The sequence below is a fragment of the Arminella tubonensis genome (genome assembly GCF_003240585.1).
Taxonomy (GTDB): domain Bacteria; phylum Pseudomonadota; class Alphaproteobacteria; order Rhizobiales; family Rhizobiaceae; genus Rhizobium; species Rhizobium tubonense.
The window spans coordinates 57,672-115,342 of sequence record NZ_PCDP01000076.1; the positions used below are offsets into that span (position 1 = coordinate 57,672).

A 57,671-nucleotide genomic window follows, 5' to 3' on the forward strand; every position below is an offset into this window, starting at 1 on the left:
CAACGACACGCCGTTCGATGCGGTGGAAAGACTGTCGAATTGCTCAGAATTGTACCACGCGCCAAGTTTGTAGGTACCCCGCAACCCGTTACCATCCGCAGGCGGCGTATACGCATAAGCGGCCTCGGCTATCGCAAGTATTCCATTGCCGATCGGAAAGCCAAGACCATTGGCGTTCCCATTGGATGTCGAACCGGTCGGGCTTCCGTTGAGTATCGCGGCTTGCAATGTCCAAGCGTCGCCCGGATTTACGATGATTTGAACTCCTGGAACAGCAAACGGATAGGCAGGACCTCCTCCCGGGAGGTCCGTGCCGAACAGACCTGGCCAGCCAAACGTTGAATTTACGAAGAGACCCGCCGTGTTGCTGATCGCAAAACTTTGATCCGCCAGTATCTGCCCGAGTTTCAGCGTCACTTTGTCGTTTAGAAGGCTCTGTGACAGATAAAATTCGCCGAGCCGGACCCCGCTGTCTGCCTCGGCTGAGGTCACGGTCAGCAGGTTGCTCAGATCACGTTCTGACAAACCCCGGCCCTGGATCGCATAGCCCGAAATGTGAATTTCGCCCCCGGTCCAACCAACTAGCCTGGCCATGTCGAAATCGCCCTGTAGTTCGAACACGCCGTCATAGGCGGCACCAGTTCGCACGCCGCCTGATACGTTTCCCAAGACGTCGATGGTTTGTGTGATCGTAAAGGTGGCCCCTTGGGAGACCAACCAACTTCGATACCCGTCCCAATCGCCAGTAAGAGTGGTCTGAGCATAATTTGGGGGTAAGTCGCCGCCTGCTTTCGCTCCCGTGCCAAACAATACAACGGCTACCATGAATGATGGGAAAGCAGCGTTCACGCCCATTTTGTATCTTTCGCATTACGGCAGTGGATGGATCTGTAAACAGCCGTGCTTCGCTCTGATTTTAGTTCTGCAAATCACTAAATTCCAGAGGCGCCGATTCTCACAGTTGCCGGACGCAGTTTTTCAGTTTTGCTCAGTAGCAGGGTGGCTCAGGATAGAACCCGCACGTTCCGGTGGGATAGAGGCCGTAAGGAGCGTATCCTATGTACGGCGGATAGTCGTATGGCTGCGGTACACCTTCTGCGACTGCACCGGCTGTCGCACCCAAGGCTCCGAGAGCAGTCCACCCCAAGCCGCGGTGGTCGTCATGACGGTACCATCCGGCTTTGAACGCGGGCTGAGGGGGCTCAAAACTGGAGCGGTTACCCGCATCATGGTCGTTTGAGCTATGGCTATGGGAGCCAGAAAACCAATCAATGAAGACGGCAGCTGGACCGTCGGCCCCGTTGAGATCTCCCTCGAGGACGTCGACGTTAAACGCCAGCGTGCTGCCCGCAATTACTGGTGATTTTAGGACGACGACGGCGTCCTTGATTGCAACGCCGGAGTTATTGAGAACCGACACTGTTGCGTTTGGCGGGTCGCTCTTAAAGCTGTCTGCACCATCACCCCATTGCTTGATGAACTCCGAGGTCAGCACGTGACCCACTGCTCTTGCTGGCCGGTCGGTAAACACAATCGTGTTGGCTGACACCGAACTCAGGATCAGCCTTCCGTCCTTTATTTCCGCGCTGCCGGAATTGAGAACAGCCAGTTCAGGAACGATAGCAACCTTTGAATTGGCCTGCTTGCCAATCATTTTTTGGGCTGGGTTAGAAATAGCGTCCTCACCCATTGCAGGAAAAGCCTGAAACGCCATTGCAGCTATGATAGCCGCGGCAGACAGCTTGTAAATGCGGACCATTTCGGAAATTCCTTTAATGAGATCATCGACGCGTCTGAAGTTGCAGCCGAGAAAATGAATATCGGGGTTCGGGATTGGAGGCCCTTGATCGGTCTTCGGGAGGTTGTATCACGGCGATCAATGAAGACTAGTTGCGAGAAACTAGACAGTCATTGCTCTCGTTAGGCATCGATCGCTGAGTGAACATCATTCCCGCAATTAGCCTCGCTCAGAGACGTATTGCCTGAGGTAGCTGTCCTCAGCGAAATGCTTCTTCCCAATCTGCATCTACGTTATTTCTCTGTCGCTACTGCTCGCCAAATTTGGCGGAGAGCTCCGCCTGAACTGCGGCGATCGCATTTTGCAAATCGCCGAGTTTACGGATATTCTCGGAGTTCCATCCCTCCTTATGTATTAGGTGAATGAGCTTTGTTCTGGCCTCGGTCAGTTCGTGCAGGAGGCGCATCGTATCGTCCATCGTTCTCTCCTCACTCGATTGGTTTTGATATGAGATGCCCCATTTAGCCCTAATCGAGACTCTGGAGAGTTGGAACCATACATTGGTCTAGGCGGAATAAGGCCAACGCTTAGCTATATCGAAACGCGATGAACATGCACTCTAAAGCGCGAACACCGGAATGTCCGGCGACTTCAAGGGACGATATATAATGTCGCTTATCACGCTCATAGATCGCGTCCGCTTTCCCAATTTCTCATTGCGGAAGAAGCTGTTTGGTCACCGCAAGAAACCCCAAGACGACTGTTCGGTTCTGATTTGTCGGAATGAAGCTCGCTGTGCTTTCACTCCTGAAAGCGTTTGCGCCGCTCGTGTTGCGGTCAATGCCGACTTCTGCAATCAGAACAAAGTTCGACCGGGATCAGAGCGAATGGGCAGAAGGCTATTGCGTCCACGCCAGAGCAGGCTGAACGAGATTGGCTTTCGGGGAGGGAATTCACAAGCTGGGAAGATCGCTCTAAACTTCTCGCACAGGGATTTCCGTTCACGGTGCAAGCGCCCGCTAAACTGTTCAATCGATAAAGCAAACAAGTCGCAGGTCTGCAGCCAACGTGCTCCTGACTTTGTGTTTGCGTGGTGAACGCCATGCTCACGACTCCAACTCCCACACAGAAAGACCGGCCTTTCCCTCCATTGGGAAGGACTATTCTCGGTTTTGCTCTACTCGTCGCAGTCGCGGTTGGAGCAGTTTTGCTCACGATTCACTTGATGGCTGTTCCCGAGTCACCAGTAGGTGCGGCCTTGGCCGTGCCGGTACAGGTGGGCGTGGCAGAGCAGGGGAGTGTTCCGGTGTATCTCGACGGCCTCGGCACCGTTCAGGCCTTCAACAGCGTAACGCTAAAGACCCGGGTGGATGGCGAGATCCAGAGCATTCTTTTCACCGAAGGTCAGATGGTGAACAAGGGCGATCTGCTGGCGGTAGTCGATCCACGCACGTATACGGCGGCTGTTGAACAGGCTTCTGCCAAGCTCCAGCAGGACAAGGCCAACTTGGACAACGCAAACTACCTTCTGGCCAAGGATCAGAAGCTTGCCACGCAAAATATTACCACGGCTGAACAGGTCGAGACGCAGCAGAGTATTGTCGCCGCACTACAAGCTCAAATCGGGCAGGATCAGGCTGCGAAAGATGCAGCATCTGTGGCGCTGACGTACACAGAGTTGCGGGCCCCTATTAGCGGCCGGACTGGCTTTCGGTTGGTGGATGAGGGTAACCAGGTGCATGCAGCTGATTCTGGTGGCATCGTTGTTATAACTCAGACGCAGCCCATTTCTGTGGTGTCAACGCTTTCAGAAGATGACCTTTCTCTCGTAAGGAAGGCGTTGGCTTCTGGACCGATACAGGTAATCGCCTTTACTCGAGATGGCACCACACCACTCGCCACGGGAACCTTGACAGTAGTCGACAACGTAATCGATCAATCGAGTGGGACCGCGCGACTGAAGTCGACCTTCGCAAATCTCGACGAGGCCCTATGGCCGGGACAATTTGTTGACGTCCGAATACGACAAAAGCTCCTCGCAGACGCGATAACTGTGCCTTCCGCGGCGTTGCAGCGCGGCCAGAAGGGGTTCTTTGTATATGTTGTGAACCAAGATAACATCGTTACGGCGCAGCCGGTGACGCCCGGTCCGATCAACAACGACCAAGCTGTCATTGTGAGCGGCCTGAAAGGTGGCGAGAAGGTTGTAACGACTGGGCAGTACCGCCTTGCCTCAGGTTTAAAGATATCCGTCCAGCTCCCCGTAGCCGCGCCGACTTCCGCGAAGGAGGGCTAGGTCAATGCAGCTTTCGTCCTGGTTTATTCACAAGCCTATCGCGTCTTCGCTCCTTATGGCGGCGCTCCTGGCCGTTGGTATCGCTGCTTATCCATTTTTGCCGGTAGCGCCACTGCCCGAAGTCGACTTTCCAACGATTCAGGTCTCTACCCAACTACCGGGCGCGAACCCAGAAACCATGGCGTCATCGGTAACGCAACCGCTGGAGCGCCAGTTTGGTCAGATCGATGGTGTCACCGAGATGACGTCGATTAGTACTTTGGGAAACAGCTCAATTACAATCCAGTTCGATCTTTCCAGAGACATCAACAGTGCTACCCAGGACGTCCAGACTGCGATTAACGCTGCTAGCGGTCAGCTCCCGACGGACCTACCGTCCCCTCCGACCTATCGAAAAGTGAACCCCGCTGACCCACCAATCCTGGTACTTGCACTGACATCCGATACCCTCCCGCTGACCCAAGTTGACGACTTTGCGGAAAACATTTTGGCGCAGCATATCAGCCAGATCTCCGGAGTGTCGCAAGTGCTGATATTTGGGCAGCAAAAGCCATCAGTGAGAGTCCAGATCGATCCGGCCAAGATTGCGAACCTTGGTCTTTCGTTGGAGGACATCCGCACTGCCATCGCGACAACTACCACCGATACGCCAAAAGGAACTATCCAGGGGAAAGTGCGCAACTATACAATTTACGACAATGACCAGCTTACTACTGCGAAACCCTGGAACAACGCAATCGTCGCTTACCGCGATGGCGGACCGGTCCGAATTAAGGACATCGGCGTCGCAATAGAGGCTGCAGAGAACGTCCAGTTGGCCGCTTGGGCGGATGGTAAACCCGCAATCCTTTTGGCCGTGCTGAAACAGCCGGGCGCAAACGTCATTAGTACGGTGGACCAGATCAAAGCTGCCATGCCACAATTGCAAGCGATTGCACCGGCGGCTTTGAAGGTATCAATCTTAAGCGACCGCACCACAACTATTCGCGCCTCGGTGAAAGATGTCGAGTCCACGCTTCTGCTGACCGTTGTGTTGGTGGTGATTGTCATTTTCATTTTTCTGAGGAATTTTTGGGCGACCGCGATCCCTAGCATCACGGTGCCGTTGGCTTTGGTGGCGACCTTGGCCCTTATGTATCTAGCAGGGTTTAGCCTCGACAATTTGTCGCTCATGGGATTGAGCATTGCTGTCGGCTTCGTCGTGGACGATGCCATTGTAATGCTCGAAAACATCGATCGGCATATCGAAGAAGGCAAATCCCCCATGCAGGCGGCCATAGACGGATCGGCTGAAATTGGCTTCACGATCATCTCGATCAGCCTTTCGCTGGTCGCCGTCTTCATACCGCTGCTTCTCATGAGCGGGATCGTGGGCGAGCTTTTTCGAGAGTTCGCCATTACAGTCACGATGACGATCGCCGTGTCAGCTGTGGTTTCGTTGACGTTCACACCAATGATGTGCGGCCGCTTTATGCGGTCGCAAAAAGGCATCAAGCATGGGTGGATCTATACCGCGTTCGAACGCGGGTTTGATGGACTGTTGAATGGGTACCGGGTAACCCTGGACGTTGCCCTGAAGCATCATCGTGTCACGTTTAGCGTCTTTCTCTTGTCATTGATTGGCACTGCGGTTCTGTTCGTCGAAATACCTAAGGGCTTCTTTCCGACCCAAGACACGGGACTGATCACAGGCCTTCTCGAAGTTTCGCAGGAGACGTCTTTCGGTGCGATGGCCCAACACCAAATTGAGGCCGGTAAGGTCATCGCAACCGATCCAGGGGTGGCGTCTGTAGGGATGGCGATTGGAAGTAGTGGAGGCACGACGCTCAACACCGGGCGGATGTTCATCACGCTCAAACCACTTGATCAGCGCGATGCGTCTGCGAGTGGTATCATCGATCGTCTGCGACCGAAATTGGCGAAACTGGAAGGCGCAAAGGTGTACTTGCAGTCCGCGCAGGACATCAACGTTGGCGGCCGGAGCTCTGCAACTCAATATCAGTACACGCTTCAGGACGGTGATTTGGCGGAACTGAATGTGTGGGCAAACCAGCTGCTCGAAAAATTCAAGACAATGCCAGAGCTGGCGGACGTCGCCACGGACCAACAAAATGACGGGTCGACGGTGACACTTTCCATTGATCGTGATCAGGCATCGCGGTTCGGCATTTCACCGGAGCTAATCGACAACACCCTCTACGACGCCTTTGGCCAACGTCAGGTCACCCAATACTTTACCGATCTGAACAGCTACCACGTCATCTTGGAGATTCCTCCGAATATCCAAAGCTCACCGGTTGCCATCAACCAGCTCTATATCAAATCCCCGGTCACCGGTGCTCAGGTCCCGTTAAATGTCTTAGTCAAGCAGACAACCGAGCCGACGAGCGCACTGGCGATAAATCATCAAAGCCAATTTCCCTCTGCCACACTGTCGTTCAACCTAGCGCCCGGCGTGGCTCTAAGTCAGGCGGTCGCCGCTATCAACAAAGCAGAAGCGTCGTTGGGGATGCCCGGGACAATAATTGGAACATTCCAAGGCAATGCTCAGGCTTATCAAAGCTCTCTCGCCAGTGAACCGCTTCTCGTATTGGCATCGATTGTGGTGATCTATGTCATCCTGGGCGTTCTTTACGAAAGCTATATCCATCCTCTAACGATTCTGTCCACGTTGCCATCGGCGGGTTTAGGCGCCCTTGGCATGCTTTGGATATTCGGGTTCGACTTCACGATCATTGCTTTGATCGGTGTCATCCTGCTTATCGGCATCGTAAAAAAGAACGGCATCATGATCGTTGATTTCGCGATTGCCGGAGAGCGGGAAAGAGGCCTGTCTCCAGAAGAAGCGATCAGGGAAGCCTGTCTGTTGCGCTTTCGGCCGATCATGATGACGACGTCCGCGGCCATCCTGGCAGGTCTTCCACTTATGCTGGGCCACGGCACCGGATCAGAACTTCGGCAGCCGCTTGGTTATGCCATGGTTGGCGGTCTTCTATTGAGCCAGGCGATGACGCTTTACACCACGCCGGTCGTCTACCTTTATCTCTCGAAACTTGGCTCGTTATTTGCCAGCCGAGAGCCGCAGGTTGCGCCTGCCTTCTCAAGTTCCGACTGAAGCCGTGAGAAGTGGACATTGGAACGACAAAAGTCCCAGGAGTGCAAATCCTGGGACCCATCAAAGAACGGCAGTGATCTAGCTGCTGAAGTCTACAGTGGCTAGGCGGCAGAGAAGGGGACTGCTAGGAACGTCTTGTGCTCGCCACGTTCGACCAGGAGAAGTACCGACTTCTTTCCTGATTTTGCGGCTCCAGCGACAGCTATCTTGACTGCCTTGGCATCCCGTACGGGCTGACCGTTGACCGAAACAATAACGTCACCTATTTGGATCCCGACTGCGGCGGCTGTCTTGTCTGGGTTGACCTTCGCAACGACTGCACCCGCAGCATCCTCCGGCAACTTTAGCTGCTCTTTTGCTTCCGCCGTTAGGTCAGAAAGCGTCACCCCAATGCTCGGTCCAGTTTGCTTCGTTTCACCATCAGACGTATCTGCAGCTGCCTGGAGCTTCCCATCTTCGTTCGCTCCAATGGTGACGCTCAGGTCCATAGACTTGCCGTCGCGGACGATGCTCATTGTCTCCTTTGCGCCAGGAGAAAGGTCGGCAACCAGGCGAGACAGATCCTTCGATGTTTTGACGACGCCACTTCCAACGCCGGTGACAACGTCACCAGCCTTTAAACCGGCTTCCGCCGCTGCCGAACCGTCGGTGACAGCTGTTACTAATGCGCCCTGGGCGTTTGCCAAACCGATGGCATCAGCTACATCCTGCGTTACCGGCTGAATCTGCACACCAAGATATCCGTGGTCGATTGAGCCGTTCGTCTGCAACTTAGCTACGATTGCTTTCGCTTCTTCCGATGGGATAGCGAAACCAACGCCGACACTGCCACCGTTCGGCGAGTAAATCGCAGAATTGATGCCAACGACATTCCCATCGCGATCGACCAGCGGGCCACCGGAGTTGCCATGATTGATCGGCGCGTCGATCTGGATGAAATTGTCATATGGACCGCTGTGGAGATCGCGGCCGCGTGCGGAGACAATGCCAGCTGTAACAGTGGTGCCGATGCCAAACGGATTTCCGATCGCCAGGATCTGATCACCGAGCTTTAGTTTCTCGGAATTTCCCCAGGACAGGGTTGTAAGCTGCTTTTTGGTGGTGACCTTCAATACCGCGAGATCAGATTTCGCATCTGCGCCAAGTAGTTTTGCTGGAAGCTCTGTGCCGTCATCGAGCGTTACCTTGATGTCGGTTGCGTTCTCGATGACATGATTATTGGTGACGATCACTCCATCGGCGCTGATGATAAAGCCTGACCCCAGCGCATGCCCATGTTCAGTTGGACGACGTTGAGTACCCTGGCCGGGGACTGTAATGCCTTTTTGTTCGAAGAACTGCTTGAATTGCTCGTCCATCGCACCGTCGCCTTCGTCACTGACGTCGGCGGCTTTAAGCGTAGTGGTGATCGTGACGACAGCGGGTTTGTCCGCGTCGACAATCGGTGCAAATGAACCGCTCGAAGCTGGGAGAGTACCGACATCCGCGGGTGCGGCGAAGGCGTCGTAAGCCAACGGCAGAGAAACCGACCCCGCTATTATGGCTGCCCCGACCAGTGCTGCGGTGCGGCCATTTCGTGTTATTTTTGACATTCGTTTGTCCTTTGATATGTTTGTCCGGCAGCCCGCTTTGAACTGCGATTACTGCAAGTTTTCAACAGCTACGCGTTCACTCACTTGTATATTGAGTGAATGTCGATGAATTATTATGTGAGTTACTTGCGCTTTGGGCGATCGCTTGTTGTAGATATGGGTTATCGAAATTTTTTTTACAAATTAATTTTGGTTTATATTTATATTGCCAAAAGTTAACATGAGAAGTCCAGTGCGCAGCGTTTGGCTGCTCAGCATCTAAGGCACTCTGGAGTAAATTGTATTCGGCAGGTGTCGGGTGTGATGCCAGTCGGGCGTTTGAATAATGTGGAAAAAGCGCTTGATTTTGGAGCCCGACACAGAGCGCAACGTGGACTAGGGGTAGATCGCTGTTTGCTAGCAAGTATTTGGCACGCGCGATCCTTTCGCGAAGCAAGAAGTGATGCGGGCTAACACAACTGACCGCGCAAAATTGTGCCGCAAAATGCATACAAGAAAGGCCCGCTCCTTCAGCCAGTCCCGCGAGAGAGTTTGTTTTCCCCTTGTTCGCAGCAGTATGCTGGTGCTGAATCTTCAAATGGCAAGGCTAGCGAATTTTCATTCTTGAACGACGACGAGTGAGAGTGTTGAATATGCCGCTTGCAACCCTCAGCCGGGACAATCCTGTCCACCGACAGATACTCTAGAAGGGGAGGGGTAAAGAGACGCCGGGAGAGCTGTTGAAAACCGTCTCGGCGTCCTATTGGGGCAGCCGTCTTAGTCAAACCGACCAAGCTTCCCTGGCTCATTGCTTAAGTGCGGGCTACGGTAAAACCAATCGAGTGCGTACCTAACGAGAGCGCAAGGGGCTTTAAAATACCCGCGGCTAACTCAAGGTTTGCAAGGGTGTCCTAATGGCGTGTCGCACGCCATTAGGACATTACCATCAGGACTGATCGCGGCCCTCGCCGTCGACGCATGTGGGCATGTAACAATTCTCCAGACCCGGCACCAGTTTCGGTGTCAGCTGGTTCCCGGTGTTGCACTGGTTCTCGAACTTGACGTACTCCTTATAGAGATCGAAGTTCGGCCGCTTCGGGTCCTTGTAGTGGTATACGTACTTTCCGTTCGCTTTGACGGCGCTCTGCAGTCCTTCACATGTTTCAGCTGCCAACGCAGCAGACGTGAATACGCCCGAGATTGATAGTATTACTGCCGTATTGAAGCATGCAGTCGATACGACTTTGGAGAGAATGCTACCGGCTTCGCGTTTCATAGTATTCATTTCGGTCATCCTTATGTGTGTTTACAATTTTATAGTAGAAACTAATCTTACAATGTTAAACTCAATGAAGGTCGTGACTTACATATACCAATGTATACTTACTATAAATGCCTTAATACGCAATACGTTCTTAAAGGTTGTGCCTAGCGAGCTTTTCCATCGGTCCTAAAATAACTGGCAAATCTGGAGAGAGGGGACTCCGGGCCCCGTTTTTCACCCAGGGTAGGGCGAAGGAGAAGTTGACCTGCTCCAGAAAAGGCGTGCTTTTGCATGAGAGCGATCACCACCATCCCCGTGATCCCAGACGCCGCCAGGATCATCGCCACCACGACGAACTGATATATTCCGGCATAAAGCGGACTTGCACCGGAAACCATCATTCCGGCCATTACGCCCGGTATCCATACCAAGCCCAAAGACTTCAACATATCCAGACGCGGCAGTAAGCTCGCATATACAGCGGATTGGACGAAGGGGGCAACGCTCACGCTAGGATCGGCCCCAAGGCAGAGAGCCGCTTCAATTTGTCCGACGTGCGCCACAACGTCAGATTTGAAGCGCTCCATTGCTTGTGCGCAGGCGTTCATGCTGTTGGCGATGATCATGCTTCCTACAGGGACGAGCACTGCAACGTTTGTTTGGAGACTTCGGGTCGCGATCATAAACACGATAGCTATGCCCGCTCCCGCACCGATCGAATACAAGGCGATCTGAAAAGCGTAGGGCATTCCCTTGAGACGGCGAGAGGCCGTGGCCGCCGCCGCGATTACCATTCCCATAAGAATCAAGATTGCAGCTAGCAGGCTGCCCTTCAACAAGAGGCCCAGCAAGACACCGACTATCGACATTTGGACGAGACCGCGTAGCAAGGAAACGGCTGCTTCGACGCCCACGGTGACTTTGAAATAGCGACAGAGCGCTGTGACACACAGGCATAGCGCCACTGCTCCTAGCGCTTGAGCTGCGCCCAACAATACCTGACTGTTAAAAAGCTCAGTAAGCATCGACAATTTCCTTGGAAGGACCAATGGCAACAAGCTTACCCGCCGCCATGTAAATCGCCCGATCGGCGATTCTTGCTGCTTGACCGGGATTGTGGGTCACCATGAGGCAAGGCATTTGATCTTGTTGACTGATGCTTAGGACCAGTTGCTCAACATCGTGAGTGGACTGCTCATCGAGCGCCGACGTCGGCTCGTCGAGTAGCAATACTTGTGGACGGTTTGCCAGAGTTCGTGCCAAGGAAACGCGCTGCGCCTCGCCGCCCGACAGTGTAGTGACGTCCCGGTCGGAATAGTCGGACAATCCGACTCGCGAAAGCAGTTGCTCGACTTGATCGGAACTGAATTCCTCCTTGCGTTGCCGAGGTCCAAACCGGAGGTTAGAACCGACTGAGCCCGGGAAAAGAAAGGAGCTCTGCATCACCATTCCGATTCGGCGACGAAGGATGGGCGGGGCGATTTGCCGATAGTCTTGGCCCATTAGAAGAATGGTCCCAGCAGTTGGTTCGTCGAGCCTGTTGATCATCCTCAGAAATGAGGACTTACCCGCGCCGCTCGGACCGATGATTGCCAGTATTTCTGCCCGCCCGACATCGACGCTGATGTCGTCGACCAAGGTGTGGTTGTCAATTTTTCGCGACAGATGCCGTACGGATAGCGGCGTGCCAAGCCAAGCCATGCTTGCTCCTGGTCCGAGAACTACGTGACCGGACTTTGTTTCCGGTTCGCCGCCAACTGATGGTTCATCTTCTGGTGGTATGGCCATTTGTCTTTCTGACTATGCACTTTTGAAGCATGTGCATTACTTGGTCCGCTCAAGGGCGGGAGTTCCGTATCTCGAGTTCGAGCCAGTCAGATGCAACTTTGACATCCCTCAGCGACACCACTCTCCGCCAAATGCGACGGTGGCGCACCTGAACCTTTGTATGGGACGGACAATACCTGCATTTAATACCCGGTCCCGAGGGTGATGCCCTAGTGCTGGTGCTACCAGACTGAGAGGGCCAGGAATGACTACTCAAACTTCAACCTGCCTGATCGTCCAAACACCCCGCTTGCGCTACCAAGAACAGCTCCGGCTTTCGTTCTCTCCAGGCCTGGCTGATCAAAGTGCGGGGGAAGACGAATTGTGGGAGCGGCTCAAGGACTACTACACGCCCACTCCACATGTACGCTCAATCCTGGCTCAGATTGACTGTCAACTCTCGGGGCTCAAATGAATTCCGGTTTATGAGATTGGCAATCGCAGGTGCCGGAAGCCCTTTACCGCGAGTGGCAAATTCTGGACGAATAGATCGGAGAATGAGATGCCACTTGCCCTGTTTGCACTGACGGTAGCTGCCTATGCCATCGGTACAACGGAATTCGTTGTCGTAGGTCTGTTGCCGACCGTCGCCGACGACTTGCAAATCAGTCTTCCGCTCGCCGGAATGATCGTAAGCATATATGCGTTGGGGGTGACATTTGGGGCACCCATACTCACGGCGCTGACCGGGCGCATTGAGCGAAAGCCGCTCTTGCTTGGGCTTATGGTCCTCTTCATAGCAGGCAACTCCTTGGCCGCGGTGAGTCCGGGATATTCCGTTTTGTTGATTGCACGAGTGCTTTCAGCGTTTGCACACGGTGTCTTCTTCTCTGTCGGATCCACCATCGCGGCTGACCTTGTTCCGGAAGACAAAAGAGCGTCTGCGATTGCCATGATGTTTATGGGGCTAACCGTCGCAATCGTAACTGGGGTGCCGCTGGGCACCTTAATCGGACAGACCTATGGATGGCGTGCGACTTTTGCCTCTGTCGCCGCAATCGGCTTCTTAGCGCTCCTGTCTATCGCTTGGCTTCTCCCAGGTAATCTGAGCAAAGCACCTCCTGCTGGGATTAGGGAGCAGTTGAGCGTTCTCGCAAACGGCCGACTCTTGATCGCCTACGCGATGACGGCGCTTGGATACGGTGGGACATTTGTCACGTTCACCTTCTTGGCGTCGATCCTCGAGAAGATCACCCATTTTGCTCCCTCATCCGTGAGCTTGATCCTGGTGCTCTACGGGATAGCGATAGCCGCCGGAAACATTGCGGGCGGGCGACTGGCTAACCGTAACCCAGTTAGGGCACTGGTGATTCTGTTCGCGCTACAAGCAATTGTTTTGTTTGCATTCAGCTTCACGGCGTCATCACCGTGGCTGACGATGGTGACCCTTGCAGCTCTCGGGTTTTTGTCGTTCGCAAATGTGCCTGGTTTGCAGTTGTATGTCGTTAAGATAGCTCGTGATGTCCGCCCCGGCGCAGTGGACGTTGCATCCGCTTTGAATATTGCGGCATTCAATCTCGGGATTGCTTGCGGCGCGTGGCTGGGCGGACTGGTGGTCGATTCACCCCTCGGTCTCATCGCAACGCCTTGGGTCGGCGGAGTGCTTGTCGTTGGGGCACTTCTTCTTACCTTGTGGAGCGGGGTCCTTGATCGTCAGAGCCTTGCTAGGGCTCAAGTTGTCACATCGACGATCTGATTGTCATTCTCGGAGTAACCGGTGTGGCGATCCCACATTGCTCGCTTGCACCTGATCTGTGATCGACATTCCATGGACGAGCGACAAGGGGTTTCTCCATGGAGACTACGTTGGAGGTTCTCACGACGCGGCGAGGCCGACGTGAGGCGCATCGCCACTGGACTGACGAGGTAAAGGCGCGGATCGTGTCAGAGAGCTTGCGTCCGGGCGTGACGGTGAACGAAGTGGCGGACCGATACGGGATGAAGGCCAACCACCTATCGTCCTGGCGAACGCTGGCGCGACAGGGCAAGCTGCTTTTACCGCAGCCGGAAGACGCAGTCGAATTCGCAGCTATGATTGTCGAGCCAGAGCCGCCAACTACCAAAGTAGTCTCCCGCGCGGAGATCGTGGTGGGTCCGGTCACGATCCGTCTTGAGGAAGGTGCGTCCGCCGCCCGGATCGCGGCCATCGCGCGTGCCTTGGCGGCCACGGCATGATCCTTCCATCGAACCGGGTGCGGATTATGGTGGCGACCAAGCCCGTGGACTTCCGTAAAAGTCATGACGGATTGGCGGCGCTGGTAAAGAACGAGCTGCACAAAGACCCGTTTACCGGAACGGTCTTCGTGTTCCGGTCCCGTAAGGCAGATCGGCTGAAGCTGATCTACTGGGATGGCTCTGGTATCGTCCTGGCCTACAAGAGGTTGGAAGAGCACACCTTTACCTGGCCTGGCATCAAGGATGGACTGATGATGCTGACACACGCCCGGTTCGAAGCTCTGTTTGCTGGCCTCGATTGGCGGCGGGTCCATGCGGTCAAGGCGAGGACGCCGGAGACCATCGAATAGCTGCGGCACGATGACTCAGGGCCGCAAATTCTAAAGGCAAATCGGCGCGGCATTTGGTAGGTTCCGGCTATGCTCGATACCGCCGATCTTCCCGAAGATGTTGCCGCCCTGAAGGCGATGCTGATTGCAGCGCAGGCACGCGCGGTTCGCAAAGACGAGCATATGGCGCGGCAGGAAGATCGGATTGAACGGCTTGAGAAGCTTGTCGCCGCCTTCAAACAGGCAGCCTTCGGGCGCAAGTCCGAGAAGACCGATCCCGACCAGTTCGATCTGGCACTGGAAGACCTGGAAACGGCCATGGCAACGATCCATGCCGAGCAGGAAGCAGACGCTCATGCTGGGAATAGGGCCGCCAAGCCTCGAGCGTCCAATCGCGGCTCGCTTCCTCAGCATCTTCCTGGTGTCGAAGAGATCATTGAACCAGAAAGCTTGATCTGCGCCTGCGGCGGTTGCCTGCATTGCATCGGCGAGGATGTCTCCGAGCGGTTGGACGTCGTCCCGGCGCAGTTCCGTGTCATTGTCACCCGTCGTCCCAAATATGCGTGCCGTGCTTGCACGGACGGCGTCGTTCAGGCCCTAGCTCCAGCACGGCTGATCCAGGCAGGCCTGCCGACGGAAGCGACCGTCGCCCATGTGCTGGTTTCCAAATATGCCGATCATCTACCGCTCTATCGGCAGGCCCAGATCATCGGCCGCCAGGGCATCGATCTCGACCGCTCCACGCTTGCCGATTGGGTCGGCCGGGCAGCGTTCGAATTGCGTCCCGTCTTCGATGCGCTGATTGCCGACCTGAAGCGCTCGACCAAGCTCTTCATGGACGAGACCCGTGCTCCGGTTCTTGATCCCGGCTCGCGCAAAACAAGACCGGATACTTCTGGGCACTGGCGCGGGATGATCGTCCTTGGAATGGCGGTGCTCCACCGGGCGTCGCCTTCACCTACGCTCCTGGTCGAGGAGGCATTCATGCCGAACGGATATTGCAAGGTTTCTCCGGCATCCTGCAGGTCGATGGCTATGCCGGATATAATAGGCTGATCGGGCCAGATCGGATTGGCCCGGACATCCGGCTCGCCTATTGTTGGGCACACGCCCGTCGCAAGCTGGTGGAGATCACCCGCAATGGAGCTGCGCCGATTGCCGAGGACGGCGTCAAACGGATCGGTGGACTATATCGGATCGAAGCCGAATTGCGCGGCCTTGATCCGGAGGCTCGTCTGGCTGGAAGGCAAGGACGGTCAGAGCCACTGATCGCCGACATGCAGGCATGGCTCGCTCATCACCGTGTCCGTGTCGCGGCCAAGTCCCCACTCGGCGAGGCTCTGGCCTATATCGCCAAATACTGGGAGGGCCTGAAGCTCTTTCTGAACGACGGCCGTACCGAGATCGACAACAACACCGTTGAGCGAACCATCCGGCCGATAGCCCTCAATCGCAAGAATGCGCTCTTTGCAGGCCACGACACTGGAGCCGAGAACTGGGCGACCATCGCCTCGCTCATCGAGACCTGTAAGCTCAACGCCGTCGATCCGCTTGCCTATCTGACCACCACGCTCACTGCCATCGTCAACGGTCACAAACAGAGCCGGATCGATGAGCTGCTGCCATGGAATTATCTCGCCGTACAAAGCAATTGTCGCCGGTGACTACAGTGCCTGACGCTGCAACGGCGACGGCAACTATGCACCAGATAGCGGATAGCCGCCGTAGCGCCCTTCAACTACTTCACCCTCTTACGTCTCCGTATCTCGACGGGGATGCATCTCTCGCAGGGAAACACTAGACCGGACGCTCGCCTAGCGACCAAGTTGCTCCTTCAAACTCGTAACCCTGAGGCACGCGGCCTTTGGCGTTGTAGCTTTGAATCCATCTGGGATAGCGGGCGGGGGAGCGGCTCACCTCGTCCAGATGCTGCAGATCATCGTCCGTCAATGCGATATCGAAGGCCTTGAGATTATCTGCCAACTGTTCCGGTTGTCTTATGCCAACTATGACGCTGGTGACAAATGGGTGTGAAAGCAGCCAAGCCAATGCAATCTGAGCGGGGCTTGCATCGTGTTTCTCGGCAACACGTTTGAGAACATCGATGACATCGAATATTTTTGTCTCATCGACGGGAGGAAACTGAATCTTGGCTCGGCGCGAAGAAGGGTCTGTAGCGCCATGACGATCAAATTTCCCTGACAACAGGCCGCCAGCAAGAGGGCTCCAGCACAGCAAGCCCACATTCGCATCGGTGATCGCAGGGACGAGTTCGTTCTCAATATCGCGGCCCGCCAGCGAGTAGAAGGATTGTACCGAAACGAAGGATGCGAGCTTATCCCGGTTTGATAGGGCGAGTGCCTTCATCAACTGCCAAGCGGCCAAATTTGAACAGCCAATGTAACGCACCTTTCCTTGGTGCACTGCGTCATCCAGCGCCCCAAGCGTTTCTTCTGGTGGTGTGAATGGATCAAAACTGTGTATCTGGTAGAGGTCAATATGGTCGGTCTGAAGACGGGTCAGGCTTTGCTCCAACGAATTCATCAGATGGAGCCGAGATTGACCAACTTGATTTGGCCCTTCACCAGCACGTCCGCTGAATTTGGTGGCGAGAACAACATCGTGACGTCGGTGCTTCAATGCCTGGCCAAGAAGTGTTTCCGAGCCTCCACTGCCGTAGACGTCTGCGGTGTCAACAAAATTGATTCCTGCGTCGAGGGCTTGGCCGACGATAGCGTCCGTCTCTGATTGACCCAGTCTTCCGATGGCGTTGCCTGCCGGGTTGTCTGCTCCACCAAAGGTCATAGCGCCTAAGCAGAAGCGTGACATGAAGACACCCGTATTACCAAGTTTGGCGTAGTGCATCTCGATGCTCCAATTGTTCCTACGCTAGTGGTATGGTCTCTTCTGGCTGCTCTCGCTATAAGCTAAACTCCATAAAATCTTTGTGAGCGTTCAGATTTGGACCCTTTGTCTGACATTCTAAGACTTCTGAGGATCGATAGCGTCCTGTCGTCTCGCCTTGAAACGCGCGGGCCACACGCGATCCGTTATCCCACATATCGGCACATGAAGTTTGGCACCGTCATCGAAGGAAGCCGGTGGGTCTGGGTCGACGAAGAGAAGCCGATTCGTCTGGAGGCTGGTGACTTCTACCTTTTGACCAATGGCAAGTCTTACAGCGTTGCGTCCGATCCCGGCCTTGAGCCTATGGATGGAGTTTCAATCTTCAATGAACACATCGGTTCCGACGGTATCGTTCGTTATGGGGACGCTGGCAAACTCACCGTAGCAGCGGCGGGAAGATTCTCTTTTGCAGATGATCGGGTAGCGGGTCTGTTAAGCTTTCTGCCGCCGATTGTTCACATCTCGAAGGGGAGTCTTGGAAGTGAACCGCTTGAAGCGTTGCTGCCATTGTTAAGCTTCGAAAGCAACGGACGCGGTGCTCCTGGGACTTTCATTGCGGCGTCCAGCCTTGCCAATCTCGTTCTGGTCCACATCATCCGGGCCTACATAGCCAAAGGAGACTTCGTTCAAGGATGGCTCGCGGCCATGACAGACCCGAAGATCGCAGCGTCGTTATCATTGATGCATGGCGATGTAAGCCGACGCTGGACTGTCGATCTTCTGGCGCAAGCGGTGGGAATGTCGCGGACGGCCTTCTCGCTGAAGTTCAAGGAACGTGTCGGAAGAGCGCCGCTCGACTACCTGACGTATTGGCGCATGATGGTGGCTGCTGCATCTTTGAAACGAGAACATCATTCTATCGCAGATGTCGCGTATTCAGTTGGCTACAGCTCTGACACAGCGTTCAGTATCGCTTTCAAAAGGACGTTCGGTATCAGCCCTTCCAGTTTCCGTTTGCAAAACCTTGACCCTTGAGGATATCGCTACGTAATTATGGTACCCGCTTCAGCCCCACTTACACGGAATTCGGAACTCTCTCGCCAAGGTGTGATTGGCACATCGCTTACTTCTCGGATGGCGCTTGTGACACTTAGCGGGAGGCTCGAGCCTCTTCAAGGAGGCCGAGCAAATTACGTGGTGACCTTGCACAGTTCCAATGTAGACTGTTCTAAAGGATTAAGGGCAGTGAACTAGCGTCAGCATCCGCGAATTTTCTGACTATCCTTGCCAAAGGCCATGCTCGTTTGGCGTAGTCTGTGGATATTGCTAGAACTTCGTGCATATAACCCAGGCCGTGGGCACTTCCCGCAAGCAAATGGACTGTGGACGGGACGCCTGACTTCATTAGCGAGTTCTGCATATGCAATGCGCCATCCGCTGGGATGATCTCGTCCAGCGAATTGACCATCAGGATACCGCCGGACCGCGAGGTAACCCTTCCAATGGGCGTGATTTCGGCCAGGCGGCTCATATCGTTTCCGATTAGCTGGAGAATTGCCCAGCGAACATAAGCATCGTTGCGCCCGTGTTGGTCCGATACGGCTAGATTGGCATGGGTAAAATCATGGTCGTAGTCTTCGTGTGCAATTGCGCTCGATTGCTCCATGAAGCCTTTTATATCGAGGATGCCCGACCAGCTCACTGCCGGATATCCGCTGGTCAAGGCAACCTCGACGGCGAGATTTCCACCCACAGCGTTGCCCCAAATAACGAGGCGATCACGATCAAATTCGTACGATGAATCCTTTAGCCACTGGAGGGCGGCCAGCGCGTCATCTCTGCTCTGCGGAAATGGGTGTGCCGGTGCCAGGCGGTAGTTAGCGGCGCAAACTAGAAACCCTTCACAACGAAGGCGCTCCGCAAGAAGGCGTTGATCTGATTTGTCACCTTTGAACCAACCACCACCATGGAGAAGCAAGACGCCCCCAATTGCGGGCGAAGATGGTATGTACACATCAGCATTGCAGGTCTCAGAAAATGGTTGGTCAAAATCGATGTTCATGGGAACCTCCGTGAAAGCTCTCACAGTATTGCCATCCAACATGCGATGTAATCATACGAACGTGTAGGCCCTCTCCATCGCCTGTCGTGCGTCTAGCTTCTACAGCTCCATTTTTTCGCTGCGACGAGACGGTCATGCCAGCTGTCAGGATTTTAGATGAGATCAACTGTGGGCGTCAGCAGGAAGGTCGGGCGCTGACATCGGTACATGCACGTCCAGCCAGCGCTCATCGGGCCTCGCCGACAATCGTTACTCTAGAAATGTACGGCGAGAGCCTGCTCTAGACAATCGATGAGCTTGTTGATGTTCACTGGTTTGCCAAAAATGGCGAAAGCCCCCCCGTCCATTGCTGCAGATCTGGTGCGTTCATCCTCGTAAGATGTCATAAATATCATCGGAGGTTTGCGGGGCATCTTGTTGAGCTCGGTCTGAAGTTCCAGACCGTTCATCCCAGGCATCTTTACGTCCACTAGCATGCAGTCAATCACAGCCTGATTTTTATAAGCAAGAAAGTGCTCCGCCGACGTGAAAAGCTCACTCTGATAGCCGCAAGATTGAACGAGGTCATCGAGCGCTTCCCGGATGGCGTAATCGTCGTCGACGATTGCTATTGTGAACGTTTGGGGCAAAATCCATTGACCTTGGCGTAAATGAGTTTCGTTAGATGGTGCAGTATGCGAGTTTAGTTGGTGGAGCGATACCATACGCGAGTGTAGGTTCTTGTCATCGCGTTGTAACCGCTTCGACCATACGTACGAGATCCGCCACCGACCGAGCTTGCATCTTTCGCATTACGTTCCCTCGATGCAGCTTGACCGTGATCTCACTGATCCCGAGGTCGAAGGCGATTTGCTTGTTCATCAACCCTTTTACGACTGCCTTCATGACTTCGAGCTCGCGCGGCGTCAGCGTCCCAACCAAAGAATTGACAGCATCACTCGCTGCGGATTCACGTCTTAACATCCCATCTTTTTCAATAGCGGCTGCAACAGCATCGAGAACGTCCTGGTCGCGAAATGGTTTCGTCAAGAAATCAACCGCGCCAGCTTTCATCGCACGGACGCTCATGGGGATATCGCCAAAACCTGTCATGAAAACCACAGGCAACCTGTTTCCCATGGCTTCGAGTTGATTTTGGAAATCCAAGCCACTTAGTCCCGGCAATCTGACATCAAGGAGAATGCAACCAGGACGACCGTGGTCAACGTTTTTGAGAAATTCATTGGCATGTTCGAAGCCGGACGCTTCCATTCTCAGTGATTTGAACAGATCTACCAGCGACTCCCGCATGGATAGATCATCGTCAATGACGTAGACAATCGGAGACTGGTGTGCGGGCTTTGGTACTACGGGTTTTCGCTCAAACATGTGGGGCCTCAATCGGTATCGTGATCTCGAATATCGCGCCGCGATCAGGGTGGTTATAACCAATCAGCTGTCCGCCTCTTGCCTCAAGCGTGCTCTTGCAAATTGAGAGCCCCATTCCCATTCCGGAGACCTTCGTTGTGTAAAATGGTGAGAAAAGCCTGGGAGCCGCTTGCTCCGTGATGCCTGGGCCGTTATCTTGGACAGCAATCACGGCGTCGCCATCCGCATTACTTCCAAGTGAAATCGTCAATTTTCGCGGGAATGACTGCTCTGCAGCCATAGCCTGGATCGAATTCGTCATAAGGTTGATAAGAACCTGTTGAAGCTCTATGCGTACAGCCCTGACCTTTGGGATCTCGTTTTGCTCTGATACGTCGACCATAACAAAGTCGCGCTGCAGATCATGCTCCATCAAAGCGCGTGTCTCCTCCACCAGCTTGGTGAGATCAATCCACTCCATTTTGCAATCGGCCTGAGTCAGCAAACTACGTGTGTTCTGGATGATCAGTCTTGCTCGTTCACTGTCTCTGATCAGGCGATCCACTGTTCGCCTTACCGCGCCCAGATCTGGAGGATCACGGTCGAGCCATCGCAAGAGGGTTTGCGAATTTACGACAATTGCACCTAAGGGCTGGTTCAACTCGTGAGCCAGTGATGCAGACATTGCTCCGACGACGGCCGCTCGCGACGCACGGGTAAGCTCGGCGCGTGCTTCAAGCAACGTTGTTTGCGTCTGCTCGCGCTGTGTAATATCGATCATTCCAACGATGACGCGATTGAACGCGGCAGGGTCCTCCGGAAAGCCGATGCTCAGGAGGACCAGCTTGCTTTCGCCGGACTCGGCAGTGACAGTACCCTTGCCTTCAAAATGGTCGCGGCCTTCAAAGATTGCTTCCATTAAATCTATGAACGTCTTATCTCCCGGGGCGATGAACCGCCGCATCGAGCCAGATGACCTGTCGGTCGCAATGTCTCCAAGCAATTCATAGGCCGCATCGTTTGAGGCCACGGTCGTGACCAGACCTATGCAGTAATCAACAGCGTCCGCATGCTCCCGAAAATATTGTTTAAGGTCAACGACACCCTTGCTTTTCAGTTCCAGCAAATAGGTTCGGGCGCGAGAATAATCCCGCTCCCACAGAGCCACGCGCGTCCTATTGAAAATAGATCTGTACCGCATCTCACTGTCGCGAAGCGCTGCGTTGGTGGAAAGGGTCGCGCCGCGAAAAGCCTCATTTCGCAGCAAAAGAATCGTGGTGATTGTCAGCGCCGCCATCGATACCACGAGGCGGAGAAACGGTTGCAGTTCCGGATGCAACAAGTGCGTATGAATGTATGAACCAATTGCGAGTGCGGCACACAATGAGGCGGCAACGACCAAACCCCGGCGCGTCAGTATTTCTGAGCACAGCAAAAGTACAATCACATATAATACTGCGATTGCACTCTCTATGTTGGTGTATGTATCGACGTAGAAGACTGTCAGTGCAAGGATCGCTGAAATCGTCGCCAAAGCCAAGTCATAACCTGCTTCGCCTCTTCTATTCAGCAAAGCACCGGCACTTAGTGACCTCATCCCTTCATCCCCGATTACAATGGGCAGTATGATAGTGCGATCAAAAGCAATTCTGACCTATACTTAGGTATTGGTACCTTCCCGTTGAGCGATCAGCCCCCAAACCGCTGTTTTGAATATAAGCGGGCCCTATTGCGCCTGCTTATACAATCCAGAGGCGTTGTGCCCGGCACTCGGGCCGCATCCACGATCGCACGAGCGATATCGCCATACCAATGTATAGATGCGTGGTGGTGCTTGTTCCAGCATATTGCGCAGGAAAATTGAGCACTGCCCGACTTTAATTCGCGGGAGCGTCGGATATTCGTAGGATCGACAGTAATCAATGATCCTAAGCCGACGATCTCATCACCTTGGGCTCCTTGGCGGACCAGTTGAAGCTTTGTTTTGAGGTAGTATATGAAAAGGTCCGATGGCACTTGGGAGCCGTTCGACGACTATGTTCTTGACTTCGCTATTGAGTGCGCTCAAGCGCAAGTGCGATATGTTATCGTCACGCTCGTGGCCATTGAGGGCTCGTCGCCAAGACCCCTTGGCGCTCAAATGGCGGTCTCTGAGACCGGTATGTTCGTCGGCTATCTCTCGGGTGGATGCATAGAGCGTGCAGTTGTTGTGGAAGCGCTGGATGCTCTGCACGAAGGAGCTAACCGCCTTGTGCGCTACGGGAAGGGATCCCCATATTTCGATATCCAACTACCATGTGGTGGCGCGATCGAGCTCTGCTTCGATGTCGGTCAGGCCACCGAAGTCCTGCAGATGATTGATCAACGGCTCGCGCAACGACTGTCCGCAGAAATGCCGGTAAAAATGCCGTCCATAGCGGGCCGCCCGGCTGAATTTTTCAGAGTGAGCTACGCACCTCGACGTCGTTTGATAATCGCTGGAAGCGGCCCTGCTGCGGTCCAGCTTTGCAAGCTTGCGCGACTGTCCGGTCTACTTGTCAAGGTGTTGTCAGCGGACTTGGCAACCCGTGATTACGCAGCTGAAATGCAGGCCGAGGTTGTCCAATTGACAAATCCCGGTAGCATACCCCCGCTCATCGCGGATAAATTCACTGCCATTGTTTTTATGTTCCATGATCACGCCTGGGAGGAGAACCTGTTACCGGCCGCACTCGCAACTGACGCCTATTATATCGCTGCGATGGGTAGTAAATCCACTCATGAAGGTCGCCGACGAGACCTTCAAGCTAGGGGATTTAGTGGGAGGTCCCTGGACCGGATTCAAGGTCCCGCAGGCATGTTCGCTGGCGCCAAATCTGCTTCAAGCGTGGCGGTCTCAATTCTCGCTGATGTCATCAAGGATTCGAATTTCAGCCTGGTTCACCCTGCTTCGAATTCGATTTCGCCTGACCATGTTCAATACGAACTGGCATCGCAGTAGCTAGTGCTACGACCTGTTTCTACCCAGACCACCGCAGCAAAATTACGTCGGAATGTCCAAATCCGATGGTGTGCGACAAGCTCGAAACGAACCGCGGTCCTAAGATTACATCGTTCTCCTGATTGCGCGATCGTTCTCGCCATCATCAGTGCGAATTCGCAAGCGACCTCGCGAAGCAAAGTTTGATTTGAGTGATTACGGGAGCCGCTGACCAAAAATGCAAGCCAATATTCTGAGTACCCCGACATTAGACGCGCTTTGGCCGAACAGGCCAGCACGAAGGGGTTGGCGATGAGTTGGTTGCAACGACTATTGGGAGCGTTCCGCAACAAATCGGAAGAGCGTCTCCAATTTTACGAAGACCAAAGTTGGAATTTCTCACCGGCGGAACGAGGCGTAATACCTGGTGCACCGCCGTCGCCGTCGCACCCACCGCATCGTCGGGTCCTCTACGCCCTCACGAGCGTACTGGTTAGTATCACAGGTGGACTTGGCAACGCTTTGGTAGTTGCAAATCTGCCGTACCTTCAGGGTTCGCTCGGGCTAGACATCTCCGAAATAGCATGGCTGCCGACGGTCTATCTCATTACCAGCGCAATGACCGGTTTTGTGCTGATCAAGTACAGACAGCAATTTGGTATACGTTCGTTTTGCATCGTCTTCCTGATCTTGTATGCGTCGATAGTGTTTGCTCACTTGTTTGTCGACAGTCTTGCAAGTGCAATCGCGGTACGAGCCGCTAGTGGCATTTCGGGTTCTGCACTAACGGTGCTCGGCGTGTTTTACATGAACCAAGCGCTGCCGTTGAAACACCGCCAGCGGGCTGTCGTGCTTGGGATCGGCCTGCCGCAATTGGCGCTGCCGCTTGCCAGATTGTTTCCGGTGGATGTCCTGGCGATCAATAATTGGCGAGGAATCTACCTGTTCGAGCTGGGCCTCTCGTTGTTAGCTTTGGCAGCGGTCATGTTCGTTCGGTTGCCTCCGAACAAAAGGGTGAACGCGTTTGAGAAATTGGATGCAGTCACTTTCGCCTTCTACGCAAGCTCAATCGCCCTGTTCGGATCCGCCATCGGCATGGGAAGCTATTTTTGGTGGACCAACAAGGCCTGGATTGGGCTTTTCCTAGCGATATCTGCTCCCTTGATGGCAATTGCCATCACCATTGAATATCTACGGGCTCGCCCATTGATCGACGTCCGATGGCTTAGTAAATTCGTGTTGCTCCGATTTGCGCTGGTAACGATCGTCGCTCGAATAGTGTTCTCCGAACAGACGATTGGAGCGATCGGATTTTTGAGGAACTTCGGGTTAACCAACGACGACATCCGTCCGTTGTCATTGGCGATATTCCTTGCTGCCATTGCCGGATTGGCGGTCGGCGCTCTGGCGGTTGGCCCGACGCGGCTAACGCCGCTGGTAATGATGGCCGTTACCTTGGTCGGTCTCGGATCTTTCATAGACTCATTCTCCAGCATATTGACGCGTGCTCCGGAGCTAATGGTGACACAGGTTCTGATAGCGTTCGCCGCCACCGTATTTATTGGACCGTCGTTCGTGTTTGGCCTGAATGAGGTGTTGGCCGAGGGTGGTTCTAAAATGGCGAGCTTCATTGCGCTTTTTGGCATCACGCAATCAATGGGCACACTGATTGGCCTCGCTTTCGTCCAAACGGCTGTGCTGGTGCGCCAGCAATACCATATAGACGAATTCGCAGCCCAACTCAGTGAGCAATACCCGTTGGTATCGGGCGAAGTGACAAGCTTCAGCAATCAATATTTTGCCGTCCTGCACGACTCGACGCTCCGCTATGCGGAAGGTATTTCGCAGCTTGGGCGGCAGGCACTCCTCCAGGCGCAGGTCGCCGCCTACAACGACGTTTTCTTGCTGATTTCAGGTCTCGCTGGCTTCGCCACCCTCTTTCTAATGATTGTAATTGCTCACGGTTGGTTGACATCCATACGAGCTCGAAAGGTCTTGCAATGACTAATCTGGATCATATCGCTCCGGCGGTAAAGACCGTTGAACCGCCGACTGCCTGGCATCCTCCGCTACCAAGCATTGTGACGCTGCTGCTGGTCTTCGCTTTGGCAATTGCAGGAACACTGTCCATTTTGGCAGCATGGCATTTGCCACCGTTCTCGACGTTGGTCGAAAGCACGGAGAACGCGTATATCCGCGGGAAGACGACGGTGATCAGTCCGCAAGTCAGCGGCTACATCAAAAACATCGCCGTGCAGGACTACGACCAAGTGGCACAGGGACAGACCCTGCTTCAGATAGATGAGAGCATTTACCGGCAGCAGGTCGCCGAAGCGCAAGCAAATGTTGACGTCGCGTCCTCAAACCTTGCGAACAATGTTCAACTGGTCGCTCAACGGCAAGCCGAAGTGGCGACAACCAAGGCACAGATCGAAAGTGCCAAAGCGCAGCTTGTTAAGACCCAGGCCGACCTGACTAGAGCAAACGAACTTGTCGAAAAGGGCTCTGTTTCGGTTAGCTCCTTGGATTCAGCCCGTGCCGCTGAAGATTCCGCAAAGGCTGCGGTGGCAGAAGCGATCGCGGGAAACGATAGCGCTGAACAAGCTGTCACGTCGGCACAGGTTAACGCCAGCGCACTGAAATCTCAGGTGGAGAGCGCAACTGCTCAGCTTCAATTGGCAAACATCAACTTGGGATATACGACAATAGTGGCACCCGATGCTGGCAGGCTCAGTGACGTTGGAGCTCGGACCGGGCAATACGTGACGGATGGCACAGAGTTGATGTTTCTAGTGCCAGGTGTCCGGTGGGTCATTGCCAACTACAAGGAGGCGCAGACAGCTCACATTCGAGCGGGCCAGCGAGCCTGGTTCTACGTCGATGCACTTGACCATGCACGCTTCACCGGAACTGTGGAGAGATTGTCACCGGCGACGGGTTCGGAGTTTTCGGTGTTGCGAACTGACAATGCCATCGGGAATTTCACCAAGATCCCTCAACGGATTTCCGTTCGAATTCTGATAGACCCGGGACAGCCGCTCAGCGATCGCCTTACCCCAGGAATGTCCGTCGAGTCTTACGTCGACACCGCCGATTACAATTCCTCGACTGCTGCCTCGAAGTGATAGGACAAAGGTCCCGGGCAGAACGGCGTCCATGGCCTTAATTGACAATTTGGAAAAGCAAATGCCACTAACAACGATCGATCCGACGGATCCTTGGCTCCGGGAAGCGCAGACATTTCCACAGCTCTCGGAGGAGATGCTCTTAAGAGCATACCACTATGGTAGCGTGCAGCAGCTCGCCGAGGAGCAATATCTTTTCGAGCGGGGAGAACGAGATGTCGATTTTTGCATCGTGCTGGAGGGAGAGGTCGAGATATTTGCGGACACCATAAGGGGTGGCCGAACTCTGATGTTCGCCTATCGCAAAGGGCAATTTACGGGAGAACAGAATCTTTTCACCCGTCGTGAAATCCTGTTTTCGGCTTTTGCTAAGGCCGGGTCACGCATATTGCGCGTACCGCATAATATGTTTCACAAGCTGATCTCTGGTGAGTCTGACATCGGTGAAATAATCGTGCGTGCGTTTATTTTACGAAGAGCGGGCTTTGTGCGTCACTCACAGGGTGGGGTGGGATTGATTGGCAACCGCCACGATGCCGACCTGCTGCGCTTGCAAAGCTTTCTCAGTCGGAATTTATATCCTATCGAGGTTGTCGACCCGTCAACCGACAGCACCATTATGGAGTTACTACGAAGGCTTGGTGTTACGTTCGATGAACTGCCTGTCGTCATCACGCAAGACGATATAGTGTTTCGGAATCCTTCCAACTCTGAGTTGGCAGACGCGCTCGGCTTCAGTGAGCCGCCGAAAGCGGGTATAATCTATGATTTAGCTGTGGTTGGAGCCGGACCCGCTGGCCTCGCGGCTGCAGTGTATGGCGCTTCAGAGGCCTTGAATACGATTGTCCTGGAAACCCTTGCGCCGGGGGGGCAGGCGGGAACTTCGTCTAAGATCGAGAACTACCTGGGTTTTCCGACTGGAATATCCGGGCAGGCTCTCGCAGGTCGCGCTCACATCCAGGCACAAAAGTTCGGCGCCAGACTATCCGTATCCAGGCAAGTCATCGCTCTTGATTGCTCGGCCTATCCGTATCGTCTTGTTCTTGATGACAAGACATCATTGGAAGCTCGGGCGGTGGTGGTGGCGACTGGTGCCAGGTACCGGAAACTTGATGTGTTGAACTACGACAAGTTTGAGGGACACGGCATTTTCTACGCAGCCACGGCGATTGAATCGCAGGTCTGCGCGGATGAGGAGATCGTCATAGTCGGCGGTGGAAACTCTGCGGGGCAGGCGGCTGTCTTCTTGTCCCGGACCGTCAAGCACGTGCACATGCTCATGCGTAGCGGGATCGCCGCCTCAATGTCTGACTATCTCGCTCAAAGAATTGAAAGTTCATCGCGGATAACACTACATCAGCAAAGCGAGATTGTAGCGTTGCACGGAGAAAAGACATTGGAAGGTGTGACCTGGGTAGACAAGAAGGACGGCGTCTCTCGGGAATTGGCGGTAACAAGTCTTTTTGTCATGATAGGTGCTGCACCGAACACCGACTGGCTCAACGGATGCTTGGATCTTGATAGGCATGGATTTGTTAACACTGGTGCAACAACCTATGGCTCAACGCTGACGCCTTACTCCACGTCCAAGGACGGAGTTTATGCGGTCGGCGATGTTCGCAGCGGGTCAGTCAAAAGGGTGGCGTCGGCGGTAGGAGAGGGTTCCGTCGTTGTTTCTGCAGTACACCAATTTCTGGAGGGAGCTGCCGGTCGGTCGCTGAAATGAGAATTTGAGTTCCCCCTCGGGCAATCTTGCGTATCGGCGCGACGGTCAATTATTTGCCACTGTCGGGACGCTTGCCAATGTCTCCGGCCCTTTCTCCGGACACTCAGGGCGTGAGCATGGCGCTTTGATGCGAAATGTCGACGCAGTAAAATCCGTCCAACTTTGACAAGGTGGTACGCGAACATCTTTGCACCTAGTTTTGAAACGGCCGTCCGGTAATTGTTTGCGGAAATCAAGACGTTATCGAATAACGTTGCAAAGCCAGATGTTGTTCAACCACGCCTTTAAGTAGTCTACTTGCGTAAAGACAAAAGAAGTTGCAAAATTGAGTGGGGTCTATTCGTTAGAATTGCCGGGGTGTGCCATGCTTGCAAAGGCCACAATAAGCAGCGGTATCGGCTTAATAATAGGCATCGCGCTTATATACTGGATCAGGCCGCGCAGCGACGGTGGAACCGCGATTTTGATAATCGGATCGCTGCTGGTTGCGAATGTTGTAAGCGCACTGGTTTCAGCAATCAGAACGCCAAAAGTAAAAAAAATGCGGGGTCAAAGGAGGAGATCATGAGATTTGCCCTGGCTGTACTTTGTATCCTTGGAACTATGGCCTCCACCGCATTAGCCTGTGATGACTCCGTTGATGCCGATTGCATCGATGACCACGCATTGACCCGTAACACGGAGTGTAGCCCCGTTGACAGCAGTTGCGCTCCAGTAACCGCGCCAGACGACGCTCCTGATACCGATTTCCCAACTTTATCTCCGGGCCAAGACTATCAAAATAGTGGAAACGATGGAGTAATTCAGTATGGAAACAATGAAGGCGGGTCTGGTGACTGCTGTTCAGAAGGTGGAGCTGGAGTTGGCAGTGAAAGCAGCGCGTCTCCAAGCCCATCTGAAATTTTACATCCGGTTCGCGAATACCTAAGAGAGCGGGAAATCCCGCCGAAGGGTGTGGGCGCCTATGGCATCGTCGCGCTTAAGTCTCGACCGACTTCCGCGAACATTGGCAAGCTTATGATGGTCTGCAAATCCTTTGTTCAGCATTTCGACCCCTCACGTGAGTCGCCCTACCGCATTGACGATCAGATGATAACCATCTGGCCCCTGGACGACCCGAACGCCGACGAAGCAAAGCGGGACGACTGCGACTTCGTTCTCAATCACTATGTTTTGGGGGCCGCTTCCACTGCTATGGCATATTCAGCAAGGCAACACGCGGTATTTGATGGCGAGGGGCCATTTCTAATTGGCTGGTCACCCGCCGATTCAGCTGGCAAACCGGATAAGTTGGTGCTCGTCGTGGACATGAGTGCCTCAAACGACCAAATATCAATCGATCACGATTTCGATTTCTGGAAAAACAAAATCGTGCAAGATCCAGCCAGTTGGAGGTCTGGTTTCTCCCTCGAAAGAATTCGCCAGTCGATCCGTGATTTTGTTGATCACTATGGTACCGACATTGTAAGGGATATTAAGATGGCTGGCCTCAACTAGACATCAGTAAATTTTATCGCCCACCTAAGAAGCCGAACGTTCGATAGCCGTGGTCTCCTTGCCTGAGTTTCGTCGACGTGCCGCTGGCCCGCTCTAGTAATAAGGGCGCAGGTGAAGCGTTCCTGCTTGCCAGACCAGGGCGCACAACCACGGCGCACCCAATTCCACTATTGGAAGGTTTTGCTGGCCTGCAGAGGTGCCATCCGGGCGACATGGCGGTCGCCCGGATCAATGATATCTTCAGTTAAGATGGTGATAACCTGGAGCGGGAGAGCGGTTTCCCATTTCCCTCGAACATGAAGGCAATATACCTCCAAATGCAGCAGCTACGCCAATCGCTGATCGCAATAATATTGTCGACTCAGGCGAAATCTATTTTTCGGATACTCTATACAATCTCGAATTCTGATTTGTTCATCATTACCCGGGCAGAAACCCGATTATGCGACGCCGCGGGCAAGCGCACAATTTGACCAAAGCGATCTCAACGCATTGACCAAATGAGTAATGTCGGCTTCGCTGTGGGTGGGGTTTGGCGTTATGCGAAGACGCTCGGTACCTTTGGGCACCGTGGGATAGTTGATCGGCTGAAGGTACACGTGGAAATCCTCTAGAAGAATATCTGAGATCCATTTGCATTTGGCTGCATCGCCGACTATGAATGGTACTATATGGCTCGGATTTTCCAAGTGTGGCAGGCCATACCTGTTTAGTTGAACCCGGATTCTGCGCACGCTTTCCTGGTGTCGAACGCGCTCCGAGCTATTTGTCTTCAGATGCTGTATGGACGCTATCGCACCAGCTGCCAGAGAAGGCGGCAGCGATGTGGTGAAGATAAAGCCAGACGCAAAGGAGCGGACGAAGTCGCAAAGTTGACGAGATGCGGCAATGTATCCGCCCATCACGCCAAAGGCTTTTGCCAACGTGCCTTCGATGACTGTCAGACGCTCCATCAGGCCCTCGCGCTCGGCGATGCCGCCGCCACGAGGTCCATAGACACCGACCGCATGAACTTCGTCGAGATAGGTCATAGCTCCGTATTTGTCGGCGAGGTCGCAGATTTCCTTGATGGGCGCGATGTCTCCATCCATGGAGTAGACGGATTCAAACGCAATCAGCTTTGGGCTCGTCGGATTGGCGGCCGCAAGTTTAGCTTCCAGATCGCGCAGATCGTTGTGTCGCCAGATAGCCTTTGCACATCCCGCGTACCGAATGCCCTCGATCATCGAGGCGTGGTTCGAGGCATCCGAGAAGATGATCAAGCCGGGGATCCGTGCGCCAAGCGTTCCGAGTGTCGCCCAATTCGCGACGTAACCTGATGTGAAGAGAAGCGCCGAATCCTTGCCGTGCAACTCGGCCAATTCACGTTCGAGAGCTACGTGATAATGGCTCGTGCCTGATATATTCCGGGTCCCTCCAGAGCCAGCGCCGCAGCACTCGATTGCCGCTTTCATCGCGGCAAGTACCTTTGGGTGCTGTCCCATGCCGAGATAGTCATTCGAACACCAGACGGTAACATCGTTTGACCCATTCGCCGCATGCCTGGTCGCAAGCGGATAAAGACCTTGCTTGCGCTCGAGATCCGCAAATACACGATAGCTGCCGTCGTCATGCAGGCGCTGAAGCTGGCTTTGGAAGAACCTGTCAAAATCCATCGTGTGCTCCGGTTTCGTCGTGATCCATTCCACACTAGCCTGTGTGCTAGTGGTAGCTCTCGTCAGGGTGGGTTTTCCCTTTGAACAACCAGTAAACCGCGAACGTGTAGACCAGGGTTAGGGGCAGAACGAATACACCAGCGCCCCAGAACATGAAGGACAGGCTTGCGTGTGGAGCTGCTGCTTGCTGGATCGTGATTGAAAATGGAACCATGTACGGAAGAAACGATGCCGCCAAAGTCCCGAACGCAGACAGGAACAACAAAACAGTTCCAAAGAATGGAAGACGATCGCGGTTGCTCCGAATCCCGTACGCGATCAAACTACATGCAAGGACCCCAATAAGCGGAAAGAGGACTAACACAGGCCGATCTGTCCATCGCGACATTACCGGCAAATCGATCAGCAGCGACGCGACAAATGCCACAGCCAAGAACAAAAGGACACCCATCAAGATCCTTGGAACATATCTGTGAGCAATATCGTGCAATTCCCCTTCAGATTTTTTCACTATCCAAGAAGCGCCGAGCAGACAGTATCCAAGGCATAGGCCCATTCCACAAAGGATAGAAAATGGCGTTAACCAACCAAACGCAGAGCCGGTAAAGCGCCCCGCCGAGTTAGGAATGCCCTCGACTAGAGCACCGACAGCGGCGCCCTGTACGAAGGAGGCTACAAACGATCCCAGCGAAAACCCGGCATCCCAGAACCACCGTCGGTTGAGGCTCTTTTCACGGAACTCAAATGCAACGCCACGAAAAATGAGAGCGGCGAGCATCAGGAAAATTGGAAGGTAAAACGCACTAAGGACCAGTGAATATACCATGGGGAAGGCGCCGAAAAGGATCGACGCGGTTAAAACAAGCCATGTTTCATTGCCATCCCAGACCGGCGATATAGAATTCAACATCTGGCGCTTGTGCTGCTCGTCGCGAGACAGCCCAAATAGCATTCCCACGCCTAAGTCGAATCCATCGAGCACTACATAAAGAACGAGCGTAAGTGCCAGCGCTCCGGTCCAAAAGGTTATCATCTTGTTTACTCCGCAGGTGTTGGGGGGGTGCCGGGGCTGCCACCTGGGATGGCCAGCGGTCGCTTTGGGTTAGCTCCGTCTCCAATTTCCTCAGGACCGAGGCCAGGGCCCACCTGCAGCAACCGATGTACGTAGGCGATCCCTGCAATTCCAATGGCGCTGTAAATTAATGCGAAGACGAAAAAGCTGATGGCAACCGCCTTTACGGTCAGTGACGGGGTAACAGCGTCGGCCGTCCGAAGCACGCCATATACTGCCCAAGGCTGCCGCCCTACCTCGGCAGTGAACCACCCTGTCAACGTCGCAATGAAGCCGAGTGGAAAGCTTAGGTAGATAAGCCATAGCAGCCAGCGGCGTTGGGGCAATTCAGTTTTATAGGTGGTCCAAGAGCCATACCAGGCCAGTGCCAGCATCGCTAATCCGCAGGCGACCATTATTCGAAAAGCAAAAAACGGTATAAGAATTGGCGGTCTTTGATCGACCGGAAAGCTTTTCAAACCAACTTCTTCCGAGGTCAGGCTCATGGACCCTATCAAGCTTCCCAAGTATGGAACCGATATTGAGAACAGGTTTCTCTCTCCCGATTCGTCAGGGATGGCAAAGAGGACCTCAGACGCTGGCTTCTCATTCACCCAGCGGGCCTCTATGGCCGCGAATTTTACCGGCTGTTTGTCGTGGACATAGTCTCCTGTGAGATGTCCGAAAAAGAGCTGGGTGGGGACAAGTACCGCGGCCAGACCAAGCCCCATCCGGATCATAGCAACGCCTTCCGCGTGTAGCCGCCTCTCAAGCAGATACCATGCACCGGTTGCCGCGACACAGAACGACGTCGTGACATAAGCGGCTAGGATCATGTGCGGAAATCGGACCCAAACCACGGGGCTGAAGATAATGGCCGACCAATCCGTCGGCACGAAGGTTCCATCGGCGCTAAGGTCATAGCCTGTAGGCCATTGCATCCAAGAGTTATTCACCATGATCCAGAATGATGACAGGCTCGTGCCAAGCGCCACCATTGCACACGCAAAAATATAAACTGCTGGCGAAACCCGGCGGCGACCGAACATCATTACGCCGAAGAAGCTTCCTTCCAGCGCAAACGCGGTGAAGCTCTCATATCCCAATAGCGGCCCCTGAATCGGTCCGGATCTAATGGATAGCTCACTCCAATTTGTACCGAATTGGAAAGCCATGACGACGCCGGTCACCACGCCAAGACCGAAGGCGATAGCAAAAATTTTGAGCCAGAAGTCAAACAGGCGACGATAAAGTGGGCGACCGGTCCAAAGGCGTACCGCCTCCAGGAATGTAAGCCAGGCCGCAAGACCCACGGTGAAGGCCGGGAAAATAATGTGAAACGACACCGTAAAGGCGAACTGCAGGCGAGACAGCAGAAGGGCGGTCGGATCCATATCAAACTACCTCAATGCCAGAGGTTTGTAAGTGCGAGATCCACCAGTTCGTCGCCTCGGCCACTGAAAACGGCCTTAAGCATGTACAAGGTAAATCCCTTGGCCATTTCAGCGTTAATCGACGGTGGGACCGGAAGTTCAGTGCGTGCCACGACAGCATCTATGAGGACGGGGCCGTCATGCGCCAACGCTTCGCGTATACCGCTTTCTACATCACGCGGGTGTTCCAGCCTTATCCCTTTGATGCCAACAGCCTCTGCCATCGCGGCAAAGTTCGGGTTATCAAGGTCGGTTCCATTGGGGAGAAAGCCGGTGGATTTTTGCTCGACTTCGATGAAGCCGAGTGCCGAATTGTTGAATACGACGATTTTCGCCGGAAGCTTTAACTGGGCGAGGGTGAGAAAATCACCCATGAGCATCGAGAACCCGCCGTCACCCGACATCGAGATAACATGCCTGTTGGGAAATGTCGCTTGAGCACCAATGGCATGTGGCATGGCGTTCGCCATTGACCCGTGGCAGAAAGAACCGATCAGACGACGCCTTCCGTTGAGCTTCAGATAACGCGCGGCCCAGACGGTCGGCAGACCGACGTCGCAGGTGAAGATTGCGTCGTCAGATGCAAGGTCGCTTAACGTTTTCGCGACCTGCTGGGGATGGATCTTGCCGCTCGCGCCTGAGCCTTCGGCTAGAGCGTCCAACTCGCGTCTGGCACGTTGATAGTGAGATACGGCCTGGTCCAGATGGGTCCGGTCCAGACGTTCTCGGAGAGACGGCAGCAGCGCGTTGACTGTCGATTTGACATCGCCGACCAATCCGAGGTCGACGTTGGCACGTCGACCAATATTGCCCGGTCGGATATCAACCTGTGCGATCTGAACGCCGACGCCTTCAGGGTAGAATTGTCTGTAGGGGAAATCGGTGCCAAGCATTAGAAGAACATCACAGTCCTTCATGGCGTAGTAGCCTGACGCAAAGCCGATCAATCCGGTCATCCCGACATCGTAGGGATTATCGTATTCGATGTATTCTTTGCCCTTTAATGCATGAACGACCGGGGCTTTCAGTTTCTTGGCGAGCGCAACAACCTCATCGTGGGCTCCAGCGCAGCCCGATCCGCAAAAAATTGTGACACGCCTTTCACCACCGCCGTTCAACATCTCGGCCAAGGCAGAAATGTCGCTCCGCGGTGGCAAAATCGAGGGGATTTTCGGCAAAAGACCAAGCGGGCGTGGCTTAATTGATGTGGGAGCCGCCTTGAGTGCGACATCGCCAGGAATAACGATTACCGAAACACCGCGTTTTCCGACAGCCTCTCTGATTGCTATTTCCAATGTTCTCGGCATCTGGGTCGGGTCGGCAATCAGTTCGCAATAGTGGCTGCACTCCTTAAAGAGATCTTGAGGATGCGTTTCCTGAAAGTAGCTTGAACCGATCTCCGAAGAAGGAATGTGAGCAGCGATCGCAAGGACGGGAACCCCGGAGCGGTGGGCGTCAAACAGCCCATTGATCAAGTGAAGATTTCCCGGGCCGCAACTACCTGCGCAAACAGCAAGTGAACCTGTCAGATGGGCCTCAGCACTTGCAGCAAATGCACCAGCTTCCTCGTGACGAACGTGCATCCACTCAATTTGGCCGTGGCGTCGAACCGCGTCCGAGATGCCATTAAGGCTGTCGCCAACGACTCCGAAAATCCGCTTTACGCCCGCGGCTGCTAATGTTGCGACAAATTGATCAGCTACTGTTTCACTCATATCTATATCTGCCTCCAGACTGACAAAGTTCTCATTTGGAGCGAAACCTAAATCGGTGGAGCGCAGCGGGTCTTGTCGAAATGCCCTGAGTAGGGATGAACACACTCCGTTCATGCTTTTGTCGAGGAAACGTGATCGTTCGGGACTGCAACTATACGAAGGTATGGAAGCAGTACACTCATGTCTACGACGTGCACGATCTCAGTTGAATGTCGCAAGTTCCGCCTAGCCATCACTATGACAGTCGAGCTTTCTTTTCTCATCGATTTCATAGGATTGCGAACATGTCAGATGCGGTGATTACCATTCGGAACGACGATAGAGCGGGTCTTCTTGTTGATGAAATCAACCTGCATGATTTCTCAGGTGAAGTATCGAAGCTACTGTTGATGGCGATTAATTGCATTGAGGACGACGAGGCCGTTGCAATCGATCACATGAAACGCGCGTCCAAACTCCTTCGCCCGAACGGGCCCAAGGATGGGAGCGGACTAAATAGCGGCGGTAACACCAAGGTTGCGTCCGGTGGGCTCGCATCCTGGCAAGTAAGGCGCATCAAGGCGTATGTGGCCGAGCAGATAGCCGGTCAAATTTCTCTCAATGACCTTGCGGAGCTTGTAAGTCTCAGCACTAGCTATTTTTCGTCGGCGTTCAAGGCAAGTTTCGGTGTCTCGCCACATAACTACGTCGTTGCCCAGCGAGTGGAGTTTGCAAAGAAGAGAATGCTATTCTCCGATACTCCATTGTGTGAAATCGCTTTGGATTGCGGGCTTGCTGACCAAGCACATCTCTCTCGCGTTTTTCGCCGCGTCACAGGAATGACGCCGAGCGCCTGGAGACGATACAGCTTGAGAACAACCGATAGCCGGACGCCAAAATTCTCGGGCCATGACTTTACGGGTGATCATTCTCACTTTGCTCACGGCCCCCGAGCGGTTTCTCTTTCGATAGCTTTATAAGAGCAGCTCCACCTCCCAGTACAACGAAGATTGGACTTCCGTATGACCGGCGCGACACTTTTTAAACCCATAACCATCAGCGAGCTAAATCTCGAAAATCGCATCGTAATCGCACCGATGTGCCAATATTCCGCGGTGGATGGTCAGATGAATGATTGGCACCAGATCCATCTGGGTTCGCTCGCTGTTTCGGGAGCTGGGCTCTTGATCACAGAAGCGACTGCGGTGTCTCCGGAAGGTCGCATTTCAAATGGGGATGTCGGCCTTTATTCAGACGCCTGTGAAAACTCCATGGCAAACGTTCTGAACACAATCAGGCGGTGGTCCAATATCCCCGTTGCGGTTCAGCTCGGACATGCAGGTCGCAAGGCATCCGTTCAGGTTCCCTGGAGGGGCGGTGCTCAGATCGCGCCAACGGAGTTGGGTGGCTGGAAGACGGTGGGTCCAAGCGATATTCCGTTTCGGTGGAGCTATAATCCGCCAGAGGCGTTGGACTATCAGGGCATGGCAAGAATTCGCGTGGCTTTTTCAGAAGCAGCTCGTCGGGCGGCTCGGCTCGGCATCGATGCATTGGAAATTCACGGTGCGCACGGCTACCTCCTGCATCAGTTCCTGTCGCCACTGTCAAACTTTAGAACGGACGAGTATGGCGGGTCGCTGGAAAACCGGATGAGGTTTCCGCTCGAAATATTTGAAGTCGTCAGAGAGGCGTTCACTAATGGGCAGCCCGTAACCATGCGAGTTTCCGCGACCGATTGGGTCGAAGGCGGTTGGGATCTCGAGGAGACCATCGCGTTTGTGCAGGCACTCGAATCTCGTGGATGTTCGGCCGTGCATGTTTCGACCGGGGGTTTGTCATCACATCAGGAAATACCCGTCGGGCCGAACTACCAGGTCCCCTTTGCGCGAGCGATTAAGGCGGCGACGCCTATGCCGGTCATCGCAGTTGGACTCATAACTGACTTCGAACAAGCCGAAGCCATTCTTAGCACCGGGGAGGCGGACCTCATCGCAATTGCTAGAGGAGCGCTCTACGATCCGCGCTGGCCGTGGCACGCAGCGGCTCATTTCGGCGAGAGCGTTGTTGCTCCCGAACAGTATCTGCGATGCCAGCCGAGGCAATACAAATCACTCTTTAGAGCGTGAATGGACCGTGTTGGGCGGCATTCGAGACCGACTTGGCATCTAGCCCCCACGGCGGACCCTCCAACTTTGAGTAGGAGGATCCGCCAGTGAAATGCTATTCCGCGATCCCGGTATGCGCTGTCACGTACTGAGACTGAAATAGATCCTTGGACCGAACTCCACTTCTGCTCCGATCGCTGAGCGAGACTAAGATCGTGGCCAAGAATGCGAGCGGGACCGAAAACAGCGCCGGGTTGTCATACGGGAAGGGTGCGTTCCCCAGCCCCAATGTAGTCGTCCAAACGGCAGGACTGAAAAATACCAACGTCAAGGCGCTGAGCAAGCCGATCAAGGATCCGCAAAAAGCACCTCTCGTGGTGAGGCCTCTCCATTTGACCGACAAGAAAATGACCGGGAAGTTTGCCGAAGCAGCGATCGCAAAGACCAAGCCGACCAGAAATGCGATGTTCTGGTTCTCGAAAAGCAAGCCGAGAGATATCGCCACAATGCTAATAACGATCGCCGATGCTTTGCAAACCCTGATCTCGGAACCTTCGCTGGCCCTTCCTTTCTTCCAAGCCCGCGCGTAGAGGTCATGCCCGGCCGCCGCCGCGCCTGCCATTGTCAGTCCAGAGACAACGGCGAGAATTGTGGCGAACGCAACAGCGGAGATAAAGCCGAGCAACACCGAGCCACCGAGTTTGTGCGCGAGGTGAATTGCGACCATGTTGGTCCCGCCAATAATCTTGCCCGCGGCGTCGACGTAGTCTGGATCACCAGACACCAACGCGATAGCTCCGAAGCCCAAGATAAACAATAGCGAGTAGAAAACGGTGATGAAGCAGGTTGCAACCAGCACGGAGACACGAGCCTGTTGCGCGTCGGATACGGTAAAGAACCGCATCAAGATGTGAGGCAAACCAGCGGTTCCAAAGATCAGCGCGACCCCAAGTGAGAGTGCTGAAATTGGATCCTTGACCAAGCCGCCAGGCGCCATAATTGCAGCGCCCTTTGGATGGACGGCAATCGCCGCTGCGAAAAGGCCATTCACACTGAACCCAAAATGGCTCAGAATGAGTACAGACATCAGAACTGTCCCGGATAATAAAAGTATGGCTTTGGTGATTTGCACCCAGGTCGTAGCGAGCATACCTCCGAAGGTAACGTAGAGCATCATCAGAACGCCAACCAGAACCACGGCCACCCAGTAAGGTAGTCCGAACAACAGCTCGATGAGCTTGCCCGCCCCCACCATTTGGGCAATGAGGTAGAACAGCACGATCACAAGGGTGTTGATCCCAGCGATAGTACGGATGGGGCTTTCCGAGAGGCGATATGCAGCAAGATCAGCGAATGTATACCGCCCGAGATTGCGAAGCGGTTCGGCCACCAGAAATAGTATCATCGGGAAGCCGACCAAAAAGCCGATCGCATAGATCATACCATCATAACCCGCCCCAAAGACTAACGCTGTGACGCCGAGAAAGGTTGCGGCGGATGTGTAGTCGCCAGCGATAGCCAAGCCGTTTTGGAAGCCACTGAGACCACCGCCCGCGGCGTAGAAATCCTTCGCCGTTCGTGTTCCTCTTCGTGCGGCCCAGACCGTCACTCCCAGACTGGCGAGAACGAAAAACAGAAACATCACTATCGCTAGCGGATTTGTCGCCTGCTTCACGACAGCCCCCGTCAGCGCCTCAGCGTTCGCGCGAGATGCAAGAAGCCAAAGCATAGCCGACGTCCCGAGACAGTAAACCCGCGTCATCGCGCGATCTCCCGGACAGCACGAACCAGCGGATCTATTCTTACCGTTGCATAGACGACGTAAATTGCGGTGAGAGCGAGAGCCGTTACCATGATCCCAACTCCCACCAACACGCCGAGGCTTACGACGGAACTGGCAAAGATTGGGGCACCCAAAGTTGCTGGTGAGAAGGCAACCAGAAAAATAAAAGCGAAGTACAGGGTGGCCATTGTGAAAGCCAGACTTGTTCCGAGCCTGTTTCGTTGCGAACTCAAGCGGAGAAAGATCGCCGAGGTTCCAATGTCTTTCAGTTTGGACTGACGCTCTAGGGTATCCATGTTGCTGCCTTTCGAATGGCTATTTCTCGACGGAAGGGGTTGGTGAAGCCGGTTTTGTAGACCGCTTCCAATGAGGATATCAGGAAAGCGTCAGTGGCGCGTTGGCGCTTTCCTTGAATTCGACAGTCGTGAAAATAAGGTCTGTGTCACCAATATTCTCGAGGTCATGTGTCATGGATTCGCCTGCCCGAAAGCTGTGATGTTGTGTATCTCCCGGCTGATACGAGACTTCGACTATCCGCCCGTCGGCGTAGTGAGATCTTGCGCTGCCGCCGGTCACGGCCGTCCAGAAGTAGTCAAGGACATGTGTGTGGAAGGCAAGTCGCTCGTTGGGCCCAAGAGTAAGTGCCCATACTCTGACGCGATCGGTTTCAGACACGAGGCGACTTCCAACGCGACCGTTTCCCTGATTGGCTTTGAACTCGGTCTTCCTTTTTTCGTCGAACTTTTCGGGTGGCTGAGGCCACCGGTCGATCACGATGCTGCCCATGACATTGCTCCTTCTTTGTTGTCGCAATTGGCGATGCCAGCCGAGGTTGCCGTCTCGCGCATGATTGCTTCGGGTTGCCTGTGTCGCTCCGCCATGCTTCGCTCTTCGTCGGTGAGGATTTGAGCTTGCATGTAGGCGCCTAATTGGCGTGCTCTGCGAATTACGGCGGACCCAAAGGCGAGCCTCGTATTCTCAAACTGCTCGAGAGCTGTGGGAATATCGCTAACGCTGCTGAGCGCCTCGACCAGCGCGAGGGCATCACCCGCCGCTTTGGTCACACCCATTCCGACATGTGGCCGCGCCACAAACGCGGCGTCACCAATCAATGCAATACGGCCTTTCAAAGCCATCGTTGGTGTTTCCAGGTCTTGTATTGCCTGGATGAATGGTTGAGCCGTCTTTGCAACGACTTCGGCGAACTGTGGCGCGAGCAGCCTTTGCGCTGATCGGCGCATCTCGGCGATCAGCGCGGGGCGAATCTTGTGAGGAGGAATGGACAAGGCATGCTCGATGCCGTCGCTATCTGTCAGGAGGTCCTTCAGCACATTTTCTTTTGCAGCAGGGCGATACCAGACGAAATTGAAGCGCCGGTGACCTGGCTCAGTGGACTCATCCTCACCGGCGACTGGGTATCCCAGCATCTGCTCGCCGGAGGGAAGAGAGAAAGAGAAATGGTTGCAGAGAGCGTCACGCGTTTCGAAAGAAAGGTCCTTCTCATCGACAAGTCCGCGCCAAGCGATATAGCCGACGTAATTGGGTGTTACATTCGGCAAGAGTTGAGCTCTCACCGTCGAGAATATGCCGTCGGCTCCGACAAGAAGATCGCCGGATACGCTGGTGCCATCCTCGAAGTGCGCTGTGACAACGTTTTCTTCCTGACTGACGGTCTTGAGATTGAAACCATAGTTGTAAATCAAGGGAGGCAATGTCGCCTTTAGTATCGCGTAGAGTTTGCCCCAAGACGTCAGAATCTGCGGATGGGAACGCTCGCCGACTATTTTACCCGCGTCGTCAAATACACGTCGCCCGGCCACGCTGACGCCGATTTCGGCGTTGCGGCTATCGATACCGCACGCCCTTAGGACGTCGAAGAGTTCAGGATGAGTTACAATACCCGCGCCGCGGCCTGCAAGCTCGGAGGTCATGCGTTCATAAACCCCAACGGTCCATCCAAGGCGAACAAGGAGCTGGGCTGCAAACAATCCGCCCATCGACCCACCTATAATCACCGCGTGCTTTCGTATGGTCACTCCGAAATCCTCACCTTGAATTAACAGTTCTTGCGACAGACCGCCGCGATCAGAAGCGCGAAAAGTTGCAATTCTAGTCTGAGTCGACTGCCCTCATGGGCACATTGGGTCGTTGCTACAGCTGTTTCGAATTCGGCGCGTCGAAAAGCCTAAGGGCAACGACTGCTTCGGGTGGGTGGGCCGCCAGCGATCGCTTCACCTGTGCGCGGAAGAGTGAAGTCGGGTCGTCATTGCCGACAAGAAGAACATTGGGCGCCTCACGATAGGATGGCACACCCGCAGAACGCGAGGCGCAATTCCACAGAACGGAAACTTTCCGCCAAATTGTTCTCAGAACCGGCTTCAACATGAAATCCTCCCAGACCTCTTATTTATCGAGTGATCAATTAGAATGCAATCTCCCATTCGTCAAGGGGGTATTTAGTCGGCAATCGCTGGGAATATCGGGTCAAACCCTTTGCTTTTTGCCAACGTGTTGATAAATTAATCGAAACATCTGCTGACTTTTTTAGTTGGATGGGGGAGGGGTGATGAATCAGAAAGACCTTAAAAGGCGCATGTCGCCTGAAGTGCGTGAAGCCGAGATTGTTCACGGCGCCGTCGCATTTTTTGCCGAGCTTGGATTTGAAGGTCAGACCAGGGAGCTAGCCTCGCGTCTTGGTATCACCCAGCCGCTTCTGTATCGATACTTTCCAACAAAGGACGCCCTCGTTGAGCGAGTGTATCAAGAGGTTTTCATGAGCCGCTGGAATCCCTTTTGGGAAGATCTGATCAAAGATCGGAGGCGGGCGCTCAAAGACCGGTTGAGCGAATTTTATCGCGATTACTCACGTGTAATACTTACTTATGAATGGGTCCGATTATTCATGTTTTCTGGGCTTAAGGGTCTAGATTTCAATACGCGGTACCTCGATCTGCTGAAGCAAAGAGTCTTCGAATTGATCATCCGGGAGCTCAGGCATGAATATTCGCGGGAAGCAATCGAAACAGCTCCTGTGACGCAATTAGAACTAGAAGCGATCTGGGGCCTCCACGCTGCAATCTTTTATCTTGGAGTCAGGAAATTCATCTACAAGATGGCCGTCGATGACATCGATCGCGTGGTCGAGATGGAGCTCACCGTATTTATGGGTGGAATCAGCAGCACGCTGCGGCCGTAACCATCGTTCGCGCCTGCCGCCTCCGTTGGCAGGGTTCGCGTCCAAATTCAGGCTATTCGGACAAGAAGATTCATCGCACCCGAAATAGTCTCGTCATGAACTTCCGCTGGTCAGGTTCCAGAAAATGCACGTTTCGAGAAGGGCTTTAGTTAGGGCGATCAGTGGCGTGTCTGTGCTTGCCGTCGTGGGCTTGGCTGCGGCCGTGTGGTTCGTTTACGAGCCAGAGATCGCACCAATCGCCAGACCTGACAAGGCAAGCTTTGATGAGGCTGTTGTCAAGCGCGGTGAACAACTTGCGACGGTGGGTGACTGCATCGTCTGCCATACCGCCGATGGCGGCAAGCCATTTGCCGGGTCAAGACCGTTGCCAACGCCTTTTGGCACCTTATACTCCGGCAACATCACGCCGGATGAAGCGACCGGCATAGGGCATTGGTCGGAGACAGCATTTGATCGTGCCATGAAGCAGGGCGTGGCCCGCGACGGCTCGAACCTTTACCCAGCCTTACCCTATGAGCACTTCACCCATGTTACCGATGACGACCTGCATGCGGTCTACGCGTTCCTGATGACGAGAGAGGCCGTTTCCTTAACAGCACCCGCCAATAAGCTAATCCCCGGTCTAGGGTTCCGCCCACTTCTTGCAGGCTGGAAACTATTGTTTCTCCACGAGACAAGCGTTCAACCCGATCCATCTCAAAATGCCGAATGGAACCGCGGCAAATATCTAGTTGAGGGACTCGCCCATTGCGGTGGATGCCACACTCCGAGAAACGTCGCGGGCGGGGAAGAGCTTGGCAGCGAATTCGAGGGTGGCGTGGCGGAAGGTTGGGTTGCCCCTGCCTTGACTGCAAGAAATCCGTCTGCATCAACCTGGACCCAAGCTTCACTTTTCAACTATCTGAAGACAGGGTCTGACGAGAACCATAGTGCGGCGGCAGGCCCAATGGCAGCTGTGACAGAGGGCTTGTCTCGCTTGAATGATCCGGATGTAAAAGCAATCTCAGTTTACATCGCCTACAAGATGCATGAAGGCGAGCCGTCGGTGATCTCGGACCCGTCGACAATCGACAACGCAACGCAGGCCGCGAACGAAAACTCAGTTGGGGCGCACCTCTTCCAAGGTGCATGCGCGGGCTGTCACGGAATTGGAGCGCCAATGGCGGACCAGGCCCGCGCTTCCCTTTCGACCGTTACGGACCTTAAGCTAAACGATCCGACCAACGCAGCGATGGCTATTCTTCAAGGCGTGTCGGCGCCGTCTGGTAAAGGGCCCTATATGCCGCCCTTCGCCGGAAACCTGACGGATAAGGAGATCGTCGAGCTGCTGGCCTACGTTCGATCACGTTTTACCGCATCCCCGGCTTGGACGAAGCTGGAATCATCCGTGACTTCAGCGCGGCGGGAGGCACAAGCGCAATGACAACATCGCTAAACATAAATGGCGTGAACCGTACCGTTGACGCAGATGCCGATACGCCACTGCTATATATCCTGCGTGACAATCTCGAGCTTAACGGAGCAAAATACGGCTGCGGCCTCGGCCAATGCGGTGCCTGCACGGTTATAATCGATGGTACCGCGGTGTTCTCGTGCCTAACGCCTCTTGGAGCGGTGGGAGACAGGCATGTCCGCACAATTGAGGGATTAGGAACAGAGGAATCACCAAACGCTGTGCAGAAAGCGTTCCAAGACGAACAGGCTGCGCAATGTGGCTACTGTATTGCGGGCATGATCATGCGGGCTCAGTCATTGCTGGACGTGAACTCCGCTCCTACCGACGAAGAAATCCGTTTCCATATGCAGCCCAATTTATGCCGATGCGGTACGCATGCTCGAATCTTGCGTGCCATACGCCGGGCTAGCGACGCGATCATCGCCAACCGTCCCCTGGCAGGTGTCGAATGAGTGCGTCCTCGAGGCAACTACTCTCACGGCGGTCGTTTTTGGCATCGAGCGGAATAGTAGTCGCGTTTTCGTTGGTTTCGCCCGCGTTCGCGCAATTGGCTGGCGGAGGTGAAGGCGGAGCCGGTCCACCCGTCATCGCCCCGCAGCTTCTAGGCAGCCTTAAATCGTATCCCTACCTGGACTCGTGGATCCAGATCGATAGCACGGGCCATGCGACAGTCTTTACTGGAAAGGCAGAGTTGGGCCAGGGCATAAAGACCGCGCTTTTACAGGTCGCTGCCGAAGAGTTGGATATGAGACCCGAGCACGTGAGGCTGGTGACTGTCGACACGGCGAGAACGCCTGATGAGGGTCTTACGGCAGGTAGTCATTCGATGCAGGACAGTGGAACCGCCATACGGAACGCCTCCGCCAATGTTCGGATGCTGCTGACACAGAACGCTGCATCAAGACTTAACGTGGCGATGGACCAGGTTGAGACACTGGGCAACGGAACAATTCGAGCGTCGGACGGACGGAGTCTCACTTACGGGGAGATCGCGGCGGGCCTGTCTCTTCACGTTGAAGCTGTCCAGAACGCACCGCTGCGAAAGAAAGTCCAGTTCCGCACCATGGGAACCGACCTTCCGCGGGTCGACATCCCAGCAAAGACAACCGGTGGGCAGGCTTTTATCCAAGACATGCGTCTCCCAGATATGCTTTTTGCGCGGGTCGTTCGTGGACCAAGTCAAGGCACGCGCCTGCAGCTGCCGCCAACAGCGGAGATCGAAAAACTTCCCGGCATTTTCAAATTCGTAGAAGATGGAAACTTTCACGCCATTGTCGCTGAAAAGGAGTGGGATGCAATCCGGCTTATGCGACAGCTGCAGGCATCGCCTTACGACAGACCAGGCCCGCCATTTCCGACAGGCTCCGTGACGGAAACTTTGAAATCCTTGCCAGCGGTCGACATTGTCATTCTTGACGTCCACAGACCCGTCCCGCCAGCGGTAAAAACCGTCTCCGCCCGGTACACCCGGCAGTGGATTAGTCATGGATCGATCGGGCCGTCCTGTGCTGTTGCCTGGTTGAAAGATGACCTGCTTACCATTTGGACGCATAGCCAAGGAACGTTTGACGTTCGCCGGGTGGCAGCCGATCTGTTGAGGCGTCCAATTGAGAAAATCAGGGCTATTCATGTTGAGGGCTCTGGCTGCTACGGCCAGAACGGTGCCGACGATGTGGCGGCCGAGGCAGCATTCATCGCAATGGCTGTTCCCGGACGGCCAGTAAAATTGCAATGGATGCGGGAGCAGGAGTTCGGATGGGAGCCGCTTGGTCCAGGCATGGTAACAGAACTCGAGGCCGGTCTGGACGCAAATAATCATATCGTCCTATGGAAACATGATGTGTGGAGCAATCCGCACAACAACCGGCCGACCAATGCAGGCGGCGTCCTCATTGGCAACGAGGTCATTCCGTCGTTTCCCATCCCGGTGGGTCGCCCGATACCGATGCCAGAAGGTGACGGCAGTCGAAACTCCAACCCGCTTTATGACCTGCCGAGCATGGATGTGCTCTACCACTTCATCAAGGACATGCCGATAAGGGTGTCAGCGTTGCGCTCGTTGGGAGCCCATCTGAATGTGTTTTCGATCGAGAGCATGTTTGACGAACTGGCACGTGTTGGCGGCGTCGATCCGCTCGACCTAAGAATGAACCACATGGTCGACGATCGTGCCCGGCGGGTAATGGAGACTGCGGCGACAGCATTTGGATGGAGGCAGCGTCAACGCAAGGGGCCGATGCACGGCTACGGGATGGCGTTCGCACGCTACAAAAATCTTGGGGCGTATTGTGCCGTCTGTCTTGAACTTGACGTAGACCCGAACACCGGCCTCATCAGCGTGCAACGAGTTCAGGCGGCGGTCGATTGCGGGGAGATTGTCAATCCCAACGGGGTTCAAAACCAAGTCGAGGGCGCCATCATACAATCGCTGAGTTGGTGCACGCGAGAAGCGGCGACCAATAATGATACGCTTCGCACTTCGTTTGATTGGAGCGAATACCCGATACTGCGGTTTCGCGACATTCCGGAGAACATCAACGTTATAGTGGTCGAGCAACCGGGGCTGCCCTTTCTTGGCGTGGCTGAATGTGGGCAAGGTCCGACGTCCGCAGCTGTGGCCAATGCGGTGGCCGATGCTACCGGCGTACGCTTTCGAGATATGCCGCTGACCCCGGAAAAGGTCCGTGCGGCCGTCATAACTCTCTAGTCGTTATCGAAGCCCGGGTCGGCCAGTAGCGATCTCAGGGCTGCTATGAAAACGCGAACTTTGGGCAAGACCAAACGACTGGTGGGATAAACAGCCCAGATGGCAATCGTCTCAGGAGCTGCATCTTCAAGTTGAATGCGAACCAGTCGACCTCGATTGGTGTCTTGAGAAACATTCCAGTTGGAGAGTAGGGCAATCCCCCCTCCTGCCAAGCAGGCCGCGTGGCATCCAGCGATACTGGTCGAAGAAAATCGTGAGCCGAGACGAACATGGATTTCCGTGTTCGCTCTCATAAAGGTCCAATGCGTAACGCCACTTATAGGAAGGCAATCATGCTTGACCAGATCTTCAATCGTTTTTGGAGGCGGCCTTCCTTCCAGGTAACCCGGCGAGGCCACCAAGCTTCTGGGATTGGCAGCCAGTTTTTGCGCAATCAAGCTACTGTCCTTCAGGCGAGCAATTCGGATCGCGAGATCGGAACCGGTAGAAATAAGGTCCGGCAGGTGATCGCTCAAATCCAACGAAATCCGAAGTTCGGGATTGTCTTCGAGCAAACGCGGAATGAGTGGCGCGACAAGCTTGAGGCCGAAAGAAACCGGAACAGAAACTCGCAACAGACCTGCAGCGCCAGTACCTTCGGCTCGAAGCAGCGTTCGGGCTTCCTGTTCGTTATCCATCAAAGCTTGAGCGAAAGGCAGGAATGTCTCGCCTTCCGAAGTCAGGGCAAGCGAGCGCGTCGTCCGATGCAGCAGCCTGACCCCAAGTGTTGTCTCAAGAGAAGCCAAACGCCTAGTCGCAAGCATTGGCGAAATGCCGAGCCTGCGAGCCGCCTCCGAGAGGCTCCCCGCAGTGACCGCGCTCACGTAAACAGCGACGTCTTCCGTATTCATTATATCGAATTCCGATATTCCGGTTGATCGAATTCGAAGACTAAAACTCTTTTCGATATAAATCTACATTGACGCTACATTGGCTAGAGAGGTTTGAACCATGAGAATGTCAGAGACTAATTCGCACCAGGGTGTAGGTAGAACAGCACTTCTCGCGATGGCTACGGCAAGTGGGATAGCGGTCGCCAATATCTACTACAATCAACCGCTTCTGGGAATTATAGAGGCTGAGTTCCCCGGCCAGTCTGCCACCGGTCTCATCCCGACCGCCACGCAGCTTGGCTATGCGCTGGGATTGCTGTTTCTGCTACCCCTTGGGGACATCATCCATCGCCGTAAGCTAATCATTGGGCAGTTTGTGGTTCTCGCCGTTGCGCTGGCATTGGCCGCCATCGCTCCGACCGCCTGGCTGCTTGTGCTCAGTTCTCTCGTTGTCGGCGCATGTTCAACAGTCGCGCAACAGATTGTGCCGTTCGCAGCTTCACTGGCTCCCCCAGAAAAGCGCGGTGCGACCATCGGCACAGTCATGGCCGGTGTCTTATCGGGAATTCTCTTTAGCAGAACTCTCTCTGGTTTCGTCGGAGAACACGCTGGCTGGCGCGAAATGTTCTGGATTGGCGTGCCATTGGCATTGGTCGCCTCTGCGATGATGTTTGTAACGCTTCCAAACCATCGTGCCGCGTCCAAGATGAGATACACGGCCGCAATCAAATCACTTGCTCATTTGTGGAAGCGCGAGCCGTCGCTGAGAGTTGCAACTTTTGTGCAGGCTGCTCTATTCGCGTCTTTCACGACGTTCTGGACGATCTTAGCTCTCTATTTGCAAGGTCCGCATTTCAACCTTGGTGCTGACGTTGCCGGTCTTTTTGGCATAGTAGGTGCTGTAGGGGTGTTTGCAGCACCAATAGCGGGTCGCATTGCCGATACGCGAGGTCCACATTTCGTCGTATGGCTTGGTGCATTTGTGACCTTGGTGTCGTGGGTAATATTCGGAGCATGGACGTCGATAGCAGCCTTGGTTATCGGCGTGATTGTGCTGGACTTTGGAATTCAAAGTGCGTTGGTTTCCAATCAGCACATTATCTACGCTCTTGAACCAGAGGCACGTAGCAGGCTCAACACCATATTTATGACCGGCATGTTTCTTGGCGGTGCGATTGGTTCGGCCATCGCGACCTTTGCGTGGGGCTACGGGGCCTGGTCGGCAGTGAGTATCGTCGGCGCATTGTTGGCAGTTGTTGCACTGTGCGTCAGGGCGGCCGATTTCCGGTCCCGCCGCGTTGGCTCAAAGTCATACTAGGGGGAAGAGCCATGAGATCTTTGCGCATCAGAATCATCGGCGGCTCCCTTGCCGGACTATTCTCAGCCATCCTTTTGCGTCGTGATGGTCACGACGTGAAGGTGTATGAGCGCTCCACCGAAGGCTTAGGGGGGCGAGGGGCGGGGCTTGTAGCACAGGAAGATTTGTTCTCGATATTGAGGCTGCTTGGGCTCGAGCAAGTTGCCGATGTCGGCGTCGTTGCCAAAGAGAGAATATACCTTGATAAAAAAGGCCACATTTTGCAGACGATCTCGATGCCCCAGATGCAAATATCCTGGGACTACCTCTACAACACTATCGCGTCGCATATAGACCGTGATCATTATTTGCTTGGTCGGCAAGTAACTCATGTTCGAGACGGCGACGATGGAGTCGAAATATTTTTTGCTGATGGATCGTCGGAAGCTGCAGATCTGGTAATTGGCGCAGATGGAATCGGTTCGGTTGTGCGAAAAAGTCTTCATCCCAATGCCTATGAAAACAGCTATGCGGGCTACGTAGCATGGCGGGGCTTAATGTCAGAGACTCAGCTCCCGCGCGAGGCGGCCGTACTTCTCAACCGTTTTGCCTTCTACGTCACGCCTGGCAACCATGTTCTTGGTTATCTCGTACCCGGACCTAACGGTGAGATGGAAGAGGGGAGCCGTCGCTACAATTGGGTATGGTACCGAAAGGTTAGCCCCTGGAACCTCGCGGCAGTGTTCACGGCTAGGGATGGAAGACAGAACCAATTTTCTCTTCCGCGCGGGGAGCTGACATTGGCGCGTCGGGACGAATTGCGTCTTGATGCCACTGAACAGCTGCCGCCCCAGTTCGCCTATGCAGTTAAGGCAGAGGAAACACCGTCGATACAAGGGATTTTCGACTACGAAGCCCCACGGATGATCGGCAAATCGACTGTATTAGTCGGCGATGCCGCTTTTATAGTCAGGCCGCATACAGCGATGGGAGCATCGAAAGCTGCAGGCGACGTGATGGTTCTCGCCAATGTGTTAAAAACGTCAGACGATCTATCCGCAGCATTACGCCAGTTCGAACAGGATCGCATTGGGGTCGGTCGTCAAATAGCGGCCTACGGTCGCCGTCTAGGTGGGAACGTGATCTAGCACCCACCAAGGCGGGTTTGTTCCCTCCCGTCCGAGGCATGCGTAGTTGTAGCAAAGGTACATCGCTGTTTTCACGGCGAAATATCCACGCACAGGTAAAAAATACAAGATCGACCCGGCTCCAAACAATACTCTCGGACATGATCGGCTTCCATGCGACCAGCCGAAAAACCGCGTCATGCTCACTCCAAGGTTAGCAAGTCGTGGGGGTCTGGGGATCCATGGGTCCTGGTCTTAGCTGACCGACATCCTCGCCGCCGATCGCCTCTGCGGCGTCCGAGTGACCGACGTGCAAACATGCCCAGCGTGATGGGCGAAGGAAAGCAATATGGAAACGAATCTGTTTAGTCCCTTGGAATTGGCGGGCATAAATCTGCCAACTCGTATCGTGATGGCACCGCTTACGCGCTCTCGAGCTGCCCAGCCAGGTAATGTGCCCAGTGCGTTGAACGTTGAATACTATCGTCAACGTGCCAGTGCCGCATTGATAATCACCGAAGCCACCCAAATATCTCAGCAGGGGCAAGGCTACGCGTGGACACCCGGAATATACACGCCGGAACAAATTGCCGGATGGTCAGCCGTCAGTGAAGCGGTTCACCTGGAGGGTGGAAGAATATTCCTTCAGCTTTGGCACGTGGGCCGCGTCTCGCACCCGAGCTTCCAGCCGAATGGGGGATTGCCGGTGGCTCCGACCGCGATGCCTGTCCCGGGAAAAACATTTATAGTGGACGAGAACGGGCAAGGAATCTGGACGGACGTTCCAGTACCACAAGAACTCACTGTCGAAGCCATTCAGCAGATCATCGCCGATTATGTTAAGGCGGCACGCAATGCGATAGAGGCTGGCATGGACGGTGTGGAAATACACGCTGGCAACGGCTACCTGCTGGATCAGTTCATCAACAGCCACAGCAATCATCGTCGCGATGATTATGGTGGTTCGATTCAGAGCCGGGCTCGCTTTCTTCTGGAAGTAACCGACGCCATCTCTGCGGCTATAGGATCGCGCAGAGTGGGCGTTCGGCTCACTCCCATGGGCCGGTTCATGGGGATGGGAGACGAGACACCTGAACAAACATTCGGCTATATAGCTGAGGAGCTCGATAAACGTCATCTCGCCTACTTGCACCTGGTCGAGCCAGAAATTATTGGCACCGTCTTGGATGAAAATTTTGATCCCCGGTGGGGAGCGATCATGAAGCTCCTAAGGGATCGGTTCAAAGGCACAATGATACTCGCCGGAGGCTATGACTACCACAAGGCGGAAGCCGCCATTGCCGCGGGGCGAGGGGACCTCATTGCTTTCGGCAGGCCTTTTATTTCGAATCCCGATCTGCCCGAACGCCTGAGAACCGGTTCGCCTCTGAACGCACCAGACGTCTCGACATTTTTCGGTGGAGACTTCCAAGGTTACACTGACTATCCATCCTTTTCTCCAGTCAAGGGCGTACTTAGCGATGATTGATATCGAAAGGCTAAACGGGCAGTGCTAAGAGAATTCTGACGCTCAGTACAAAGTTCGACGACGACAAAATCAGATCAATGAATTCAAATCACAATAGCTAGTCATCGGTGAGCAATGGCGAACCGGGGATGGGTGATATAGTGTTCCAACCTTTACCAAAATCGACACTCCTGATGAGGGGCGCGGTGTGACCGTTAACAATGAAGAGCCGAACCTATCAATTGAACGAGACCGATTTGGTTGCTCCGTCTCGGATCTGCATAACTCTGCTTCAATTTCAGGCGGTCAAATAAGATTTCATCACATGATGTCAGCCTCATCAGGCACCAGGCAAATTGTTGCATCGCCCACCGGTGGTGGTTTTCTTATAGGCATTTCCATGGCCGGAGCTCACAAGCGGCGGATTTTCAGCGAGCATCACACAACTGAATACGAATTTGCGGAAAATTCGATGTATATTCGTGATCAATCCGAGGCTTATAAGGCCGACGCGAGTGGAAGCTTTAACTTCGTTCTAATGGAACTACCCCTTCCTGCGTTCGATCAAATTGCCGACGGTTTAGAAATTCCCAGGACGACGAGCCTGTCGCAAGTGACAGCGTTGCCGGACCCCGCGCTGGGGGGACTTGTGCGGGCATTATTTTCTACCGCGGGCGACCAGATTCAGAAGAGCTTCCTGTTTGTCGACCAGCTATCGGTAGCAATCGGCATGCACCTCCTGCGCAATTATGGCAACGGCCATCCCGCCACCGAGCTCAAGAGGCGGCCGCTGTCGCCAAAATATGAAGCGGTTGCGAAGGAAATGCTGTTAACCAGGCTAACGGGCGACATATCTATCGGCGAAGTTGCGTCGGAATGTCGTCTTCCCTTAGCGACGTTTCTGCAAGCTTTTCGCGACACAACAGGAAAGACGCCAAACCAGTGGTTGATGCTGCAGAGAATTGAGAAGGCGCGGCATTTGCTTCGCGACTCCCACATTTCATTAAGCGAAATCGCGAGGCTATGCGGATTTGCTGATCAAAGTCACTTCTCCCGCGCGTTTTCCGCGGCAACCGGCACCACCCCAAGCCACTGGCGTCGGAGTGTTTAGCTGTCATCGATGCTGGGGTTTGCCAACCGTCCTGAAATGATCGGTTTTGGGGCGGCTATCCGCCGGTTGCACTCATGTGACGGGCGATAATCGACCGATTGTGTGAACGATCAATGATGAAATCATGACCCCGTGGCTTGCGTAAGATGGCGTCGTCAATCGCGGAATTTAATGTGATGTCGTCGAGCGATGAGCGAAGGGATTTTCGTAGATCCGCCGCGTCATTTTGTCCAAGGCACATGAAAAGCTTTCCAGCACAGCTTAATCTAACGCGGTTACAGCTTTCGCAGAAATTATGCGTCATCGGCGTAATGAACCCAAGTCGACCGGCTGTCTCCGATACCCGGAAATACCGCGCCGGTCCACCTGTCTTGTGGGCGATCTCTGTGAGCGTAAATTGCTTTTCCAGATCTGCCCGCAGCTTTGAAAGTGGCAGATACTGACTGGTGCGGTCGTCATCCACGTCACCCATTGGCATGGTCTCTATGACTGTCAGATCCATGTTTCTCGCATGAGCATATCGGAGCATATCGGGAATTTCGTCCTCATTGTCATTCTTCAACGCAACGACATTGAGTTTGACTGAAAGACCTGCGTCTTGTGCAGCCTCGATGCCCCTCATGACCTTATCAAAATCGCCCCAGCGCGTGATTCTGCGGAATTTTTCCGGGTCGAGTGTGTCAAGTGAGACATTGATCCGGCGAACGCCACATTCATAAAGTTCGTTGGCATAGCGAGAGAGCTGCGATCCGTTTGTCGTCATCGTCACCTCGTCGAGCCCGTTGCCGATCTTGCTACCCAGCTCGCGGACAAGCACCATGATGTCCTTCCGCACAAGCGGCTCGCCGCCAGTCAGACGGATCCGCCGCACGCCCTTTTGAATGAAGGCGAAGCACAGACGTCTCAATTCGTCGAGCGTAAGCAAATCCTTGCTCGGCAGAAAGGTCATTTTCTCTGGCATGCAGTAGCGACAGCGGAAATCACAGCGGTCCGTAACAGACACACGGAGATAGCTCACAAACCTCCCAAATGGGTCGATCATTGGCGCTGCCTGACTATCTTGCTCTCCTTCGACAACCATAGTGATCCTTGCCTTCTACGATGATTTGGTGACCTAAAGCAGTCGTAAGTTTCGAATTTGCATGCCGTTATTTGCTAATAGTATCGAGGGATAGGGCCGACTTGTTTGGTTTGGTTGGGGAGGTCAATCATAGTCTCGTCGACGTAGCACCAACCCCATCCCTCTGGGGGATCATATCCTTCAATGATCGGATGACGGGTTTTGTGAAAATGGGATGTTGCGTGCTTTCCAATGGATTGATCACAGCATCCCACGTGCCCGCACTCCCTGCAGAGCCGCAAATGAAACCATTCCTGGCCAATTGCGAGGCACTCTTCACACCCCTTGGCGCTTGGATGTACGGATCGGATGGTGCTGACATGGCTGCATTGGTAGGTCATGAGCGTCCTTGCTTGGCGCTCTTAAAGAAACGAGACGCCATTATGTTGCCGCATAGGATAGACAGCAACAGAGCGCCAGTCCGCAACTATACGAAGGTGTTGCACGGCCAGGTCACGTCCAGTCGCACGAAGTCCAAGCGTTCATGCAACATCAATCTTCAGCGCCGACTCTAAAAGACCCGCTTGAGGGAGCGCAGAGATGCGTGCTCAAGAATCACGTACTTCTTCGTAGTTTGCCTTGTTTGCGTTTTCGTTTGGGATGCCTTCAATCGGTATCAATATCTCAAAGACTGCGCCGCATTCGGGATGATTTGCGGCAGTAAGCTGTCCTCCCCGGGCCTCCATGATGCTGCGACATAGAGATAGTCCTAAACCCATGCCGGTGGGCTTCGTGGTATGGAACGCATCAAAAATCTTTTCCATTGGCTCTTCCCTTATCCCGGGTCCAAAATCGCGAACACTCACGTTGACGAAGCGGTCGTCTTGATGATCAAGTGTAATGATCAGTCTTTTCAACGGGCTATGCGACATCGCTTGACGCGCATTGGTAATCAGGTTGATCAAGACTTGCTGAAGTTCGATGTGAACGGCTTTGACCCAACAGCCAGATGTCCTGTCTTGAATGACAATCTCGATGTCGTCCTGAAGAAGGTCATGCTCCAAGAGAATCTGAGTGTCTTTGATAAGGCGGGAGAGTTCGACGGGTTGGAGTAAAGGGGCCTTATTCAAAAGCATCATTCGAGTGTTTTTGACAATCAGACTTGCGCGTTCTCCATTTTGGACGAGCCTTTCGGCTGCTCGCTTGACAGCATCCAGCTGCGGAGGGGTGTGGGCAAGCCACCGCAACAGGATTTGGGCATTCAGGATTATGGCCCCCAAGGGCTGGCTTAATTCGTGCGAGAGAGAAGCTGATAGCACTCCCACGGTTGCCGCCCGGGATGCCTGGAAAAGTTCAGTTCTCGTTTCCAAAAGCGAGCTTTTGAATGATCCGCATTCGGCGATTTCGGCGATGTCCATCACAACCCTTTTGAAGCCTTTAGGGGTTTCCGGAAAGCAAATGCGGAACACCGCGGGCTTTGCCTCTCCCACAGCGGTCAGGAGTGTGCCATTGCATTCAAAGCGAGTTAAACCAGAGAAAATGGCGTTCAAGATTTCAACAAAGGTCTCCTCGTCTTCTCGGGCCTGTTGGTGAAAGGGCTCGGAATGGGATCGCTCTCCGGAGACAGCGAGCGCCTCTCGGTTCGCGGCCGTCCTGCGTGCGCAATTTCGGTATTCTCGCAAAATGCTTGGATCGCTTCTCAGGTAAGCCCTCAAATCGGAAAGTCCATCGACTTCCAGTTCGTGTAGCCTCTGCTTCAGAACGGAATAGTCGTATTCCCAAAGCGCCGTACGGCTGTCACTGAATATTGCCTTATACCTCCCCTCGCTTCTCAAGAGATCGGAAGAGCATTCAACAAGCGCCTCTCGAGCTCCTGCATTCCTGACGAGTAGCCACAAGACAGATGTGAGAGCAGACAGGGACACACCTAAACTAGTGAGCTCTGCGATAGCGCCCATGGATCCATACGAATAGCATTTTGAGATGATGGCCAACGAAGCGCACACTAGCCCGCTCAAGATAATACGCCGGTTGCTCGCTGCCTCGTTGAACAGCGCCAAGACTGCGGCGTAGAGGACTGCGATGGGAACGGTGCTATGGATAAAGGTGTCAGCGAAAAACACGGCGACGCCCAACATTACCGCTGAGCCTCTAATTGCAAGCAAATATGATGGCCGTGTGGAGGTTGGCGTGACTGTTGCGCACATGACATCGCCGTCGAACGGCTGCTGTAGCGGAATGTTCAGAGTCATGCGGAAGCAACCCTAATTGGCATCACATGTCGGATTGCGAGTCGTCGTTCGAAACCATCGAGAAACCTCTAGTTGAAGGCGATAGTCTGCTATTGAACGAATTGCTTTCGTTTTGAATAATCCTAAAAATCAGAGGCTGAAGATGGTCAACTCAGCCGAATTGACCGTCAATAGTTGCAAAAGACAGTATTTCCGTTCAAGAAACCGAAGTGATTCGGGAGCATAGAGACAGCAGCAATTTCAGCTCCGGTATGACATCTGATTGCCGCGGTTTTGTATTTGCGCTTCGTTGAGACCTTGCTTAAATTGTTGTCGAAATTGGAAGTTGCTCAATGGCGCTCATTCGTCTTTGAGGGCGCTGCTGGGAGGCTGCTTTGAATACATCGATGGTAGGTAGTGACAGCGTTGGTTCCTATTTTGGATTACCGAATGCTGCCTGTTTTAGTTTTTCTCCGATCTCCGTCGCGCGTTTCTCCGTCACAAGGCTCAAGAAGGCGGCCTCAATCGATCAGACCTTTACGGTGAAGATTCCGCCGCAAAGCGCCTATTTCCTCATGCTCTATCTGCAGGACACCTATCACTGCGATATTGACCAGTTCGGTTCGCGAACGCCGGTCCGCTACTACCCAAAGGGGTCGATCTGTCTGGTTGATATTGCGGTCGGCGCATCAATCTGCCTGCATGCCGACCTGGACGCGCTCGCGTTTCGGTTGCCACGCGCCCTCTTTAACGAGCTCACAAGGTTAGGAAATGAGGCGCAGCTTGATGAACTACAATGCAAACGCGGACATAGCGACTCGGTCATCAGCAACCTCGGAGTTGCGTTGCTGCAGTTCTTTGAGACAACCTCATCGGATGCCACTTCACCTGATGCATGTCGGCACATTGCGTTGGCTGTTTGCGCCCACCTTATTCATTGCTATGGCAATACTCCGCTTCGCTCAGCAGACCAAATCGGAGTCTTTGACCTCGTTGGCGGAAATAACGGCAGCTTTCCGAACAGCGACTAGCGAGCATCCCACGGCGTAAAATTGTCGATCTCCGTCTTTCAAGCGCAGCCAAACTGGCCGCTGGCGATTGGTGATAGGCGCAACGGCTTCATATCCGACCAGCTAAATCGGCCGAGTGTGTCGGATAGAGAGTAAAGTCCTGCTGAACTCACGCAATTTATCGCTTGATCAATAAGTTCATTTGTTGCACACTGCGGTGGTTGTGGGTTTTCAAAATAGCAATTGGGGCGGCGCAATGGTCTGCCTTAAAAGCGTTTGGGAGGCAAAGTGACTTATCACTCACGGGCGGCGACTACCGACATTATCTCACCAAGAAAAACGTCGATCATGCTCGACAACGTGGTGATAACTCGGCTAACTTCTGATCATCAGGATGGTTTGCCAGGCTCTACCATTCCTCTTGCGAATGGGTTTAGCATCACCACGCAACTTGAAGACCTCCGGTTGTTCCAGATTTGGCGTGGAGCCGAGCTAGCTTTTGAAGGCAGTCACGGCAAGGGCTCGTTGATGATCGCC

At 54.1% G+C, this 57,671-nt stretch carries 47 protein-coding genes and 1 pseudogene (2 of these 48 cut by a window edge); 24 read left to right on the forward strand and 24 right to left on the reverse strand.

All coding sequences use genetic code 11. From position 1 onward, the window contains the following. The 3 genes from CPY51_RS30060 to CPY51_RS32600 form a co-directional block, all read right to left on the reverse strand. Window positions 1–855 carry the 5' portion of a carbohydrate porin gene (locus tag CPY51_RS30060; RefSeq protein WP_244598831.1) on the reverse strand. 498 nt of this gene lie to the left of the window's left edge, so 855 of the gene's 1,353 nt are visible here — the first part of the coding sequence; the start codon lies at window positions 853–855; its stop codon lies beyond the left edge, outside the window. A gap of 133 nt (window positions 856–988) precedes the next feature. Further along, a complete protein-coding gene (locus CPY51_RS30065) occupies window positions 989–1,759 on the reverse strand; it encodes a hypothetical protein (RefSeq protein ID WP_111164023.1) in 771 nt (256 codons plus the stop codon). Window positions 1,760–2,045: 286 nt separating this feature from the next. Then, complete coding sequence (locus CPY51_RS32600; protein WP_154677746.1) at window positions 2,046–2,216, reverse strand: hypothetical protein; 171 nt, start codon at window positions 2,214–2,216, stop codon at window positions 2,046–2,048. A 729-nt stretch (window positions 2,217–2,945) separates the two neighbouring features. Between CPY51_RS32600 and CPY51_RS30070 the strand changes: the two genes are divergently transcribed. Further along, on the forward strand, window positions 2,946–4,034 hold the full coding sequence (locus CPY51_RS30070; RefSeq protein WP_244598832.1) for an efflux RND transporter periplasmic adaptor subunit: 1,089 nt from the start codon (window positions 2,946–2,948) through the stop codon (window positions 4,032–4,034). A 4-nt stretch (window positions 4,035–4,038) separates the two neighbouring features. Continuing rightward, complete coding sequence (locus CPY51_RS30075; protein ID WP_111164024.1) at window positions 4,039–7,149, forward strand: efflux RND transporter permease subunit; 3,111 nt, start codon at window positions 4,039–4,041, stop codon at window positions 7,147–7,149. Window positions 7,150–7,250: 101 nt separating this feature from the next. Here CPY51_RS30075 and CPY51_RS30080 read toward each other — a convergent pair whose 3' ends face one another. From CPY51_RS30080 to CPY51_RS30100, 4 genes are all read right to left on the reverse strand, one after another. Beyond that, window positions 7,251–8,741, reverse strand: a complete 1,491-nt coding sequence (locus CPY51_RS30080) for a Do family serine endopeptidase (RefSeq protein WP_111164025.1) — start codon at window positions 8,739–8,741, stop codon at window positions 7,251–7,253. A gap of 925 nt (window positions 8,742–9,666) precedes the next feature. Further along, window positions 9,667–10,005 carry a hypothetical protein gene (locus CPY51_RS30090; RefSeq protein ID WP_111164027.1) on the reverse strand — a complete coding sequence of 113 codons (339 nt, stop codon included), beginning with the start codon at window positions 10,003–10,005 and terminating at the stop codon, window positions 9,667–9,669. 143 nt (window positions 10,006–10,148) lie between these two features. Continuing rightward, complete coding sequence (locus CPY51_RS30095) at window positions 10,149–11,009, reverse strand: ABC transporter permease (RefSeq protein WP_111164028.1); 861 nt, start codon at window positions 11,007–11,009, stop codon at window positions 10,149–10,151. Beyond that, a complete protein-coding gene (locus CPY51_RS30100; RefSeq protein WP_244598833.1) occupies window positions 10,999–11,685 on the reverse strand; it encodes an ABC transporter ATP-binding protein in 687 nt (228 codons plus the stop codon). Before CPY51_RS30100 ends, CPY51_RS30095 begins: the two co-directional genes overlap by 11 nt. A 628-nt stretch (window positions 11,686–12,313) precedes the next feature. On the opposite strand from CPY51_RS30100, the gene CPY51_RS30105 reads away from it, so the two are divergent. The 4 genes and pseudogenes from CPY51_RS30105 to tnpC all read left to right on the forward strand — a co-directional run bounded on the left by CPY51_RS30105 (window position 12,314) and on the right by tnpC (window position 15,979). Then, window positions 12,314–13,507 (forward strand): MFS transporter, encoded by a 1,194-nt coding sequence (locus tag CPY51_RS30105; protein WP_111164030.1) that lies wholly within the window; start codon window positions 12,314–12,316, stop codon window positions 13,505–13,507. Window positions 13,508–13,605: 98 nt separating this feature from the next. Beyond that, the gene (gene tnpA, locus CPY51_RS30110) at window positions 13,606–13,986 is read left to right on the forward strand and encodes an IS66-like element accessory protein TnpA (RefSeq protein ID WP_111164031.1); all 381 of its coding nucleotides are present in this window, start codon (window positions 13,606–13,608) and stop codon (window positions 13,984–13,986) included. Then, entirely contained in the window at window positions 13,983–14,336 is a 354-nt protein-coding gene (tnpB, locus tag CPY51_RS30115) for an IS66 family insertion sequence element accessory protein TnpB (protein ID WP_111164032.1), read from the forward strand. Before tnpA ends, tnpB begins: the two co-directional genes overlap by 4 nt. A 69-nt stretch (window positions 14,337–14,405) precedes the next feature. After that, window positions 14,406–15,979, forward strand: a pseudogene (gene tnpC / locus CPY51_RS30120) (IS66 family transposase). Between the two features lie 133 nt (window positions 15,980–16,112). Here tnpC and CPY51_RS30125 read toward each other — a convergent pair. Further along, the gene (locus tag CPY51_RS30125; protein ID WP_111164033.1) at window positions 16,113–17,180 is read right to left on the reverse strand and encodes an aldo/keto reductase; all 1,068 of its coding nucleotides are present in this window, start codon (window positions 17,178–17,180) and stop codon (window positions 16,113–16,115) included. 105 nt (window positions 17,181–17,285) lie between these two features. Between CPY51_RS30125 and CPY51_RS30130 the strand changes: the two genes are divergently transcribed. After that, entirely contained in the window at window positions 17,286–18,197 is a 912-nt protein-coding gene (locus tag CPY51_RS30130; protein WP_195909654.1) for an AraC family transcriptional regulator, read from the forward strand. A 193-nt stretch (window positions 18,198–18,390) separates the two neighbouring features. Here the strand turns inward: CPY51_RS30130 and CPY51_RS30135 are convergent, their stop codons facing one another. From CPY51_RS30135 to CPY51_RS30150, 4 genes are all read right to left on the reverse strand, one after another. Beyond that, a complete protein-coding gene (locus tag CPY51_RS30135) occupies window positions 18,391–19,224 on the reverse strand; it encodes an alpha/beta hydrolase fold domain-containing protein (protein ID WP_195909655.1) in 834 nt (277 codons plus the stop codon). A gap of 254 nt (window positions 19,225–19,478) precedes the next feature. Continuing rightward, the gene (locus tag CPY51_RS30140) at window positions 19,479–19,853 is read right to left on the reverse strand and encodes a response regulator transcription factor (RefSeq protein ID WP_111164036.1); all 375 of its coding nucleotides are present in this window, start codon (window positions 19,851–19,853) and stop codon (window positions 19,479–19,481) included. A 94-nt stretch (window positions 19,854–19,947) separates the two neighbouring features. Next, window positions 19,948–20,592 carry a response regulator transcription factor gene (locus CPY51_RS30145; RefSeq protein ID WP_111164037.1) on the reverse strand — a complete coding sequence of 215 codons (645 nt, stop codon included), beginning with the start codon at window positions 20,590–20,592 and terminating at the stop codon, window positions 19,948–19,950. Continuing rightward, a complete protein-coding gene (locus CPY51_RS30150; RefSeq protein WP_111164038.1) occupies window positions 20,585–22,168 on the reverse strand; it encodes a sensor histidine kinase in 1,584 nt (527 codons plus the stop codon). Before CPY51_RS30150 ends, CPY51_RS30145 begins: the two co-directional genes overlap by 8 nt. Before the next feature lie 399 nt (window positions 22,169–22,567). On the opposite strand from CPY51_RS30150, the gene CPY51_RS30155 reads away from it, so the two are divergent. From CPY51_RS30155 to CPY51_RS32405, 5 genes are all read left to right on the forward strand, one after another. Beyond that, on the forward strand, window positions 22,568–23,551 hold the full coding sequence (locus CPY51_RS30155; RefSeq protein WP_111164039.1) for an XdhC family protein: 984 nt from the start codon (window positions 22,568–22,570) through the stop codon (window positions 23,549–23,551). A gap of 291 nt (window positions 23,552–23,842) precedes the next feature. After that, window positions 23,843–25,534: an MFS transporter gene (locus CPY51_RS30160; protein ID WP_146260201.1), complete on the forward strand. Its 1,692-nt coding sequence runs from the start codon at window positions 23,843–23,845 to the stop codon at window positions 25,532–25,534. After that, on the forward strand, window positions 25,531–26,655 hold the full coding sequence (locus CPY51_RS30165) for an HlyD family secretion protein (protein ID WP_111164041.1): 1,125 nt from the start codon (window positions 25,531–25,533) through the stop codon (window positions 26,653–26,655). The genes CPY51_RS30160 and CPY51_RS30165 overlap by 4 nt, the downstream gene beginning before the upstream one ends. A gap of 31 nt (window positions 26,656–26,686) precedes the next feature. Beyond that, complete coding sequence (locus CPY51_RS30170) at window positions 26,687–28,381, forward strand: FAD-dependent oxidoreductase (RefSeq protein ID WP_244598834.1); 1,695 nt, start codon at window positions 26,687–26,689, stop codon at window positions 28,379–28,381. A 564-nt stretch (window positions 28,382–28,945) separates the two neighbouring features. Next, a complete protein-coding gene (locus tag CPY51_RS32405) occupies window positions 28,946–29,878 on the forward strand; it encodes a hypothetical protein (protein WP_146260202.1) in 933 nt (310 codons plus the stop codon). A 440-nt stretch (window positions 29,879–30,318) separates the two neighbouring features. Here the strand turns inward: CPY51_RS32405 and hemA are convergent, their stop codons facing one another. The 4 genes from hemA to poxB are packed head-to-tail and all read right to left on the reverse strand — an operon-like array spanning window position 30,319 to window position 35,732. Next, on the reverse strand, window positions 30,319–31,533 hold the full coding sequence (hemA, locus tag CPY51_RS30180; RefSeq protein ID WP_111164044.1) for a 5-aminolevulinate synthase: 1,215 nt from the start codon (window positions 31,531–31,533) through the stop codon (window positions 30,319–30,321). 46 nt (window positions 31,534–31,579) lie between these two features. Next, a complete protein-coding gene (gene cydB, locus CPY51_RS30185) occupies window positions 31,580–32,566 on the reverse strand; it encodes a cytochrome d ubiquinol oxidase subunit II (protein WP_111164045.1) in 987 nt (328 codons plus the stop codon). A gap of 5 nt (window positions 32,567–32,571) precedes the next feature. Next, window positions 32,572–33,978, reverse strand: a complete 1,407-nt coding sequence (locus CPY51_RS30190) for a cytochrome ubiquinol oxidase subunit I (protein WP_111164046.1) — start codon at window positions 33,976–33,978, stop codon at window positions 32,572–32,574. 11 nt (window positions 33,979–33,989) lie between these two features. Further along, window positions 33,990–35,732: a ubiquinone-dependent pyruvate dehydrogenase gene (poxB, locus tag CPY51_RS30195; RefSeq protein ID WP_111164047.1), complete on the reverse strand. Its 1,743-nt coding sequence runs from the start codon at window positions 35,730–35,732 to the stop codon at window positions 33,990–33,992. A gap of 284 nt (window positions 35,733–36,016) precedes the next feature. Between poxB and CPY51_RS30200 the strand changes: the two genes are divergently transcribed. Together CPY51_RS30200 and CPY51_RS30205 are read left to right on the forward strand one after the other, a co-directional pair. After that, entirely contained in the window at window positions 36,017–36,691 is a 675-nt protein-coding gene (locus CPY51_RS30200) for a helix-turn-helix domain-containing protein (RefSeq protein ID WP_111164048.1), read from the forward strand. A 42-nt stretch (window positions 36,692–36,733) separates the two neighbouring features. Then, on the forward strand, window positions 36,734–37,837 hold the full coding sequence (locus CPY51_RS30205; RefSeq protein ID WP_111164049.1) for an NADH:flavin oxidoreductase/NADH oxidase: 1,104 nt from the start codon (window positions 36,734–36,736) through the stop codon (window positions 37,835–37,837). 94 nt (window positions 37,838–37,931) lie between these two features. Here CPY51_RS30205 and actP read toward each other — a convergent pair whose 3' ends face one another. The 4 genes from actP to CPY51_RS30225 all read right to left on the reverse strand — a co-directional run bounded on the left by actP (window position 37,932) and on the right by CPY51_RS30225 (window position 41,635). Then, window positions 37,932–39,545, reverse strand: a complete 1,614-nt coding sequence (gene actP / locus CPY51_RS30210) for a cation/acetate symporter ActP (protein WP_244598835.1) — start codon at window positions 39,543–39,545, stop codon at window positions 37,932–37,934. A 29-nt stretch (window positions 39,546–39,574) separates the two neighbouring features. Next, window positions 39,575–39,895, reverse strand: a complete 321-nt coding sequence (locus CPY51_RS30215; RefSeq protein ID WP_111164051.1) for a DUF485 domain-containing protein — start codon at window positions 39,893–39,895, stop codon at window positions 39,575–39,577. 79 nt (window positions 39,896–39,974) lie between these two features. Further along, window positions 39,975–40,385 carry a cupin domain-containing protein gene (locus tag CPY51_RS30220; RefSeq protein ID WP_111164052.1) on the reverse strand — a complete coding sequence of 137 codons (411 nt, stop codon included), beginning with the start codon at window positions 40,383–40,385 and terminating at the stop codon, window positions 39,975–39,977. Next, on the reverse strand, window positions 40,370–41,635 hold the full coding sequence (locus CPY51_RS30225; RefSeq protein WP_111164053.1) for an FAD binding domain-containing protein: 1,266 nt from the start codon (window positions 41,633–41,635) through the stop codon (window positions 40,370–40,372). Before CPY51_RS30225 ends, CPY51_RS30220 begins: the two co-directional genes overlap by 16 nt. Before the next feature lie 530 nt (window positions 41,636–42,165). Between CPY51_RS30225 and CPY51_RS30235 the strand changes: the two genes are divergently transcribed. The 4 genes from CPY51_RS30235 to CPY51_RS30250 all read left to right on the forward strand — a co-directional run bounded on the left by CPY51_RS30235 (window position 42,166) and on the right by CPY51_RS30250 (window position 46,958). After that, complete coding sequence (locus CPY51_RS30235; RefSeq protein ID WP_111164055.1) at window positions 42,166–42,795, forward strand: TetR/AcrR family transcriptional regulator; 630 nt, start codon at window positions 42,166–42,168, stop codon at window positions 42,793–42,795. 166 nt (window positions 42,796–42,961) lie between these two features. Beyond that, complete coding sequence (locus CPY51_RS30240; protein WP_244598837.1) at window positions 42,962–44,218, forward strand: c-type cytochrome; 1,257 nt, start codon at window positions 42,962–42,964, stop codon at window positions 44,216–44,218. Next, entirely contained in the window at window positions 44,215–44,703 is a 489-nt protein-coding gene (locus CPY51_RS30245) for a (2Fe-2S)-binding protein (protein WP_111164057.1), read from the forward strand. Before CPY51_RS30240 ends, CPY51_RS30245 begins: the two co-directional genes overlap by 4 nt. Further along, entirely contained in the window at window positions 44,700–46,958 is a 2,259-nt protein-coding gene (locus CPY51_RS30250; protein WP_111164058.1) for a xanthine dehydrogenase family protein molybdopterin-binding subunit, read from the forward strand. The genes CPY51_RS30245 and CPY51_RS30250 overlap by 4 nt, the downstream gene beginning before the upstream one ends. On the opposite strand, the gene CPY51_RS30255 is transcribed toward CPY51_RS30250, so the two are convergent. Next, window positions 46,955–47,848 carry a LysR family transcriptional regulator gene (locus CPY51_RS30255; RefSeq protein WP_111164059.1) on the reverse strand — a complete coding sequence of 298 codons (894 nt, stop codon included), beginning with the start codon at window positions 47,846–47,848 and terminating at the stop codon, window positions 46,955–46,957. The two genes, CPY51_RS30250 and CPY51_RS30255, sit on opposite strands and share 4 nt — an antisense overlap. Window positions 47,849–47,948: 100 nt before the next feature. On the opposite strand from CPY51_RS30255, the gene CPY51_RS30260 reads away from it, so the two are divergent. The 4 genes from CPY51_RS30260 (at window position 47,949) to CPY51_RS30275 (ending at window position 52,833) form a co-directional block, all read left to right on the forward strand. After that, entirely contained in the window at window positions 47,949–49,148 is a 1,200-nt protein-coding gene (locus CPY51_RS30260) for an MFS transporter (RefSeq protein ID WP_111164060.1), read from the forward strand. Between the two features lie 11 nt (window positions 49,149–49,159). Next, the gene (locus tag CPY51_RS30265) at window positions 49,160–50,275 is read left to right on the forward strand and encodes an FAD binding domain-containing protein (protein ID WP_111164061.1); all 1,116 of its coding nucleotides are present in this window, start codon (window positions 49,160–49,162) and stop codon (window positions 50,273–50,275) included. 328 nt (window positions 50,276–50,603) lie between these two features. Continuing rightward, a complete protein-coding gene (locus CPY51_RS30270; RefSeq protein WP_111164062.1) occupies window positions 50,604–51,743 on the forward strand; it encodes an alkene reductase in 1,140 nt (379 codons plus the stop codon). A 187-nt stretch (window positions 51,744–51,930) separates the two neighbouring features. Next, window positions 51,931–52,833, forward strand: a complete 903-nt coding sequence (locus tag CPY51_RS30275) for a helix-turn-helix domain-containing protein (protein ID WP_146260203.1) — start codon at window positions 51,931–51,933, stop codon at window positions 52,831–52,833. 55 nt (window positions 52,834–52,888) lie between these two features. Here the strand turns inward: CPY51_RS30275 and moaA are convergent, their stop codons facing one another. The 3 genes from moaA to CPY51_RS30290 all read right to left on the reverse strand — a co-directional run bounded on the left by moaA (window position 52,889) and on the right by CPY51_RS30290 (window position 56,145). Continuing rightward, complete coding sequence (moaA, locus tag CPY51_RS30280) at window positions 52,889–53,914, reverse strand: GTP 3',8-cyclase MoaA (RefSeq protein WP_111164064.1); 1,026 nt, start codon at window positions 53,912–53,914, stop codon at window positions 52,889–52,891. Between the two features lie 74 nt (window positions 53,915–53,988). Then, complete coding sequence (locus CPY51_RS30285) at window positions 53,989–54,294, reverse strand: UBP-type zinc finger domain-containing protein (protein WP_111164065.1); 306 nt, start codon at window positions 54,292–54,294, stop codon at window positions 53,989–53,991. A 207-nt stretch (window positions 54,295–54,501) separates the two neighbouring features. Further along, window positions 54,502–56,145: a sensor histidine kinase gene (locus CPY51_RS30290; RefSeq protein ID WP_111164066.1), complete on the reverse strand. Its 1,644-nt coding sequence runs from the start codon at window positions 56,143–56,145 to the stop codon at window positions 54,502–54,504. A gap of 374 nt (window positions 56,146–56,519) precedes the next feature. Between CPY51_RS30290 and CPY51_RS30295 the strand changes: the two genes are divergently transcribed. Further along, a complete protein-coding gene (locus CPY51_RS30295) occupies window positions 56,520–57,155 on the forward strand; it encodes a hypothetical protein (protein ID WP_146260204.1) in 636 nt (211 codons plus the stop codon). Between the two features lie 267 nt (window positions 57,156–57,422). Further along, window positions 57,423–57,671 carry the beginning of a helix-turn-helix domain-containing protein gene (locus tag CPY51_RS30300; protein ID WP_146260205.1) on the forward strand. The gene runs 633 nt beyond the window's last position, so 249 of the gene's 882 nt are visible here — the first part of the coding sequence; the start codon lies at window positions 57,423–57,425; its stop codon lies off the right edge, out of view.

What these genes read in the sequence shown, in the direction of transcription:
- CPY51_RS30065 (WP_111164023.1), bottom strand. Translation starts at nt 1,759, where the DNA reads ATGGTCCGCATTTACAAGCTGTCTGCCGCGGCTATCATAGCTGCAATG.
- CPY51_RS32600 (WP_154677746.1), bottom strand. Translation starts at nt 2,216, where the DNA reads ATGGACGATACGATGCGCCTCCTGCACGAACTGACCGAGGCCAGAACA.
- CPY51_RS30075 (WP_111164024.1), top strand. Translation starts at nt 4,039, where the DNA reads ATGCAGCTTTCGTCCTGGTTTATTCACAAGCCTATCGCGTCTTCGCTC.
- CPY51_RS30080 (WP_111164025.1), bottom strand. Translation starts at nt 8,741, where the DNA reads ATGTCAAAAATAACACGAAATGGCCGCACCGCAGCACTGGTCGGGGCA.
- CPY51_RS30090 (WP_111164027.1), bottom strand. Translation starts at nt 10,005, where the DNA reads ATGAATACTATGAAACGCGAAGCCGGTAGCATTCTCTCCAAAGTCGTA.
- CPY51_RS30095 (WP_111164028.1), bottom strand. Translation starts at nt 11,009, where the DNA reads ATGCTTACTGAGCTTTTTAACAGTCAGGTATTGTTGGGCGCAGCTCAA.
- CPY51_RS30100 (WP_244598833.1), bottom strand. Translation starts at nt 11,685, where the DNA reads ATGGCTTGGCTTGGCACGCCGCTATCCGTACGGCATCTGTCGCGAAAA.
- CPY51_RS30105 (WP_111164030.1), top strand. Translation starts at nt 12,314, where the DNA reads ATGCCACTTGCCCTGTTTGCACTGACGGTAGCTGCCTATGCCATCGGT.
- tnpA (WP_111164031.1), top strand. Translation starts at nt 13,606, where the DNA reads ATGGAGACTACGTTGGAGGTTCTCACGACGCGGCGAGGCCGACGTGAG.
- tnpB (WP_111164032.1), top strand. Translation starts at nt 13,983, where the DNA reads ATGATCCTTCCATCGAACCGGGTGCGGATTATGGTGGCGACCAAGCCC.
- CPY51_RS30125 (WP_111164033.1), bottom strand. Translation starts at nt 17,180, where the DNA reads ATGCACTACGCCAAACTTGGTAATACGGGTGTCTTCATGTCACGCTTC.
- CPY51_RS30135 (WP_195909655.1), bottom strand. Translation starts at nt 19,224, where the DNA reads ATGAACATCGATTTTGACCAACCATTTTCTGAGACCTGCAATGCTGAT.
- CPY51_RS30145 (WP_111164037.1), bottom strand. Translation starts at nt 20,592, where the DNA reads ATGTTTGAGCGAAAACCCGTAGTACCAAAGCCCGCACACCAGTCTCCG.
- CPY51_RS30150 (WP_111164038.1), bottom strand. Translation starts at nt 22,168, where the DNA reads ATGAGGTCACTAAGTGCCGGTGCTTTGCTGAATAGAAGAGGCGAAGCA.
- CPY51_RS30155 (WP_111164039.1), top strand. Translation starts at nt 22,568, where the DNA reads ATGAAAAGGTCCGATGGCACTTGGGAGCCGTTCGACGACTATGTTCTT.
- CPY51_RS30160 (WP_146260201.1), top strand. Translation starts at nt 23,843, where the DNA reads ATGAGTTGGTTGCAACGACTATTGGGAGCGTTCCGCAACAAATCGGAA.
- CPY51_RS30165 (WP_111164041.1), top strand. Translation starts at nt 25,531, where the DNA reads ATGACTAATCTGGATCATATCGCTCCGGCGGTAAAGACCGTTGAACCG.
- CPY51_RS30170 (WP_244598834.1), top strand. Translation starts at nt 26,687, where the DNA reads ATGGCCTTAATTGACAATTTGGAAAAGCAAATGCCACTAACAACGATC.
- CPY51_RS32405 (WP_146260202.1), top strand. Translation starts at nt 28,946, where the DNA reads ATGAGATTTGCCCTGGCTGTACTTTGTATCCTTGGAACTATGGCCTCC.
- hemA (WP_111164044.1), bottom strand. Translation starts at nt 31,533, where the DNA reads ATGGATTTTGACAGGTTCTTCCAAAGCCAGCTTCAGCGCCTGCATGAC.
- cydB (WP_111164045.1), bottom strand. Translation starts at nt 32,566, where the DNA reads ATGATAACCTTTTGGACCGGAGCGCTGGCACTTACGCTCGTTCTTTAT.
- CPY51_RS30190 (WP_111164046.1), bottom strand. Translation starts at nt 33,978, where the DNA reads ATGGATCCGACCGCCCTTCTGCTGTCTCGCCTGCAGTTCGCCTTTACG.
- poxB (WP_111164047.1), bottom strand. Translation starts at nt 35,732, where the DNA reads ATGAGTGAAACAGTAGCTGATCAATTTGTCGCAACATTAGCAGCCGCG.
- CPY51_RS30200 (WP_111164048.1), top strand. Translation starts at nt 36,017, where the DNA reads ATGTCAGATGCGGTGATTACCATTCGGAACGACGATAGAGCGGGTCTT.
- CPY51_RS30205 (WP_111164049.1), top strand. Translation starts at nt 36,734, where the DNA reads ATGACCGGCGCGACACTTTTTAAACCCATAACCATCAGCGAGCTAAAT.
- actP (WP_244598835.1), bottom strand. Translation starts at nt 39,545, where the DNA reads ATGCTTTGGCTTCTTGCATCTCGCGCGAACGCTGAGGCGCTGACGGGG.
- CPY51_RS30215 (WP_111164051.1), bottom strand. Translation starts at nt 39,895, where the DNA reads ATGGATACCCTAGAGCGTCAGTCCAAACTGAAAGACATTGGAACCTCG.
- CPY51_RS30220 (WP_111164052.1), bottom strand. Translation starts at nt 40,385, where the DNA reads ATGGGCAGCATCGTGATCGACCGGTGGCCTCAGCCACCCGAAAAGTTC.
- CPY51_RS30235 (WP_111164055.1), top strand. Translation starts at nt 42,166, where the DNA reads ATGAATCAGAAAGACCTTAAAAGGCGCATGTCGCCTGAAGTGCGTGAA.
- CPY51_RS30245 (WP_111164057.1), top strand. Translation starts at nt 44,215, where the DNA reads ATGACAACATCGCTAAACATAAATGGCGTGAACCGTACCGTTGACGCA.
- CPY51_RS30250 (WP_111164058.1), top strand. Translation starts at nt 44,700, where the DNA reads ATGAGTGCGTCCTCGAGGCAACTACTCTCACGGCGGTCGTTTTTGGCA.
- CPY51_RS30255 (WP_111164059.1), bottom strand. Translation starts at nt 47,848, where the DNA reads ATGAATACGGAAGACGTCGCTGTTTACGTGAGCGCGGTCACTGCGGGG.
- CPY51_RS30260 (WP_111164060.1), top strand. Translation starts at nt 47,949, where the DNA reads ATGAGAATGTCAGAGACTAATTCGCACCAGGGTGTAGGTAGAACAGCA.
- CPY51_RS30265 (WP_111164061.1), top strand. Translation starts at nt 49,160, where the DNA reads ATGAGATCTTTGCGCATCAGAATCATCGGCGGCTCCCTTGCCGGACTA.
- CPY51_RS30270 (WP_111164062.1), top strand. Translation starts at nt 50,604, where the DNA reads ATGGAAACGAATCTGTTTAGTCCCTTGGAATTGGCGGGCATAAATCTG.
- moaA (WP_111164064.1), bottom strand. Translation starts at nt 53,914, where the DNA reads ATGGTTGTCGAAGGAGAGCAAGATAGTCAGGCAGCGCCAATGATCGAC.
- CPY51_RS30285 (WP_111164065.1), bottom strand. Translation starts at nt 54,294, where the DNA reads ATGACCTACCAATGCAGCCATGTCAGCACCATCCGATCCGTACATCCA.
- CPY51_RS30290 (WP_111164066.1), bottom strand. Translation starts at nt 56,145, where the DNA reads ATGACTCTGAACATTCCGCTACAGCAGCCGTTCGACGGCGATGTCATG.